Origin of the sequence: Streptomyces sp. NPDC017095, assembly GCF_044332325.1 — a bacterium.
Lineage (GTDB): Bacteria > Actinomycetota > Actinomycetes > Streptomycetales > Streptomycetaceae > Streptomyces.
The window spans coordinates 1-57,671 of sequence record NZ_JBIROU010000012.1; the positions used below are offsets into that span (position 1 = coordinate 1).

At 74.3% G+C, this 57,671-nt stretch carries 39 protein-coding genes (1 of these 39 running past the window's edge); 15 read left to right on the forward strand and 24 right to left on the reverse strand.

The annotated features are described in order from the left end of the window. The 6 genes from ACH4OA_RS23540 to selD form a co-directional block, all read left to right on the forward strand. Positions 1-3,441 (forward strand): type I polyketide synthase (locus tag ACH4OA_RS23540; protein ID WP_397970584.1); only part of this gene is annotated, 3,441 nt, incomplete at its 5' end. Then, a complete protein-coding gene (locus ACH4OA_RS23545; RefSeq protein ID WP_397970586.1) occupies positions 3,438-5,696 on the forward strand; it encodes a cytochrome P450 in 2,259 nt (752 codons plus the stop codon). The genes ACH4OA_RS23540 and ACH4OA_RS23545, both read left to right, overlap by 4 nt. Beyond that, positions 5,696-6,859, forward strand: coding sequence for a macrolide family glycosyltransferase (locus tag ACH4OA_RS23550; RefSeq protein WP_397970589.1), 1,164 nt, complete (start codon positions 5,696-5,698; stop codon positions 6,857-6,859). The genes ACH4OA_RS23545 and ACH4OA_RS23550 overlap by 1 nt, the downstream gene beginning before the upstream one ends. Positions 6,860-7,083: 224 nt before the next feature. Further along, positions 7,084-8,475 (forward strand): L-seryl-tRNA(Sec) selenium transferase, encoded by a 1,392-nt coding sequence (selA, locus tag ACH4OA_RS23555; protein ID WP_397970591.1) that lies wholly within the window; start codon positions 7,084-7,086, stop codon positions 8,473-8,475. A 5-nt stretch (positions 8,476-8,480) separates the two neighbouring features. After that, positions 8,481-10,352: a SelB C-terminal domain-containing protein gene (locus ACH4OA_RS23560; protein ID WP_397970594.1), complete on the forward strand. Its 1,872-nt coding sequence runs from the start codon at positions 8,481-8,483 to the stop codon at positions 10,350-10,352. 105 nt (positions 10,353-10,457) lie between these two features. Next, a complete protein-coding gene (gene selD, locus ACH4OA_RS23565) occupies positions 10,458-11,483 on the forward strand; it encodes a selenide, water dikinase SelD (RefSeq protein ID WP_397970596.1) in 1,026 nt (341 codons plus the stop codon). Positions 11,484-11,499: 16 nt separating this feature from the next. On the opposite strand, the gene fdh is transcribed toward selD, so the two are convergent. The 4 genes from fdh to ACH4OA_RS23585 form a co-directional block, all read right to left on the reverse strand. Next, complete coding sequence (gene fdh, locus ACH4OA_RS23570) at positions 11,500-14,760, reverse strand: formate dehydrogenase (RefSeq protein ID WP_397970924.1); 3,261 nt, start codon at positions 14,758-14,760, stop codon at positions 11,500-11,502. Positions 14,761-15,037: 277 nt separating this feature from the next. Beyond that, on the reverse strand, positions 15,038-16,258 hold the full coding sequence (locus ACH4OA_RS23575; protein ID WP_397970599.1) for a ferritin-like domain-containing protein: 1,221 nt from the start codon (positions 16,256-16,258) through the stop codon (positions 15,038-15,040). Next, on the reverse strand, positions 16,255-17,109 hold the full coding sequence (locus ACH4OA_RS23580) for a phosphate/phosphite/phosphonate ABC transporter substrate-binding protein (protein ID WP_397970601.1): 855 nt from the start codon (positions 17,107-17,109) through the stop codon (positions 16,255-16,257). Before ACH4OA_RS23580 ends, ACH4OA_RS23575 begins: the two co-directional genes overlap by 4 nt. Beyond that, a complete protein-coding gene (locus tag ACH4OA_RS23585; protein ID WP_397970604.1) occupies positions 17,106-18,269 on the reverse strand; it encodes an acyl-CoA dehydrogenase family protein in 1,164 nt (387 codons plus the stop codon). The genes ACH4OA_RS23580 and ACH4OA_RS23585 overlap by 4 nt, the downstream gene beginning before the upstream one ends. A gap of 481 nt (positions 18,270-18,750) precedes the next feature. On the opposite strand from ACH4OA_RS23585, the gene coxB reads away from it, so the two are divergent. Genes coxB through ACH4OA_RS23605 form a run of 4 tightly spaced genes read left to right on the forward strand, consistent with a single transcriptional unit; the run spans position 18,751 to position 21,970 of the window. Then, positions 18,751-19,395 carry a cytochrome c oxidase subunit II gene (gene coxB, locus ACH4OA_RS23590; protein ID WP_397970606.1) on the forward strand — a complete coding sequence of 215 codons (645 nt, stop codon included), beginning with the start codon at positions 18,751-18,753 and terminating at the stop codon, positions 19,393-19,395. After that, a complete protein-coding gene (locus ACH4OA_RS23595; RefSeq protein ID WP_397970608.1) occupies positions 19,392-21,068 on the forward strand; it encodes a cbb3-type cytochrome c oxidase subunit I in 1,677 nt (558 codons plus the stop codon). The genes coxB and ACH4OA_RS23595 overlap by 4 nt, the downstream gene beginning before the upstream one ends. Next, positions 21,065-21,424 carry a hypothetical protein gene (locus ACH4OA_RS23600; protein WP_397970610.1) on the forward strand — a complete coding sequence of 120 codons (360 nt, stop codon included), beginning with the start codon at positions 21,065-21,067 and terminating at the stop codon, positions 21,422-21,424. Before ACH4OA_RS23595 ends, ACH4OA_RS23600 begins: the two co-directional genes overlap by 4 nt. Positions 21,425-21,430: 6 nt before the next feature. Then, positions 21,431-21,970, forward strand: coding sequence for a hypothetical protein (locus ACH4OA_RS23605; RefSeq protein ID WP_397970612.1), 540 nt, complete (start codon positions 21,431-21,433; stop codon positions 21,968-21,970). Positions 21,971-22,048: 78 nt separating this feature from the next. On the opposite strand, the gene nrfD is transcribed toward ACH4OA_RS23605, so the two are convergent. From nrfD to ACH4OA_RS23620, 3 genes are read right to left on the reverse strand one after another with little or no spacing between them, the layout of a single operon-like run. Next, entirely contained in the window at positions 22,049-23,098 is a 1,050-nt protein-coding gene (nrfD, locus tag ACH4OA_RS23610) for an NrfD/PsrC family molybdoenzyme membrane anchor subunit (protein ID WP_397970615.1), read from the reverse strand. Next, positions 23,095-24,132: a 4Fe-4S dicluster domain-containing protein gene (locus ACH4OA_RS23615; RefSeq protein ID WP_397970617.1), complete on the reverse strand. Its 1,038-nt coding sequence runs from the start codon at positions 24,130-24,132 to the stop codon at positions 23,095-23,097. Before ACH4OA_RS23615 ends, nrfD begins: the two co-directional genes overlap by 4 nt. Positions 24,133-24,148: 16 nt before the next feature. Continuing rightward, positions 24,149-25,852: a cytochrome bc complex cytochrome b subunit gene (locus tag ACH4OA_RS23620; RefSeq protein WP_397970619.1), complete on the reverse strand. Its 1,704-nt coding sequence runs from the start codon at positions 25,850-25,852 to the stop codon at positions 24,149-24,151. A 153-nt stretch (positions 25,853-26,005) separates the two neighbouring features. Here ACH4OA_RS23620 and ACH4OA_RS23625 point away from each other — a divergent pair, with 153 nt between their 5' ends. Then, on the forward strand, positions 26,006-27,790 hold the full coding sequence (locus ACH4OA_RS23625) for a thiamine pyrophosphate-binding protein (RefSeq protein ID WP_397970621.1): 1,785 nt from the start codon (positions 26,006-26,008) through the stop codon (positions 27,788-27,790). A gap of 127 nt (positions 27,791-27,917) precedes the next feature. Here the strand turns inward: ACH4OA_RS23625 and ACH4OA_RS23630 are convergent, their stop codons facing one another. Next, the gene (locus ACH4OA_RS23630) at positions 27,918-28,868 is read right to left on the reverse strand and encodes a cupin domain-containing protein (RefSeq protein WP_397970624.1); all 951 of its coding nucleotides are present in this window, start codon (positions 28,866-28,868) and stop codon (positions 27,918-27,920) included. A gap of 73 nt (positions 28,869-28,941) precedes the next feature. On the opposite strand from ACH4OA_RS23630, the gene ACH4OA_RS23635 reads away from it, so the two are divergent. Then, positions 28,942-29,958, forward strand: coding sequence for an SDR family NAD(P)-dependent oxidoreductase (locus tag ACH4OA_RS23635; protein ID WP_397970627.1), 1,017 nt, complete (start codon positions 28,942-28,944; stop codon positions 29,956-29,958). A gap of 670 nt (positions 29,959-30,628) precedes the next feature. On the opposite strand, the gene ACH4OA_RS23640 is transcribed toward ACH4OA_RS23635, so the two are convergent. Then, complete coding sequence (locus ACH4OA_RS23640) at positions 30,629-32,176, reverse strand: protein kinase (RefSeq protein ID WP_397970630.1); 1,548 nt, start codon at positions 32,174-32,176, stop codon at positions 30,629-30,631. Positions 32,177-32,625: 449 nt separating this feature from the next. Between ACH4OA_RS23640 and ACH4OA_RS23645 the strand changes: the two genes are divergently transcribed. After that, positions 32,626-35,424 carry an ABC transporter substrate-binding protein gene (locus tag ACH4OA_RS23645; RefSeq protein WP_397970634.1) on the forward strand — a complete coding sequence of 933 codons (2,799 nt, stop codon included), beginning with the start codon at positions 32,626-32,628 and terminating at the stop codon, positions 35,422-35,424. Between the two features lie 119 nt (positions 35,425-35,543). Here the strand turns inward: ACH4OA_RS23645 and ACH4OA_RS23650 are convergent, their stop codons facing one another. Beyond that, positions 35,544-36,257 (reverse strand): DUF4232 domain-containing protein, encoded by a 714-nt coding sequence (locus tag ACH4OA_RS23650; protein WP_397947590.1) that lies wholly within the window; start codon positions 36,255-36,257, stop codon positions 35,544-35,546. A 321-nt stretch (positions 36,258-36,578) separates the two neighbouring features. Here ACH4OA_RS23650 and ACH4OA_RS23655 point away from each other — a divergent pair, with 321 nt between their 5' ends. Continuing rightward, positions 36,579-38,885 (forward strand): ATP-binding protein, encoded by a 2,307-nt coding sequence (locus tag ACH4OA_RS23655; RefSeq protein ID WP_397970637.1) that lies wholly within the window; start codon positions 36,579-36,581, stop codon positions 38,883-38,885. Between the two features lie 227 nt (positions 38,886-39,112). Next, complete coding sequence (locus ACH4OA_RS23660) at positions 39,113-39,733, forward strand: hypothetical protein (protein WP_397970640.1); 621 nt, start codon at positions 39,113-39,115, stop codon at positions 39,731-39,733. 17 nt (positions 39,734-39,750) lie between these two features. Here the strand turns inward: ACH4OA_RS23660 and ACH4OA_RS23665 are convergent, their stop codons facing one another. The 14 genes from ACH4OA_RS23665 to ACH4OA_RS23730 all read right to left on the reverse strand — a co-directional run. After that, the gene (locus ACH4OA_RS23665) at positions 39,751-40,695 is read right to left on the reverse strand and encodes an aldo/keto reductase family oxidoreductase (protein WP_397970642.1); all 945 of its coding nucleotides are present in this window, start codon (positions 40,693-40,695) and stop codon (positions 39,751-39,753) included. 38 nt (positions 40,696-40,733) lie between these two features. Further along, positions 40,734-42,224, reverse strand: a complete 1,491-nt coding sequence (locus ACH4OA_RS23670) for a GMC family oxidoreductase (protein ID WP_397970646.1) — start codon at positions 42,222-42,224, stop codon at positions 40,734-40,736. A gap of 200 nt (positions 42,225-42,424) precedes the next feature. Further along, positions 42,425-43,354, reverse strand: a complete 930-nt coding sequence (locus ACH4OA_RS23675) for an SDR family oxidoreductase (RefSeq protein ID WP_397947585.1) — start codon at positions 43,352-43,354, stop codon at positions 42,425-42,427. Beyond that, complete coding sequence (locus tag ACH4OA_RS23680) at positions 43,351-44,382, reverse strand: ROK family protein (protein WP_397970649.1); 1,032 nt, start codon at positions 44,380-44,382, stop codon at positions 43,351-43,353. The genes ACH4OA_RS23675 and ACH4OA_RS23680 overlap by 4 nt, the downstream gene beginning before the upstream one ends. Next, positions 44,372-44,776 (reverse strand): cupin domain-containing protein, encoded by a 405-nt coding sequence (locus ACH4OA_RS23685; RefSeq protein ID WP_397947582.1) that lies wholly within the window; start codon positions 44,774-44,776, stop codon positions 44,372-44,374. The genes ACH4OA_RS23680 and ACH4OA_RS23685 overlap by 11 nt, the downstream gene beginning before the upstream one ends. After that, entirely contained in the window at positions 44,769-45,977 is a 1,209-nt protein-coding gene (locus ACH4OA_RS23690; protein WP_397970652.1) for a sedoheptulose 7-phosphate cyclase, read from the reverse strand. The genes ACH4OA_RS23685 and ACH4OA_RS23690 overlap by 8 nt, the downstream gene beginning before the upstream one ends. An 8-nt stretch (positions 45,978-45,985) precedes the next feature. Further along, the gene (gene malQ, locus ACH4OA_RS23695) at positions 45,986-48,034 is read right to left on the reverse strand and encodes a 4-alpha-glucanotransferase (protein ID WP_397970654.1); all 2,049 of its coding nucleotides are present in this window, start codon (positions 48,032-48,034) and stop codon (positions 45,986-45,988) included. After that, positions 48,031-51,048: an HAD hydrolase family protein gene (locus tag ACH4OA_RS23700; RefSeq protein ID WP_397970657.1), complete on the reverse strand. Its 3,018-nt coding sequence runs from the start codon at positions 51,046-51,048 to the stop codon at positions 48,031-48,033. The genes malQ and ACH4OA_RS23700 overlap by 4 nt, the downstream gene beginning before the upstream one ends. An 11-nt stretch (positions 51,049-51,059) precedes the next feature. Next, positions 51,060-52,010, reverse strand: a complete 951-nt coding sequence (locus ACH4OA_RS23705) for a carbohydrate kinase family protein (RefSeq protein WP_397970660.1) — start codon at positions 52,008-52,010, stop codon at positions 51,060-51,062. Next, positions 52,007-53,113 carry a sugar phosphate nucleotidyltransferase gene (locus ACH4OA_RS23710; RefSeq protein ID WP_397970663.1) on the reverse strand — a complete coding sequence of 369 codons (1,107 nt, stop codon included), beginning with the start codon at positions 53,111-53,113 and terminating at the stop codon, positions 52,007-52,009. Before ACH4OA_RS23710 ends, ACH4OA_RS23705 begins: the two co-directional genes overlap by 4 nt. Next, positions 53,106-55,199 carry a glycogen/starch synthase gene (locus ACH4OA_RS23715; RefSeq protein WP_397970665.1) on the reverse strand — a complete coding sequence of 698 codons (2,094 nt, stop codon included), beginning with the start codon at positions 55,197-55,199 and terminating at the stop codon, positions 53,106-53,108. Before ACH4OA_RS23715 ends, ACH4OA_RS23710 begins: the two co-directional genes overlap by 8 nt. Further along, complete coding sequence (locus ACH4OA_RS23720) at positions 55,196-56,659, reverse strand: hypothetical protein (protein ID WP_397970667.1); 1,464 nt, start codon at positions 56,657-56,659, stop codon at positions 55,196-55,198. Before ACH4OA_RS23720 ends, ACH4OA_RS23715 begins: the two co-directional genes overlap by 4 nt. Then, positions 56,656-57,456: an ABC transporter permease gene (locus tag ACH4OA_RS23725; protein WP_397937299.1), complete on the reverse strand. Its 801-nt coding sequence runs from the start codon at positions 57,454-57,456 to the stop codon at positions 56,656-56,658. The genes ACH4OA_RS23720 and ACH4OA_RS23725 overlap by 4 nt, the downstream gene beginning before the upstream one ends. Continuing rightward, positions 57,453-57,671 carry the 3' end of an ABC transporter permease gene (locus tag ACH4OA_RS23730; protein ID WP_397970669.1) on the reverse strand. 642 nt of this gene lie beyond the right edge of the window, so 219 of the gene's 861 nt are visible here — the last part of the coding sequence; its start codon lies off the right edge, out of view; its stop codon occupies positions 57,453-57,455. Before ACH4OA_RS23730 ends, ACH4OA_RS23725 begins: the two co-directional genes overlap by 4 nt.

The window sequence follows — 57,671 nt, forward strand, 5'->3', positions numbered from 1 at the left end:
TGGGTGCGGCAGGTGCGGGAGCCGGTCCGGTTCGCCGGTGCCGTGGAGTGGCTGGCGGGCCAGGGGGTTACGGGGTTCGTGGAGGTGGGCCCGCATCCGCTGCTGGTGGCCAATGGGCTGATGCGGCGTGGCGGTGATTCTCCGGAGCAGGTGCTGGCGGGGCTGGGCCGGTTGTGGGCGGACGGGGCAGCCGGCTGGATGCCACCCACCACGACGGCGGCCAGGGCGGACGCGCGGGTGCCCTCGTATCCGTTCCAGCACCAGCACTACTGGCTCCAGCCCACCACCCCGGCGGAGGGCCTCGACACGCCCGACCACCCGCTGCTGCGGACCCTGGTGAGGCTCCCCGACGGGCAGGGCGTGGTGCTGACCGGGAAGCTCTCCGCGTCCGTCCACCCGTGGCTGGCCGAGCACACCGTGCTCGGTTCGACGCTGCTGCCCGCGATGGCGTTCGTGGACATGGCCGTCCACGCCGGCGAGCACACGGCCAGCCCCGTCCTGTCCGAACTGGTCCTGGAGGCGCCGCTCGTGCTGTCCGAGCCCGACGGGGTGCACGTGCAGGTCACCGTCGGCGCGCCCGACGACACCGGACGCCGGCCCGTCACCGTCCACTCCCGCACCTCCGCCGAACCCGACGAGTGGACCCGCCACGCGACCGGCGTGCTCGGTCCGCCGGTGGACCGGGCGACACCGGCCGACCGGACGACCGTATCCGGGGCGGACGACAGCGAGGCCGCGCCGGTCGACATCGGCTCGTTCTACGACCGGCTCGCCGAAGCCGGCTACGACTACGGGCCGACCTTCCAGGGCCTCACCGGCATCCGGCGGCACGGCGAGGACCTGCACGCCGAGGTGAGCTTCCCGGCGGACCCCGCGCAGGTCACCGGCTACCGCGTCCACCCCGCGCTCCTGGACGCCGCCATACAGCCGCTGACCCTGCTCGCCGGCCTCGCGGCCGAGGACGACGGTGCCGGCGGCAGCCCGGCTCGGCTGCCCTTCTCGTTCTCCGGTGTGTCCGTCACCGGGTCGGCCGCGACGGCCCGCGTGGTGCTGCACCCGACCGGGCCGGACACCTGCGCGGTGCGGATCACCGACACCGCCGGGACGCCGGTCGTGAGCATCGACGAGATCGTCCTGCGGCCCGTCGAAGCGGCGGGTCCCGGGGCCGGGCGCCGGCCGAACACCCTGTTCGCCGTCGACTGGACCCCGATGGCGGCACCGGACGGCCCGGACACCGAGACGGTCCTCCACGAGGTCGCCGGCGCGGGCGAACCGGTCGCGGCCGTCCACGCGGTGACCCGGGAACTGCTCGGCAGGGTCCGGGAGTTCCTGGCCACCGATACGCCGGCCCGGCTCGTGGTCCTCACCGGCGACGACCTGGCCTCGGCCGCCGCCCGCGGCTTCCTGCGCAGCGCGCACACCGAGAACCCCGGGCGGATCCTGACCGTACGGCACGACGGCACGGCCGCCTCACGACGGGCGGTCCCCGCCGCGGTGCGCGCCGCCGTGCGCGACGGCGAGCCCGAGGTCCGGCTGCGCGACGGAACCGCCCTCGTGCCGAGGCTGGTGAGGGCCGCCCCGGCCGCCCCGGCCGCCCCGGCCGGGCCGCTGGACGGCACCGTGCTGATCACCGGCGGCACCGGCACCCTCGGCGTGCTGGTCGCCCGGCACCTGGTCGCCCGGCACGGCGCCCGGCACGTGGTGCTCGCCGGCCGCCGCGGCGTCGAGCCGCCCGGGCTCCGGCAGGAGCTGGGCGCCGCCCTCACCGTGGTCGCCTGCGACGCCGGTGACCGCGCGGCACTGAGGGACCTCGTCGCCTCGATCCCCGACCTGCGGGTCGTCGTGCACGCCGCCGGGGTCGTCGACGACGCCGTGGTCGGATCGATGACACCGGAGCAGATCGACACGGTGCTGCGCTCGAAGGCCGACGCCGCGTGGCACCTGCACGAGGCCACCGAGCACCTGGACCTGCGGGCGTTCGTGCTGTTCTCCTCGGCGTCCGGGGTGTTCGGCGCCCCCGGGCAGGCCAACTACGCCGCCGCGAACGCGTTCCTCGACGCGCTCGCCGAGCACCGGCACGCGCACGGTCTGCCGGCCGCCTCCCTGGCCTGGGGCCAGTGGGCCGAGTCCAGCGGCATCACCGGGAACCTGACCGAGGCCGACCACCGCCGGCTGGCCAGGACCGGGATGCTGCCGCTGGCCACCGGGCAGGCCCTCGACCTGTTCGACACCGCCCTGGCCGGCGAACGCCCGGCGCTGGTGCCGGTCCGCCTCGACCTCGCGGCGATCGACACCCCGCCCGCGCTGCTGCGCGGACTCGCCCGGCCGCGGCGCACACCGGCCCCGGCGGCCGGCCCCGGCGACCTGCGGGCCAGGCTGGAAGCCCTGCCCGAGCCCGAGCAGCGCGCCCTGCTGCTCGACCTGGTCGTCACGCACAGCGCGAGCATCCTCGGGATGGCCCCCGGCGGGATCGACGACCCGCGTCGGCTGTTCCGCGACCACGGCGTCGACTCGCTGACCGCCATCGAGCTGCGCAACCGGCTCAACGGGGCCACCGGGCTCCAGCTCCCGGCGACCCTCGTCTTCGACTTCCCGACGCCCGAACAGCTCGTCAACCACCTCTACGGGCAGCTGTGCTCGCCGGAGAACCGGGTCGCCGGGCCGATGGAGCGCCTGCTGCGCAAGGCCGTGGACGTCGGCCGCGCGCAGGACGGCCTCGACCTGCTGGCCACGGCGTCCCGGCTGAGCCCGGCCACCGACGCGCCCAAGGCCGAGACGGTCGCCCTCGCGGCCGGCTTCCTCCAGCCGTCGCTGGTCTGCCTGCCGTCCGCGCTGGCATCCGGCGGCATCGAGGAGTACGGGCGGTTCGCCGCCGCGCTGGAGGCCGCCCGCGACGTCACGGCGCTCAACCTGCCCGGCTTCGCCGGCGACCCGCTGCCCGCCGACGCCGACGTTCTGGTCCAGGCACTCGCCGAGGCCGCGTCGGCCGTCGCCGCGCCGGTGCTGGTCGGCCGTTCGGTGGGCGCGTGGCTGGCGCTGGCGACCGCCGGGGAACTGGAACGGCGGGGGGCCCGGCCCAGCGCCGTGGTGCTGATCGACGGCTACCCCGACGACCTGCCGGGTGTGCTCACCGGCATGCTCGACGCCGGCCACCAGGTCCAGCCGGTCGACGACGACCGGCTGGTGGCCATGGGCCGCTACCTCGACCTGGCCGGCGCCCCGGAGCCCGTCACCGCGCCGGTGCTGCTGGTGCAGACCGGGAAGCGCTCGTGGCCCCGGCTGTCCACCACCGCCCAGGAGGTGCTCACGGTCCCGGGCGACCACTTCACCGTACTGGAGGAGCACTCCGCGGCCACGGCGCTGGCCATCAGCACGTGGCTCCTCGACTTCAGCGGATACGGGGCCGGGCTGTCCGCACTCAGGGGAAAGGACGAAGCATGATCTGGGACAACGTCTACATCGGCGGAACGGGGCGGTATCTGCCGCCCCGCACGCCCGCGACGCAGGCCGTGCCGGACACCGAGACCATGCGGCGGCTGCTCGCGCTGTCGGACTTCGTGTCGTTCACCCGCTCCGACGACGTCACCGAGCACGCGATGGCCGTGCACGCGGCGATCGGGGCGCTGCGCGAGTCCGGCCTCAGCGGCGCCGACATCTCCATGGCCGCCTACGCCCAGATGGACCACCAGGACCACATGGCGTCCTCCTGCCACCTGCAGCGCGTCCTCGGCCTCGGCCACGCTCTCGTCTACGAGGTCGAGGCGACCAGCAACGGCGGCTCGGCCGCGCTGCAGTCCGCCGCCGCGCACCTGGTGGCCGACCCGGCCGCGACCGCGACCCTGGTCACGGCCACCGCCCGGTTCCTGCCGCCGCGGTGGGAACGCTGGCAGCCCACCGTCGGGATCTTCCTGGCCGACGGCGCGGTCGCGGCCGTGCTCAACCGCGAGGGCGGCCGGGCGCGGCTGGTCGCGACCGCCAACAGCTCCGCGACCCAGATGGAGGTCCTCGCCACCCCGACGATCCCGGACCCCGCGGGCCATCGCAACCGTACGCCGATCGAGGTCACCGGCCTGGCCCCGTATCTGACGCTGATGAGCGGGGCACTGGTCACCGCGGTCGAGCAGGCCGCCAAGGAGGCCGGCGTCAGCGTCGCCGACATCACCCGGTTCGTCGTCACCGGTCTGGGCCTGGCCCAACTGGAGGTCGTCGTGCTGGAGCCGCTCGGCATCGACCTGGGCCGCACCACCTGGCCGATGCTGCGCGAACTCGGCCACGTCGGGCCGTGCGACCAACTGCTCGGCATGGACCACCTGCTGCACGACGAGACCCTCAAGCCCGGCGACACCATCATGTCGATCGGCCTCGGCATGGGCTCGCGGTTCACCGCGTCCCTGCTGGAGGTCACCGAGCCGCCCAAGCCCCGTACGGCCACCACCTTCACCGAGCCGGTGCGCGCGCAGGCGGCCCCGCCCGCCGAGGCGTACGTCATCGACCCCTCGGGCGGCGACATCTTCGGCGAGGCCGCCGCCCTGCGCGAGCGCGGCCCGGCCACGCCCGTCGAACTGCCCGGCGGCGTGTCGGCCTGGGCCGTCACCGGGCACGACCTGGCGAAGAAGCTGCTGCTCGACCCGAGGGTCTCCAAGGACGCGAACAAGCACTGGCCCATGTGGCGCGACGGCGACATCCCGCCGGACTGGCCGCTGATCATGTGGGTCGCGATGCAGAACATGTTCACCGCCTACGGGGCCGACCACACCAGGCTGCGCAGCCTGGTGGCCAAGGCGTTCACCCCGCGCCGTATCGAAGCGATGCGGCCGCGCGTCGAGGAGATCACGGCCGGCCTGATCGCCGACCTGGCCACGGTGCCGCCGGGGCAGGCGGTCGACCTGCGCGCACGGTTCGCGTTCCCGCTGCCGATCCAGGTCATCACCGGCTTGTTCGGGGTGACCGCGCAGACCGGCGCGGAGCTGCGGCGGCTGGTGGACGCGGTGTTCAGCCTCGACGCGGACCCGGCGGGCGTGCAGGCCGCCTCCGGCGAGCTGTACATGCTGCTCAAGGACCTCGCGGCCGCCAAACGGCGCGACCCCGGCGACGACATGACCAGCGACCTGATCGCCGCCCAGGAGGCGGACGGCACCCGGCTGTCCGAGCGGGAACTGCTGGACACCCTGCTGCTGACCATCTCCGCCGGCTTCGAGACGACCGTCAACCTGCTCCACCACGCCGTCCACGCGCTGGCCACGCACCCCTCCCAGCTCGCCCTGGTCCGGTCCGGGACCAGCACGTGGGAGGACGTGGTGGACGAGACCCTGCGCTGGCAGGCGCCGGTGCCGAACCTGCCGCTGCGGTACGCCGTGGAGGACGTCTCCGTGGACGGTGTGCACATCCGCGAGGGCGAGGCGATCCTGCTGTCCTACGGCGCGGCCGGCCGCGACCCGGCGCAGCACGGGGCCGACGCGGAGGACTTCTCCGTCACCCGGCCGTCGCGGGCCGACCACCTCACCTTCGGGCACGGCGTGCACTACTGCCTCGGCAGCCCCCTGGCGAAGCTGGAGGCGACGACGGCGCTGTCCGCGCTGTTCTCCCGGTTCCCCCGGCTGCGGCTGGCCGTCCCGTCGTCCGAACTGGAGCCGCTGGGCTCCTTCTTCACCAACGGACACAAGACCCTGCCGGTCATCCTGGAGGAGGAGAGCTGATGGCCCATTTCGCCTTCGTCAGCGCGCCCGCGTCCGGGCATGTGAACCCGACCCTGCCGCTGGTCGAAGAGCTGGTCCGGCGCGGCCACCGGGTCGGCTACGCCACGGGACCGGCCACCATGGACGGCCCCGTGGCCGCCGGGGCGATCCCGGTGACCCTGCCCTCGCGGCTACCGCCCGACATGGCGGCGCGGGGCGAGTTCACGGCGGAACAGCTCGCCGTGACGATGGAGTACTACCTCGACGACGCGCGTGCCTCCTTCCCCGTCCTGGCCGAGCACTTCTCGGCCGACCCGCCGGACGCGGTGTGCTACGACTCGGTGACCTTCACCGGGAGGATGCTGGCGAACCTGCTCGGGGTGCGGGAGGTCTCCCTGGTGCCGACCTTCGCGGAGAACGATTCCTTCTCGGCGGCCCAAGTGTACCTGCCGGCCGGCTTCGACCACACCAACCCCCGGCTGGTGGCCGCGATCCAGGACATGGGGAAGTTCGCGCAGGGCCACACCTTCCTGGAGGACCCGAACCTGATGTTCGGCCACGTGGCCCCGACGAGCCTGGTGTTCATCCCCCGCGAGTTCCAGCCGTCGGGGGAGACCTTCGACGAGCGCTTCCACTTCGTCGGGCCGTCGCTGAGCAGCCGGCAGACCGCCGAGGAGTGGAGCCCGCGGTCGCAGGCCCCGGTGCTGCTGATATCGCTGGGAACCGTCTTCAACGACCGGCCCGAGTTCTACCGGACCTGCGTCGAGGCGTTCGGGGACAGCGACTGGCAGGTCGTCATGGCGGTGGGCGGGCTGGACCCGGAGTCGCTGGGCCCGGTCCCGGCCAACGTCGAGGTGCACGCGCACGTGCCGCAGGTGGCGGTGCTGCGCCACACCGAGGTGTTCCTGAGCCACGCCGGGATGAACTCGGCGATGGAGTCCCTCTACCACGGGGTGCCCTTCGTGGCGGTGCCGCAGATCCCGGAACAGCGGGCGGTCGCCCGCCGGGCGGAGGAGCTGCGGGTCGGCAGGACGCTCGCCGAGCCGACCGTGCAGGGCCTGCGCGACGCCGTCCGGGACGTCCGGTCCTGCCGCCCCCGGGCGGCGGCCCTGAGCCGGATCGTGCGCGGGGCGGGCGGCGCGGTCAAGGGGGCGGACGTCCTGGAGAAACTGCTGACGCGGTAGCGGCCGGACTCCACCGGGCAGTCCGCATCCCGCCCGGTGGAGCCCGTTCCCGGTGACCACCGCGTCTTGCCCGGCGCGCAACCGGCAGCGCCACGTTCCCCAGACGGCCGACGCGGTCTCGTCCCTCTCGGCTCCGCCCGGCGTGTCCCGGGAACCGCCGGCTCCGCTGGGGGAACGATGCGTGTTCCCGGACAGCGGGAGCCGGGCCGGAGCGGAGGGAACGCGTGGGACAGCGGGGTACGGCCGAGCGGAGCGGCGGGAGCGCGGAACGGGGCGCCGGCGGTGCTGCCGCGGCGGGCGAGGAGGCGAGCGCCGTACCGGACGTGCGGCGACGGATCCCACGCACCGACGCGCTGTTGCGTGAGCCCGGTCTGCGGGACGCGGCGGACCGGCTCGGGCCGGAGCGGGTCAAGGCGGCGGTCCGCCAGGCACAGCAACAGGCCAGGGAAGGCGTGCTGAGGCCGGAACAGGTGACGGACGCGGCGCTCACCCTCCTGCCGCGGACGGCGAGCGGCCTGCACCCGGTGATCAACGCCACCGGGGTCCTGCTCCACACCAATCTCGGCCGGGCGCCGCTGTCCGCCGCCGCCCGGCGGGCGGTACAGGAAGCCGCCGGTCCCACCGACGTCGAACTCGACCTGACCACCGGGGCACGGGCCCGCCGCGGCCGGACCGCGCTGGCCGCGCTCCTCGCCCGGGTGCCGGCCGCCGCCGCGGTGCACGTCGTCAACAACGGAGCAGCCGCGCTGGTCCTCGCCGCCACCGCGCTGGCCGCGCGGAAGGAGATCCTGGTCAGCCGCGGCGAGCTGGTGGAGATCGGGGACGGCTTCCGGCTGCCGGACCTCCTGGTCTCCACCGGGGCGCGGCTGCGCGAGGTGGGCACCACCAACCGCACGACCGCGGAGGACTACGCCACGGCCATCGGCCCCGAGACGGCCCTCATCCTCAAGGTGCATCCCTCCAACTTCCGCGTCACCGGGTTCACCCGCGCCGCGGATGTCGCCGAACTGGCCCCGCTCGGTGTCCCGGTGGTCGCCGACATCGGATCGGGTCTGCCGGCCCCGCACCCCCGGCTGCCCGAGGAACCGGACGCGCGGACCCAACTGGAAGCCGGCGCCGCGCTCGTCACCGCCAGCGGCGACAAGCTGCTGGGCGGACCCCAGTGCGGACTCGTCCTCGGCCGGGAGGACCTGGTCCGCACCATGGCCCGGCATCCGCTCGCCCGTGCCCTCCGGGTCGACAAAATGACCTTGGCCGCGCTGGAGGCCACGTTGACGGGTCCGCCGACGCCGACCGAACGGGCGCTGGCCGCCGACCCCGGAGAGCTGTCCGACCGCGCCGAACGGCTGGCCGGCGCGTTGCGGGTGGACGGCATCGACGCCCGGGCGGTCGGGAGCCGGGCCACCGTGGGCGGAGGCGGAGCGCCCGGTGTGACCCTGCCGAGCGCCGCCGTGTCCCTGCCGGAACCGTACGGCGCCGCACTGCGCGCGGGGCGCGTTCCCGTGGTCGGACGGCTGGACGGGGGACGCTGCCTGCTGGACCTGGCGGCGGTGCCAGCCGGGGACGACCGGCGGCTGGCCGCGGCCGTGCGCTCCGTACGGCTCGGGGAGAGGTAGGGCGGATGCGGGTGCTGGCCACCGCCGGGCACGTCGACCACGGCAAGTCCGCCCTGGTACGCGCGCTGACGGGCATGGAACCCGACCGCTACGAGGAGGAGCGGCGCCGCGGCCTGACGCTCGACCTCGGCTTCGTCTGGACCCGGCTGGAGCCGGACCCCCCGGGCGGTGCCGGCGACGGACACCTCGCCTTCGTCGACGTGCCCGGCCACGAGCGGTTCGTCTCCACCATGCTGGCGGGCGTCGGCCCGGTGCCCGGCGTGCTCTTCGTGGTCGCCGCCGACCAGGGATGGCAGCGGCAGTCCCAGGAACACCTGGAGATCCTGGACGCGCTCGGGGTCCGGCACGCCGTGCTCGCCGTGACCCGCAGCGACCTGGCGGACCCCGGACCGGTCCGCGCGGACGCCGTCGAACGGCTGGCCGCCACCTCCCTCGGCACCGTCCCGTCCGTCGCGGTGAGCGCGGTGACGGGCACGGGACTCGACGAGCTGCGCCGCGAACTGGCCCGGCTGAGCGCCGCGTTGCCTGATCCGCCGGCCGACGCCGACGTACGGCTGTGGCTGGACCGCGCCTTCACCGTGCGCGGCCACGGCACGGTCGTCACCGGCACCCTGGGGGCGGGCACCCTGCGCGTCGGCGACCGGCTCGAGACGGGTGACGGCGCCGGTGCGCTGCGGGTGCGCGGACTGCAGTGCCTGCACCAGGCGCGGTCGTCGGTCAGCGGCGTGGCACGGGTGGCGGCCAACGTCCACGGCGGCGCCGGCACCGCGCTCGGCCGGGGCGGGGTGCTGCTCACCCCCGGCCGCTGGCGGCCGGCCACCGTGACCGACGTCCGGGTGCACGGAACGCCGGCGGCGGAGCTGCCGCGGACGGTCACCCTGCACATCGGGACCGCCGCGGTGCCGGTGACCGTCCGGCCGCTGGGCGAGGACACCGCCCGGCTGACCCTGACCCGTGGGCTGCCGCTGCGGGTCGGCGACCGGGCCGTCCTGCGCGAACCGGGCGGACGGCGCACGCCGTGCGGTCTGACCGTGCTGGACGTGGCACCGCCACGGCTGACGCGGCGCGGAGCGGCCCGCGCCAGGGCGGCCGAGCTGACGGCCATGACCGGCCGGCCGGACGGCGCCGCCGAACTGCGGCGACGCCGGCTCGTCCGCCGGCCGGACCTGGAAGCCATGGGGGTCGCCGCTCCCGGCCCGCCCGTCACCGGCGACTGGCTCGCCGACCCGGAGCACTGGGCCGTACTGCGCGAACGGCTGGCGGCCGAAGCGGCGCGGCACGCGGAGCGGCAGCCACTGGACCCCGGCCTGCCCACCGAAGCGGCCAGACACCTGCTCGGCCTGCCGGACCGGTCCCTCGTCCAGGCCCTCGCCGACACACCCGGCACGGCCGTACTGCACCACCGTCAAGGGCGCCTGTACGGCCCCGGCGAGACACGGCCGTCGCTGCCGCCGCCGGTCCGGCGGGCCGTCGACGCCCTGGCGGAGGAGCTGCGCCGGACGCCGTTCCGTGCGCCCGAGGCCGGCCGGCTGGCCGGACTCGGGCTCACGCGCAAGCCGTTGGCGGCCGCTGTCACGGCCGGCGCGCTGCTCCGGGTGGCCGAGGGCATCGTGCTGCTGCCCGGCGCGGACGCCAGCGCCGCCGCCGTGCTGCGCTCCCTGCCCCAGCCGTTCACGCTGAGCGAGGCGCGCCGCGCCCTCGACACCACCCGCAGGGTGGCCGTGCCCCTGCTGGAACTGCTGGACCGGCGGGGACACACCGAGCGCGTGGACGACCGGCACCGGCGCTGCCGGGACACCGCGGGAAGCGGAGGCGGGGGCGGGGGCGGACGGGAAGCGAACCCGCCGGCCCGGGAACCCCGGACACCCCGGTCGTGAGCACCGGGAGGGCCACCGGGCACCCGCACGCCTCCCTCTCCCGCCCGGGCCACCGGCGCGCCGGAGCCCGCCGACGACCGAACCGACCCCTCGGAAGGGCCAGGCATGACGACCATCCGCGAGACACCCGTACGGCTCACCCAGTACGCGCACGGCGGAGGCTGCGCCTGCAAGATCCCGCCGGGTGAGCTGGAGGACGTGCTCGGCGGCCTCCTGCGGCCCCAGACGGCCGCGGCGGACACGACGCTCCTCGTCGGCCTGGACACCGGTGACGACGCCGCCGTCGTCACCCTGCCCGCCGCGGCCGGCGTCCCGGCCCAGGCCGTGGTGGCGACCGCCGACTTCTTCACCCCGGTCGTGGACGACCCCTACGACTGGGGCCGCATCGCCGCGGCCAACGCCCTGTCGGACGTGTACGCGATGGGCGGCCGGCCGATCGTCGCCGTCAACCTCCTGACGTGGCCGCGCGAGGTGCTGCCGTGGGACCTCGCCCGCGAGGTGCTGCGCGGCGGGCTGGACATCGCCGCCGAGGCCGGCTGTCACGTGGGCGGCGGGCACAGCGTGGACGACCCCGAACCCAAGTACGGGATGGCCGTCACCGGGGTGGCCGACCCGGCTCGGCTGCTGCGCAACGACGCCGGCCGGCCGGGCCTGCCGCTGTCGCTCACCAAACCGCTCGGTCTGGGCGTCCTCAACAACCGCCACAAGGCGACCGGCGAGCGGTTCGAACAGGCGGTGGCCACGATGGCGGCACTCAACCGGGACGCGTCGGTGGCGGCTCTCGCGGCCGGCGCCGTCTGCGCCACCGACATCACCGGGTTCGGCCTGCTCGGCCATCTGCACAAGCTGGCGCGGGCCTCGCAGGTGACGGCCGTGATCGACACCGCCGCCGTGCCGTACCTCGACGGGGCGCGGGAGGCGGTACGGGACGGGTTCGTCAGCGGTGGGACCCGGCGCAACCTGGAGTGGGTGGCGCCGTTCACCGACTTCGGCGGCACCGACGCCGACACCCGGTTCCTGCTGGCGGACGCCCAGACCTCCGGCGGTCTGCTGGTGGCGGGAGAGGTGCCGGGCGCACCGGTGGTGGGGGAGCTGGTGGCCCGGGGCGAGCACTCCCTCGTCCTCAGGTGATCCCGCCCCCGCACGCTCAGGGTGCGGTGCCGGTGTCCTCGTCGATACCGGCCCGTGCCCGGTAGGCCCGCACGAGTTCCGTGGCGGCCGGTCCCCGGGGCCGGCGCCCGGGCCGGATGTCGACGGCGAACGCCTTGGTCTCCTGGATGTGCGTGTTGGGGTCGAGGGACATGTGCAGCAGTTCGTTGGCCGCGTCCCCCGTGCTGTAGCCGTTCGGGCCCCAGTGGTAGGGCATGCCCACCTGGTGCAGCCGGCGGCCCTGCACGGTGAGCGGGGTCATGCGGTCGGTGACCAGCACCCGGGCCTCCACCACGCCGCGGGCGGTGACGATCGTCGCCCAGCCGGTGTGCTCCAGCCCGCGCTCGGCGGCCAGCTCGGGGGAGACCTCGCAGAAGAACTCCGGCTGGAGCTCGGCGAGGTACGGCTGCCAGCGGGACATGCCGCCCGCGGTGTGGTGCTCGGTGAGCCGGTAGGTGGTGGCGACGTAGGGGAACACCTGCGAGCCGGGTTCCCGGCCGCTGGGCTGGTAGCGGTTGTCGGGGTGCGGGGTCAGCAACTGGCGTACGGGGTTGCGCTGCTGGGTGTGGAGCAGGTTCGGGAACGGCGAGTCCTGCGGCTCGTAGTGCGTGGGCAGGGGTCCGTCGGTGAGACCGGACGGGACGTACAGCCATGCCTTGCCGTCCGCCTGCATGATGAAGGCGTCCGTCCCGGTCAGCGCCTCGGGGCCGGTCGCGTCCGGCGGGGGCTCGTGATCGGGTGCCGTGTCCTTCTTGAAGTCCGGGATGTCGTGGCCGGTCCACACGCCCTCGTCCGCGTCCCACCACACCAGGGACTTGCGTGCGCTCCAGGGCCGGCCGTCGGGGTCGGCCGACGCCCGGTTGTACAGGATGCGGCGGTTGGCGGGCCAGGCCCAGCCCCACTCGTTGGCCACCCAGTTCTGCTCCTTGCCCGGTCTGCGGCGGGCGGCCTGGTTGACGCCGTCGGTGTAGACCCCGCAGTAGATCCAGCAGCCGCACGCGGTGGAGCCGTCGGCGTTGAGCTGTTCGTACGAGGCCAGCGGACTGCCCTCGGCGTCGTAACCGTTGATCTCGGCGAGGACGGCTTCCGCCTCGGGTTCGGCGTGTTCGCCCTTGGTCGGGTAGTCCCACGTCAGGTCCAGCAGCGGCCGGTCCATCTCGTCGGTGGACGCGGCGAGCTTCTCCCGGATGATCCTGCCCAGGTGGTAGGTGAACCACAGGTCGCTGCGGGCCTCGCCGGGCGGTGGGACCGCCTGGTGGTGCCATTGCAGCAGACGCTGGGTGTTGGTGAAGCTGCCGTCCTTCTCCGTGTGCGCGGCGGCCGGCAGGAAGAACACCTCGGTGCCGATGTCCTCGGTGCGCAGCTCGCCCGTTTCGATTTCCGGGCCGTCCCTCCACCAGGTGGCCGACTCGATCAGGGAGAAGTCCCGTACGACGAGCCAGTCCAGCCGGGCCATGCCGAGCCGCTGCATCTTGGCGTTGGCGGAGCCGACCGCGGGGTTCTCGCCGATGAGGAAGTAGCCCTTGCAGGTGCCCTCCAACTGGGCCATGACCGTCTCGTAGGTGGAGTGCGACCCCGTCAGCCGCGGCAGGTAGTCGAAGCAGAAGTCGTTGTCCTCGGTGGCGGCCCCGCCCCAGTACGCCTTCAGCAGGCTGACCAGGTAGGCGCGCATGTTGCCCCAGTAGCCCTTCTGGGCCGCCTCGCCCGCCACGAAGGAGTCCAGGTCCTCCTGCTGGTGCGCGTGCGGCATCGGGATGTAGCCCGGCAGCAGGTTGAACAGGGTGGGGATGTCCGTGGAGCCCTGGATGGAGGCGTGTCCGCGCAGGGCCAGGATGCCGCCGCCGGGCCGTCCGATGTTGCCCAGCAGGCTCTGCAGGATGCAGGCGGCACGGATGTACTGCACGCCCACCGTGTGCTGTGTCCAGCCGACCGCGTAGGCGAACGCGGTGGTCCGCTCGCGTCCGGAGTTCTCCGTGACCAGCTCGCACACCTGCCGGAAGAGATCCTGCGGCACCCCGCAGATCTGCTCCACCCTCTCCGGTGTGTAGCGCGCGTAGTGCCGCTTCAGCACCTGGAAGACGCAGCGCGGATGGGTCAGCGTCTCGTCCCGCTCGGGCTCGCCCTCCGGGATGGCGGGACCGCCGGAGCCGTGGGACTCGCCGCCCGCGGCGTCCGCCACCGAGGCGCCGCCCCCGGTGCGCTCCTCGTACTCCTGGTCGCGCTCGCCCGACGCCGCCTGGACCTCCGTCCCCTCGTACTGCCAGCTGCTGTTGTCGTAACTGCGGCTGTCGCGGTCGAGGCCGGAGAAGACGCCGTCGAGGTCTTCGGTGTCGCGGTAGTCCTCCCGCAGGATGTCGGGCCCGTTGGTGTACGCGACGACGTAGTCACGGAAGTACTTGTCGTTGCGCAGCACGTAGTTGACGATCCCGCCGAGGAAGGCGATGTCCGAGCCCGCGCGCAAGGGCACGTGCACGTCGGCCAGCGCGCTCGTGCGGGTGAACCGCGGATCGACGTGGATCACCTTCGCGCCGCGGGCCTTCGCCTCCATCACCCACTGGAACCCGACCGGATGGCACTCGGCCATGTTCGAGCCCTGGATGACGATGCAGTCCGAGTTCTGCAGGTCCTGCTGGAAGGTGGTCGCGCCGCCGCGGCCGAACGAGGTCCCCAGACTGGGAACGGTGGAGGAGTGTCAAATACGTGCCTGGTTCTCGATCTGCACCGCTCCCAGGGCGGTGAACAGCTTCTTGATCAGGTAGTTCTCCTCGTTGTCCAGCGTGGCGCCGCCCAGGCTGGCGATGCCGAGGGTGCGCCGGGTGCGGGCCTGGTCGACCTCCCACTGCCAGCCGGCGCGGCGGGCCGCGATCACCCGGTCGGCGATCATGTCCATCGCCGTGTGCAGCTCCAGGCGCTCCCACTCGGTGCCGTGCGGACGGCGGTAGAGGACGTGGTGTTCCCGGGCGCCGCCGGTGGTGAGCTGGAGGCTGGCCGCGCCCTTCGGGCACAGCCGGCCGCGCGAGATCGGCGAGTCGGGGTCGCCCTCGATCTGGGTGACGCGGTCGTCCTCGACGTAGACGTTCTGGCCGCAGCCCACCGCGCAGTAGGGGCAGACCGACTTCACGACCCGGTCCGCGGACGCCACGCGGGGAGTGAGCCGTGCGCTGGTGCCGCTCTTGGCCGCGGCACCGCGCCCCAGGGGGTCCGTCCCCGTGAGCTGGCGGTACACCGGCCAGGAGCCGATCCAGGTGCGTACCCCCATCACGTCCGCCTTTCCCGTCGTGCTCGACGCCGCCGTGGGTTCCCCGGTCCGCCGGTCCCCGGCCGCAGCGGCACCGAGGGCACCGGCCGTCTCCCGGTGCCGCAGGGACGACGTGCTCACCGTGCCTCTTGAAGATCCTGCCTCCACCGCGCGCGTTCGGCATCTCCGGACGCCGCGGGCCCACCGTGCCGCGTCAGCCGCGCCGCGACCGCGCGGCCCGGCGCATCAGGGCGCCACCTCCGGCCGAGCCGTGGGCAGACCGGGTGCGGACGCGCACTCACATGAAGTTGCGGGTGTGGAGGAGGGACAGCTCGGCGGCCTCGTCGTCGGGGAAGCCCAGGCGTGCCAGGCGATGGCGCCTGCCCTCGTCCATGTCCGCCCGCAACCGCCGCACCGCCTGCCAGCCGCCCGCGAGCGCCTCGGGAGCCCACGATCCGGCGGCCAGCAGGACCAGCGCGTCGGACACGTCCTGATTGAGCCCGGCGGTGCCGGCGAGCGCGTCGTGGCGGCGTTCGACGGCGGCCCGCAGCCGGCCGCGCAGCCGGGGATCGCTCTTCGCGCGGTGCTCCAGGTGGCCCACCCCGAAGGCGACGTGCCGGCTCTCGTCCTGCCGTACCAGGTGACTGATCCGCCGGGTCACCGGATCGGGAGCGTGCCGCTCCAGGAACGCCAGCAGGCTGAGGAAGCTGCCTTCCCCGAGCACCGACAGCAGGAAGGAGGCGAGGGAGAAGTCCGGTTCGGCGAGCAGGGTCGTCAGGGAGGCCCGTCCGCCCACCGAGGAGGTGCCCATGACGTCGCCCCTGAGCAGGGCCCGCCGGGTGAAGACCTCCACGTGCCGGGCCTCGTCGGCGGCCTGCACGGCGAGCAGTTGCAGCACCTCGCGGAAGTGGGGATGCACCTGGACGAGCAGCCGGGCGGGCACGACCAGGGCGGCCTGTTCGTTCTCGACGAGGTACGTCATCACCTGCACGACGGCGGCCTCCACCTCGTCCGGCAGGGTGAAGGGCGCGTCCCAGGGCACCGCGGTCCACGGGTCCCACTGGGCGGCGGCGGCCTGCCGGTACAGCCGCGGTGCCAGGTCGCTCCAGACCACGTCCCGGTCGGTGACGGGGAAGAACACCTCGGGGCCGCCGGCCTCGACCAGCGCGCCCCGCGCGGCCAGCCCCCAGTGCGGCTCGGCCCGCCCGGCCGCCCGGCCGGGCCCGGGGCCGCCGGCGCGCTCGGCGCCCGCCCAGCGCGCCGCCGCGGTGCCGCTCCGGCGGACCCGGGCCCGGACCGGAGCGTCACCGGGCTCCGCGGGACGGACGGTGTGCCCCTCGCGGCGGCACCACGCGGTCAGGTGCACCACGAGTGCCGGGTCGCGGCCGGCGACCGCCACCTCGCCGCCCGCGGGCACCCGGTCCAGGGCCCTGCGCAGCAGCAGCCGGGCGCCGCCTTCCAGAGGCAGGTCGCCCAGGTCGACCGCCGCCGCGCCGGGCGGTGTGCCGTGCGAGGTCACGGCCGGTACCCGACGGCGGTGACCCGGCCCCCGGCGTCGTAGAAACCCGTGTCGTCCACGGCGGCGGACAACTGCGCGTAACCGCTCTCGCGCCCCGGCAGCCACCGGGTCAGCCCCTCCAGGTCGAGCAGGTGGCGCACCTCCGGGTCGGCATAGGACATGGACAGCAGCGACTCCGTCAGCCGGCGGGCCGGCGCCGCGCCGAGCGAGGGTCCGGACGCCAGGACGCAGTGGTCGTAGGGCGGGGTCCGGCTCAGCAGGCGGGTGGAGCCCGGCGGCAGGACGCCCTCCTCGCCGAACAGGAGGTGATGGGAGTCGACGACGCAGGCGGCCGCCGCTTCGCCCGCCATCAGGGCGCGTACCGCCTCCCGCTCCCCGCCGACGTGGTCGCCGTGCAGGCCGACCCCGACGTCGTGGCGTCTGACGTCGAAGTCGACGCCCGCCACCAGGCCCTGCTCGCGCAGGTGCCGCAGCGGGAGCAGCGTCGCCTGCGGGGAGTCCACCGCGCCGACGGCCACCGTCTCGCCCTTGAGGTCGGCCACGGAGCGGACCGGCCCGTCCGCGCGCACCACGACGACCGAGGTCAGGTCCCGGTCGGTGTCGCGCATGACGAGCGGCTCGACCCGTACGCCCGCCGCCGCGGCGAGCCGGCGGGTGCGCAGCCAGGCCAGCGGCGAGTGCCAGGCCACGTCGATCCGGCCGCCGGCCAGGTCCTCGGCCTGCCGTTCGTAGTGGCTGTAGAGCACGAAGTCGAAGTCCAGCCCCCGCCCGAGCAGCCACTCCCGGAAGCCGGACCAGATCGTCACCACTTTCGGGTCGTACGCGACGGCCCCCAGCACGATCCCGCTCACCTCGCCTCCTCGAACAGCGGCAGACCGAGGCCGGCACGGCCGCAGAAGTCGTACAGCGCCTCGGTGGTCGGTGCCATCACCCGCGCCGCGAGCGCGTCCCGGAACCGGCGCTCCACCCCCAGCTCCCGGCGGAACGCCGAACCGCCGCACAGGCGCATCGCGCCGTCCGCCGTGTCGGCCGCCGTCTCCGCGGCGAGCGCCTTGACCTGGAGCACCTGAAGCATCGCGTCGGAACGCCCGGTCTCCACGGCGGTGAGGGCGTCGTCGAGCAGAGCGCGGGCGGCGTCGGCGCGCAGCCGCAGGGCCGCGTAGTCGCGCCGGGCCACCGGCTGGTGCGCCAGGGACTCGCCCAGGTGCTCCAGGCGGGTCTCCCGCAGGTGCCGCGCGGTCATCTCCAGCAGCGTGTCCGCCACCCCGAGGGAGAAGGCGGCGCTGAGCGTCAGGAAGCAGGGCAGCACCACGCCGAGGGCGATGGCCAGGCCCTCGCCGTCGGGGCCGAGCGCGGCCCGGCGCGGTACCCGTACGCCCTCCGCGGTGACCGGGCTGGAGGCGTTGCCGCGCAGTCCGAACCCGTCGTAGTCACCGCGGACCTCCAGTCCCGGGCTGCCGGCGGGCAGCAGCCACAGGCTCATGCCGCCCGCCGCCGCGTCCAGGGGCCTGCTCGACCACACGTAGCTGTCCGCCTCGCCGGCCGAGGTGACCCATGACTTGCGGGCGTCCAGCCGTACGGCTCCCGCGCCGTCGGGGACGGCGGTGCCGACGGGGGCCCAGAAGTGGCTGCGCGAGCCGTGCTCGGAGAACGCGAGCGTGGTCAGGTGGTGTCCCGTCGCGATCGCGCGCCGAACCTCGTCGTCGCCGTGGGCCTCGATGACGGTCACGGCCGCGTAGTGCATCAGCACCACCATGGCCGTGGACCCGCAGACCCCCGCCAGCCTGCCGACGACCGCCGCGGCCTGCCGCAGGTCCCCGCCCGCTCCGCCGTGCGCGGGGGAGCTCAGCAGACCGAGCACCCCCGCCTCCGCCAGGGTGCGGACACCGGTCCGCGGGAAGACGCCGGCGCGGTCGACCTCCTCGGCGAGCGGCTGGACCACCTCACGCACCACGGCGTCCCAGTGCTCGGGCACGAGACCCGCAGGCGGCGCTTCGGCGATCTGCGACATGGTGTCTCCTCCGGACGTGACTCACTGACCGTGCGTTGTCGTCCTTCACCCAAGCAGCCACGCCGCCGCCGACGCTCGGTGCACGCCACGGCATACGCGAAACGGCACCCGGAACGGTGAACCTCCTCGTCCCGGCCGGCGACCGCGCGCCGGAGCCGGAAGCGGCCGGCTCACGGCTCCGGCTGCTCCCTGCGTGCCTGACGCCGGTGCCGGTCGTGCCAGGCGAGGGCACGACGGATCCGAACCACTCGCGGGCGGGGTGCGCGGCGGAGGAGCCGGGCAGGCAGGGGTGCGCTTCGTCCTGCGGTGTGTCCGCTCGCGGACTGTCCGGCCTGCCCGTAATGTCCGCATGGCCCCGGTCCCGGCCCGAGGGCCGGAGTGAGCGGACGGCTGACGCGGGTCTCCTCCCAGCGGCCGGGTTGACACGTCCGGACGGACCGGATCGACCCGGCGCGGCCGTCTAGGAGGGAAGGACGGCACGGTGAGACAGCGGCACATCTTCGGCCAGGTGTTCGCGCTGGAGACGGTCATCGCGAGCGTGGTGTTCCTCGCGGTGCTGGCGGTGTTCGGCTACGCGGTGCTCCGGCGGCGGGCCGGCCGGCCGGTGGACCCCTCGCAGCGCGCCGAACGCCCGCGTCTGGAGACGTACTACGTCGCCGTGCTGGGTGCCTTCGCCGTGTTCCTGGTGGCGTGGACGGCCTGGCAGAACCACCGTGAGCACCAGTCGGCCGAGCGCCCCGCGGTACGCGTCGACGTCACCGGATTCCAGTGGTGCTGGACGTTTCGCTACCCCCAGGCCGCCGAGCGGCGCAGCGTCTCGGGAACCTGCCGGGGCGACGATCTGCCGACCCTGGTGGTGCCGACCGGACGTCCCGTCCGGCTGAACCTGACGGCGAGGGACGTCATCCATTCTCTGTGGGTGCCGGACCTGCGGTACAAGATGGACGCCTTCCCCGACCACACCAACACCTTCACCCTCACCATGAACCGGGAGGGCCGCTGGATGGGCAAGTGCGCCGAGTTCTGCGGGCACCGGCACTACGCGATGCACTTCTGGCTCAAGGCGGTGTCGCCGGGGGAGTACGACACGTGGCTGCACGGCGGCGGCCAGGGAGCGGCGGCGTGACGTCGGCGCCGCCCGCCACCGAGGAGGCCGGGGCGGGCGGGCCCGTGGCGCCGGGCGGCTGGCCGGGCTGGGTGACCAGCACCGACCACAAGCGGATCGGACTGCTCACCATCGGCACCTCGCTGGTGCTGTTCGTCCTCGTCGGCATCCTGGCGCTGATCATGCGCGCCCAACTGGCCCGGCCGGAGCAGGAACTGGTGGGCGTGGACACCTACAACCAGCTGTTCACCATCCACGGCTCCGGCATGATCTACATGGTGCTCACCCCGTTCGCCCTCGGCATGGGCGTGTATCTGGTGCCGTTGCAGATCGGCGCGCCCGGCATCGCCCTGCCGAAGCTCACCCTTCTGGGCTACTGGCTCTACGTGTTCGGCGCCATCGTCATGCTGGCGGGCTTCGCGACGCCGAACGGAGCGCACGCCGACGGCTGGTTCTCCTACCCCCCGATGGCGGACAGCGTCCACTCGCCCGGCATCGGCTCGGACCTGTGGATCGTCGGGGTGTTCCTCGCGGTCACCGGCACGATCCTCATGGGCTGGGCCGTGCTGTGGACGGTGCTGCGCAAGCGTACGCACGGGATGACGATGCTGCGCATGCCGGTGTTCTCCTGGTCGATGACCGCCACCTGCCTGATGGTGATCGGCGCGTTCCCCGCCCTGCTCGCCGCGCTCGTCGTGCTCGCCGTGGGCCGCGCGGACCCGGGTCTGTTCGCCTCCAACGCCTGGAACATCGGCTACCAGCACCTGTTCTGGTTCTACGGCCACCCCGTGGTGTACGTGATGTTCTTCCCGTACCTGGCCGCCGTGGCCGAGGTGCTGGCCGTCTTCTCCGGGCGCCGCTTCTTCGGCTACCGCGGCACCGTGCTGTCCCTGCTGGTCTTCGCCGCGCTGTCCATGAGCGTCTGGGGTCACCACATGTTCGCCACCGGCCAGGCCGCCAACGACTACTACTCGCTGACGTCGATCCTGCTGCTGGTGCCCGCCGGTGTGGAGTACTTCGGCATGCTGGGCACCATCGCCGGCGGCCGGCTGCGCTTCCGGCCCCCGATGCTGTTCGCCCTCGCCTTCGTTCCGCAGTTCCTCATCGGCGGACTCACCGGCATCATGGTCGGCACCCCGGTCATCGACTACCACGTCACCGACAGCTACTTCGTCGTGGCCCACCTGCACTACGTGCTGTTCGCCGGCAGCGCGTTCGGCCTGTTCGCCGCGGTCTACTTCTGGTTCCCGAAGGTCAGCGGCGTGATGCTGAGCGACCGCGGCGGACGCCTGCACTTCTGGCTGCTCGTCCTCGGCACCAACCTCACCTTCCTGCCCATGTTCGCCCTCGGCTACGAGGGGATGCCGCGCCGCGTGTGGACCTACGCCGCCTTCGACGGCTTCGGCCTGCTCAACCTGCTCTCCAGTATCGGTGCGGCCTTCCTCGCCGCGGCCACGGTGGTCTTCGTCGTGAACGTCCTGTGGACCCTGCGGCAACGGGGCCGCGGCCGCGCCGTACCGGCGCCGGACGACCCCTGGGGCGCCCACACACTGGAGTGGGCCACCACCTCCCCGCCGCCCCGGTACAACTTCGGCCCCGGTCACCCGGTCCCGCCCATCCCCAGCTTCGCCCCCCTGCTGGACCTGCGGCAGCGCCGGCAGGAGGAAGCCGCCGGCGACGGGAGCCGGCCGTGAAGCGCCATCCGGCCTTCCTGGTCGTGGCCGGCTGGGGCGGGCTCAACGCCGTTCTGCTGGCGGTGCTGGTGCTGTACGGCGAGAGCGCGCTGACGTACTGGCTGTGGGGCGCGTCCGTGGCCGGGCTGGAACTGGCCGCCCTGCTCGTGCTCGTGTCCTCCCGTGCCGGACCCGAGCAGCACGTCCGGTACCGGCTGCCGGACCGGGGCGCCGGTGCCGCGCTGCCCGCCGCGCTCGGCTGCGTGCTGACCGCGCTGGTCTTCGTGTACGGGCTGTGGCTGTTGGCCCTCGCCGTACCGCTGCTGGCCGTGGCGCTGGCCCTCTTCGTGCGGGGCACCGCGGCCCGGGAGGAGTGAACCGCGATGGACCACTCGGCGCACACGGCCCCGCTGTCGTCCGTGGCCGCGATGGCCTGGTCCGGCTTCGCCCTGGCCGCGGTGGTGCCGGGCGCCCTCTGGCTCGCCCGCCGGTCGCCGCTGTGGGAACGGGTGAGTCTGCCGCCGGGCGTGGCCGTCCCGCTGCTGGTGCTGCTGCACGCCTGGGCGGTCCTCGGCGGCCTCGTGGGCCTCGCGCCCCCGGCCGGGCCGTTCGTGACGGAACCGGTCCTGCTGGCGGGAGCGGTGCTGTTCTGGGTGCCCGTCGTGGCCCGCACCCGGCACCGGCTCAGCGCCCCGGGCCGGTGCCTGTACCTGTTCCTGACGGCGCCGCTGCTCGACCTGCCCGTGCTCGGGACCATCGCCGCCGGGCACGCGGCCGAGGGCATCGCCATGATCGTCGCGATGCTGCCGTTGAGTGTCACGGCCGCCGTACTGACCTGGACGTGGGTCACCCGGGAGGAGCGGCTGGCCGGGGCTGCGGACGGCCGGCCCCTGCCGGTGCCGGGCGGTGCTCCGCCTGCCTGAGGACGGTTCCGCCCAGGTCCCGGTCCTCGGCCGACGGGACGCCCACCGCCCGGCGGCTCGGCGCCGCGGCGGGCCGGCTCACGGGGCCGGGGGAGTGCTGTCGGGCAGCGCGGCCCGCTCCCGGGCCTCCAGGCGCTCCCGCTGCGGCAGCACCGTGTACTTGGGATCCTCGGCCGAAACCACCCCGGCGTGGAAGACGCCGAACCGGAGCGCCGCGGAACCGGCGAGCAGGGCGGCACCCGCCACCGCGGCGACCGGCCGGCTGCGTCCGGCCCCCAGGGCGGCCAGCGCCGCGCCCCCGGCCGTGAGCATCTCGGCGGCGCGCAGCAGCCCGTGCGGTCTGCCCTTCTCGAACGGCTCCGCCGCCAGGCCCATGTGCCGCTTCATCACCTGGAACGAGCCGAGTTCGAGCACGGCGCCGAGAACGGCCGTCCGGCGCGCGGGCCCCGTCTCCCGCACCGGTACGCCCACCAGGGCGAGGCCGGCCGCGGCGGTGGCCCCGGAGCCGGCGAAGACGAACGGCATCTCCCGGTACCCCTCGTGCCAGGACGGCACGGCGGTGTCGCAGACCAGCACGGCGGTATAGGTGGCGACGGCCGTGCCCAGCACGGCGGCGGACGCCGTGGCGGCGGCACCCGCCAGGCGGCAGCGGCCCGTGACGTCGGCGGCCACGGCGGCCATCGTGAGCGGCGCGTAACCCGTCAGCAGCCACGACCCGACGCTCATCGGGGAGGTGGGCTTGAACACGCGGAGCATGTTGAGGAACCGGGCGGGGCGGCCGAGGTCGTGCACCAGGGCGGCCAGCGAGAGCGTGATGCCGCCCGCCGCCCCGAACTTCGCCGTCCGGGCCAGTGCGGGACGGCCGGTGACGTGGGCCCCCGCGGCCAGGAGCGACGACCCGCCGGCCAGACCTCCGAGGTACAGGTAGCCCGCGATGTCCAGGGCCTTCCACGTCGGCTTGTTCAGGACCGGCTTGCCGTAGTACGAGGAGAACGCGGCGTCGGGCACCATCGCGCGCTCGCCCCGGCCGCGGCGCCGCCGGCGCCGCCCGGCCCGGCTGCCCGTCAGGGCGTCGCGTCCGGGGCGGGCGCCCTCCATCCCGTCACGGGTGACGTCGGACTCGCTCATCGCGGCCTCCTGGCGAAACCGGCGGCGGCCAGGACGGCGAGCGCGGCCGCGGCCGCGGCGGCGTGCCGCCACATGGCGGGCAGATCACGGGTGGTCACCACCGGGTCGGGCGGCAGCCCGTACACCTCCGGTTCGTCGAGCAGCAGGAAGAACGCGCCGTCCCCGCCGACGCCGTCCGCCGGGTCCTCGCCGTACAGACGCGCGTCCGTGACCCCGGCCGCGTGCAGCCGGGCGACCCGGGCGGCGGCACGTTCCCGCAGCTCGTCCAGCGGGCCGAACTGGATGGAGTCGGTCGGACACGCCTTGGCGCAGGCGGGTTCCATGCCGACGCCGAGCCGGTCGTAGCACAGCGTGCACTTCCACACCCGGCCGTCGTCGGGACGCTGGTCGATGACGCCGTACGGACAGGCGGGTACGCAGTAGCCGCAGCCGTTGCAGATGTCCTCCTGGACGACGACCGTGCCGAACTCGGTGCGGAACAGCGAGCCGGTGGGGCACACGTCGAGGCACGCGGCGTGGGTGCAGTGCTTGCAGACGTCCGAGGACATCAGCCAGCGCAGTTCGGTGCGTCCGTCGGGCGCGAGGGGCGAGACCTGCCCGGCCGGCGCCCCGGCGGGCGCCCGCGCGCCGGAGGGCGCGGGCGCGGTGGCGCCCGGGCCGGGCGAGGACGGGGAGGTGCCCAGGCCGCGGGCGGCGGCGAACACGTCGACGTGGTCGTGGGAGACGCCGGGTTCCTGCCCGCCCAGCGGCTTGCGCTGCTCGACGAAGGCCACGTGCCGCCAGGTGTCGGCGCCGAGGCCCTGGGTGTTGTCGTAGGACATGCCGGTCAGTTCCAGGCCGTCCTCGGGGATCGCGTTCCACTCCTTGCACGCGACCTCGCACGCCTTGCAGCCGATGCACACGGACGTGTCCGTGAAGAAGCCCAGGCGCGGCGGCGCTTCGGGATACCCGGCGGCGCGCGCCACCTCCGGCTGCGGGCCGGACAGCAGGTTCCCGTCCGTCGCGGCCGCCCGTGCCCCGGTGTCGTCCGTCATGACCGGACCTCCTCGCTCATGCGTCGTCGGCCTCGCGGGCCTCGCCCGGCGCGGCCCGTACGACGTCGATCTGCTGTCGCTGCCGCGCGGTGACGGGCAGCCCGACCCGCTCGCCGAAGTACCAGTGGCTCAGCGCGTTGCGGACGCGGTGCCTGCGGAACCAGCGCCACGCCTCGGTGCCGTGCGCCAGGGGACGCGGCTCGTCGCGCACGACGATGCGGTACGTCTCGGCCGCGGGCAGCAGTGTCCGCGCCTCCTGGTACCCGCCGTCCGCGTTCCGGCGTACCTCCCCGGCCGTCCGTCCGTGCAGCAGCCGTCGGCGGTCGGCCGCCTGGAGTCCCAGGCACGCGCGTTTCGTGGCGTGGTAGGCGACCAGGGGCAGCACGAACAGCGCCGTGCGGAAGCCGTAGGTCAGGACTTCCAACGGCACCTTGAACACATGGGTGAACACGTCCTGGCCGCCGGCCAGGAGCAGCACCGCGTAGGCGGAGACGGCGGCCGCGCCCAGGGCGGCACGCGTGGGCTGGTTGCGCGGCCGGTCGCACAGGTGCTGCTCGGGTCCGGGTCCGGTGACCCACCGTTCGAAGAACGGATAGCCGTAGAGGACCACGAAGAGCAGGGTGGGCAGGACCACGGCGGGCAGGAAGACGTCCCACACGATGGTGTGTCCGGCGAGGTCCGTCTCCACGCCGGGCATCAGCCGCAGCGCGCCCTCCAGGAAGCCCACGTACCAGTCGGGCTGGGCGTCGATGGACACCTGGTCGGCCCGGTAGGGACCGAAACTCCACACCGGGTTGATCTGCATCAGGGCCGCCATCAGGGTGAGGACCCCGGCCACGACGAAGAACAGGCCGACGGACTTGGCGGTGTACTGCGGGACGAAGGGCTTGCCGGCCACGTTGCGGTTGGTGCGGCCGGGCGCGGCCCAGTGGGTGTGCTTGTGGTAGACGACGAAGCCCAGGTGGACCACGACCAGGGCCAGCAGCAGTCCGGGCAGCAGCAGGATGTGCGCCACGTACATGCGCGGGATGATCTCGTGCCCGGGGAACTGGCCGCCGAAGACGAAGAACGCCAGGTAGGTGCCGACGACCGGGATCGACAGCATGATGCCCTGGGTCGTGCGCAGGCCGGTGCCCGACAGCAGGTCGTCGGGGAGCGAGTACCCGCAGAACCCCTCCAGCAGGGCCAGCAGGAACAGCGTCACGCCGATCGTCCAGTTCACCTCACGGGGCCGCCTGAAGGCCCCGGTGAAGAAGATCCGCAGCAGGTGGACACCGATCGCGGCCACGAAGACCAGCGCCGCCCAGTGGTGGATCTGCCGGGTCAGCAGACCGCCGCGCACGTCGAAACTGATGTCCAGCACGGAGGCGTACGCCTCCGACGTCCGCACGCCCCGCAGCGGCAGGTACGAGCCGGTGTACGGGCCCTCGGTCATGCCGGGATGGAAGAAGAAGGTCAGGAAGACGCCGGTGACGACGAGCACGACGAGGCAGTACAGCGCGATCTCGCCGAGCAGGAACGACCAGTGGTCCGGGAACGCCTTGCGCAGGAACGCCCGGCCTGCGGAGGAGACCGGCAGCCGCTTGTCGAGCGCGGTCACCACACGTTCGCCCCAGGCCGGCGACGGGGCCGACTCGTCCTCGTGAGACACCGCCACGGTGTGTCGCCCTTTCCGCCGCCCGGCCCCGCGGACTGCCCGCCGTGTCCAATCGCCCACCATGCGTTCCGAGCCTCGCACGCGAGCCCCGGTGGCGCGCGGCCGAAGCGGCGTCCGGGGCCGGGCGGAGTGCTCGGGGAGCGCCCGCCCGTTTGCCGGGGCGGCCCCCTGGCTACCCGGAGCGGCGTCGACGGCCCCCGAGAGCTGGAGGTGCGCGTGACCAGCGTCTCCGCATACGTCGCGGCGCGGCTGCGGGCCTGGGGCGTGGACCGGGTGTTCGGTACGCCAGGACCGGACGTGGACCCCCTGGTCGCCGTACTGCGCGGCGGGCGGCCGGCCCCCGAGTTCATCCAGGTACGGCACGAGGAATCGGCCGCTCTCATGGCATGCGCGCACGCCAAACTCACCGGACGCGCGGGCTGCTGCCTCGCCCCGCCCGGACCCGGCGCGCTGCGCCTGCTCAGCGGTCTGTACGACGCGGCACTCGACCGTCAGCCCGTGGTGGCGCTGGTCGGCGAGGAACCGGTACCTCCCGGCGCCGGCCGTCAGCGACGCACCGTTTCGGCTGCCCACCTCTTCGCCCAGGTGTCGGAGTACTCCGAGCGGGTGACCGATCCGGCCCTGATCGGTGACGCCCTGGACCGTGCGCTGCACGCCGCGCTCGGCGGCCGGGGAGTGGCCACCCTGATCGTCTCCCGTCCCGTCTTGGAGGCCGAGGCGCCGTCGGAGCCACGCGGTGCGGAGGCCACCTCGTCACCTCTCCCGGTGCGCCCACCGGTGCGGCCGCCGGACGAACAGGTGCGGCGCGCGGCCGGCGTCCTGAACGCCGGCCGCAGAGCCGCCGTGGTCGTCGGGCCGGACGCGGCCGGAGCCGCCGGCCGCATCACCGAAGTGGCCGAACGGCTCGGCGCGGGTGTCGCCAAGACGCCCTCGGGCCGCGACGTCCTTCCGGACGACCTGCCGTACGTGGCGGGCGTGGCCGCCTCGTTCGGCAGCGCGCCCGCGGCCTCCCTGGTCCGCGACTGCGACACCCTGCTCCTCGTCGGGGCGCACGACTTCGACACCGGTCTGCTGCCCGGCCCCGGCCCGCAGCGCCGCGTCGTCACCCTCGACGTGGACTCGGGTGCCTGTCCCGTCGACGCGGACGCGCTTTCCGCCGTTCAGGTGACGGGCGATGTCGCCCTGGCGTTGGAGACGCTCCTGCCCCTGCTGCGCCGCCGGTCCGACCGCCGGTGGCGGGACGCGGTCGAGGACGCGGTGGCGCAGTGGCGCGCCGAGGGACAGGCGAAGGCGCGACGCTTCTTCGGTATGGCAGTCAGCCCTCGATCCGTGGTCGCCGAACTGTCCGCGCGGCTGCCGGACCACGCGATCGTCGTCACCGACACGGGCTCGGCCCTGGACTGGTGGACCCGGCACCTGCGGCTGCGCGCCGGAATGCGCGCCCTCCTCTCCAGACGCCTCGCCCTGCCCGGAGCGGCCGTCCCCTACGCGGTCGCCGCCCGGCTGGCCTGCCCCGACCGCCCGGTGATCGCCCTGGTCGGTGACGGGGCCCTGCAAGCGGGCGGCATGAACGAGCTGATCACCGTGCGACGGCACATCGAACGCCTCGCCGGCCTGTCCCCGGTGATCTTCTGCGTCCTGAACAACGAGGACCTCAGCCGGCTCACCTGGCAGCGGCGGCGGGACGCGGGAGACCCCCGCATCCCGGCCACCGGCGAGGTGCCCGCGGTGTCCTACGCGGGCTACACCGAACTGCTGGGCCTCCCCGCCGTCCGCTGTGTCCGCCCGGCGGACGTGGCGCTCGCCTGGGAGGAGGCACTGGCGGCCAGGGGCCCGGTGGTGCTGGAGTTCCTGGTGGACGGGGACATGCCGCCGGACTGGGCCGATCCGGACGACCGGGCCCACGGTGACCAGGGACCCCGGCTCCGGCACGCCGCAGACACCTCGTCATGGCGCGCACGCCTCACCGCCTCGGTGAACCGCCGTCTCGGATCGGCCTGACACGGGACTGGACGACACCGGGTCCCGTCATGCGCAGGCACGCGTCAGGCGAGCCGCGCACGGGTATGCGAGAGCGACCTCGTCCAACGCGGAGATTTCACGGTCCGAGTGGGCGTCCGAGGTGCTTCTACGCTCCGATACGTCGCTGACCTCCGGGTTCTTGCGTGCGTAGGCGCTGCCGATAGCGCAGGGGCGACAGTCCGACCTGGCGTTTGAACGCGGTGCTGAACGCGCTCTCGGAGGTGTATCCCAGCTCCGAGGCGAGGGCGCCGACCCGGACGTCGCCGTCGCGCAGTGCCTGTTGCGCGAGCAGCATCCGCCAGCGGCCGAGGTAGGCCAAGGGCGGGACGCCCGCCACGGTCCGGAAGCGTTCGGCGAACGAGGTGCGTGACATCGCCGCGGCGCGGGCCAGCTCCTCCAGGCCCCACGGCTTCCCGGGGTCGGCGTGCATGAGCGCCAGCGCCGGGCGCAACCGCTCGTCGGTCAGCACCCGCAGCCAGCCCGGGGGAAGTTCCGTCTGGCGGGCGTAGGCGCGGACCATCTCCAGCACGAGGAGCTGCACGTGCTGGCGGATCGCGAACTCCGCGCCGATCCGGCGTGTGCTCACCTCGTCGAACAGCCGGTGGACGGTGCCGCGCAGGTGCTGCGCGGTGGCGGCCGATCCCCGGACGTGTCCGACCGGTGGGAGCGCCTGTCGCAGCAGTGCCTGACCGGTCGGGTTGAGCTCGACCCGGCCACCGACCAGGACGTCGGCGGTGCCGAAGCCGGTCCCGAGGAGATCGGCCGAGGGGTCGTTCTCCTCGGGCAGGATCTCGCGGGGCGGCGCGTCGCCGGTGCCGCCTTCGAGCTCCAGCCACGTCCGGTTGTTCAGCACGGCGACGTCCCCCGGCCCGAGTTCGACCGGCGCGTCGATGCCGTCCGTGGTCAGCCGCGCACCACCACGCACCACGGCGAAGAACTTCAACGGGGTCCCGAGCGTCCCGCGCGAGACCCACCGGCCGTGTGCCGCGAACCCGCCGGAGAGCACACCGCGGACCTCGATGAGGTCGAACACCTCGGAGAGCTGATCTCTGTCCACCTCCGTACTGTCGCGAAAGAAACGCGGATCGACAAGCATTCGGAATCCGCGCACCGCGGCCCAGGCTGGAGGCATGACACCAAGCACCACGCATGCTCAGCACCCCGTCGGTTCCGGCTTCACTCCCGCGTCGACGGTCGACGACGTCCTGGAGGGCATCGACCTCACCGGCAAGAACGTGATCATCACCGGCGGGCACTCCGGGCTCGGACTGGTGGCCACCCGCGCGCTGGCCAAGGCCGGCGCACGGGTCACCATCGGCTCCCGCGACACCGACCGCGCCGAGCAGGCGGTCTCCGGAATCGGGGACGTCGAGGTCCGTCAACTGGACCTGCTCCAGCCCGATTCGATCGACGCCTTCGTCGCCCGCTACCTCGACTCCGGCCGGCCGCTCCACATCCTGATCAACAACGCGGGCTTCCCGGGCCTGGGCGGAATCGTGCGCGACGCGCGCGGCTACGAGGCGCAGTTCGCGGCCAACCACCTCGGCCACTTCCAGCTGACGCTGGGCCTGTACCCCGCACTGCGCGCAGCCGGCGGCGCCCGGGTCGTCACCACCACGTCGGGCGCCCAGCGCGTGTCCGACATCCTGTGGGACGACCCGCATTTCACCACCGGCCGGTACGACCCCGGCCTCGCCTATCCCCAGTCCAAGACCGCCAATGTGCTGTTCACGGTCGAGCTGGACCGTCGCTGGGCCGCCGACGGGATCCGTGCCTACGCCCCGCACCCGGGCATCGTGCCCGCCACGGCCTTCAACAGGTCGGTGGGCGAGGAGGCACAGCGGGCCATGGGCCTCATCGACGCATCCGGTGAGCCGGTCATCGACCCGGACCGGGGGAAGAAGACGCCGGAGCAGGGCGCCGCGACCATCGTGTTCGCGGCCACCAGCCCCCTGCTCGCCGACATCGGCGGCGTCTACCTCAACAACAGCGACATCTCACCGCTGGACGAGGACCCGAGGCCCGTCGACCTCACCGATCCCGACACCGAGGTCCCGGTCGACGTCGTACCCCACTCCATCGACCCCCGGTCCGCCCGACGCCTGTGGGAACTGAGCGAGCGCCTGATCAAGAGTCCCTCGGCCTGACTCGCCGGACGCTCGTAGCAGGCTGCCGTCGTTTGAGGGACGCGCCGCCCGGGGGTGTATCAGGTTTCGAGCTGTGCCGGTGCCGGGGAGACGGGCGCGGAGAGTGTGCGCAGGTCGTCGAAGGCCTGGAGGAGGTGGGCGTCCAGGCTCTGTGCGGGGTCGTCGATCCAGGCTTGGGCCGCGTGGTGGAAGGCGGCCCAGCGACTCGCGGGTGAGCCGCCTGGTCAGAAGCGTGATCGCGGCCCACGTGATCAGGGTTTCGGAGTGCTGGACGAGCCGTTCGCGTGCATACCGGCGGGCGTGCGTGATCCACGCGAGCGACCGTTCAGCGACCCAGCGGCGGTGTAGCGCCACGACGCCGGAGGCGTCGTTGCCCAGGGGGCGATCCCGCCGGCCGGCGGCGGCCACCAAGGAGTGGCAGGCGGTGACCAGGTAGGGGAACTCCACCGTACGGTCGATCTGCCACGCAGCCGGGGCGACGGGGCTGGTATACGGGGCACCAGCCGGGTGGCGTACTCGGCACCGATTCGCCATGACGCCGCGGTGACTACGGCCGTGCCCGCTCCGTCGCCGTTGCCCTACCCGGTCTTCATCGACGCGGTGGAACTCTGCGGAGGCCGTCCCGGAGCCGGGTCACCCCGGAGCAGGGCTGCCTCGGGCGTGACGCCGGTTACCGTTCGTTGCCCTTGTCGGGCTTGTCCGTGGCCTTCCCGGCTTTGTCGGCCTTCTCGGGCTTCCCCTGCTTCCTGTGCTTTCCGGCTTTCCCGGGCTTCCCGTTCTTCCCGGACTCGGTGTCCTCTGCGGGTTCTTTCCCGGAGGTCGGTGCCGTAGGGATGGTGGCGGAGGTGCGAGGGCCCGTCGGGTCCATGTTCCTGGGATCCGGTGCGGACTCCCCGGTGCGGTGGGACAGCGGGCTTGCGGGTGCGGGCGTGCCGGTGTCGGCGGCCGGTACCTCCGCGAGGGTGGTGGCGGCCGGGCCGGCGCTCTGCTCGCGGGTGGTGGCGGCCGGGCCGGCGCTCCGCTCGCGGGTGGGCTCATGGGACTGCCGGCCGGAAGCGTCGCGGGCGGAGGGCGTCGGTGCCGCGGATCCTGCGCCGCCGGTACCGGCCGTGCCCGGAAGCCGGTCCGTCGCCGACGGGCTCCCGGCGGCCCGTGTCGTTTCGCCGCCGCCTCCCTGGTGCCGGGTGCCGTCGGACGCGGCGATCGTGGTGGCCATGACGGCGGCCAGCGCGACGGCTCCGCCGGCGACCAGACGGCGTCCGCGGGCCGGCGCGGTCTTCGGCGGCGCCGTGTCGGTGGTCCAGGACGGGCGCCGGTGGGTGACGTCGGCCCGCACCGGTGTCTCCCGGGGGACCGGGCTCGTGACCCGGGCCGGTGCGGGAGCGGCCTCGGCCGTGCCGGCCAGGGCGTCCAGGGTCCGGGCGCAGTCGTCCGCCGAGGGGCGGGCCGGTACCTCCAGCGCTGTCATGTCCCGCAGCAGCTCCGCGAGTTGACCCGGCAGGGAGCCGGGCAGCTCGGGTCGGCGGTGGAGGCGTGCGATCGCGGACTCCAGGGGACCACCGTCGTACTCGACCCTGCTCGTGACGCATTCGAGGAGCACCAGGCCGAGGGCGTAGACATCGGCGGGCGGGCCGACGGGCTGCCCGAGCACCTGCTCGGGCGACAGATAGGCGGCCGTGCCGACCAGGGTGCCGGTGGCGGTGCGGGTGGTGGCGTCGAGCAGCCGCGAGATGCCGAAGTCGGTCAGATGGGGGCGGCCGGCCGCGTCCAGGATGATGTTCGAGGGTTTGACGTCCCGGTGGACGATGCCCGCCTCGTGCGCGTGGGCCAGAGCCCGGGCCAGGCCGGCACCGAGGGCGGCGGTTTCGCCGGGGGTGAGGGGTCCCGCGGCGATGCGGTGCTTCAGCGTGGGGCCTTCGATCAGCTCCATCACCTGGTAGGCGCGGCCGTTGTGCCGTCCGGCGTCGTAGACGGTGACCAGACCGGGGTGGTGCAGACGGGCGAGGATCACCGCCTCGTTGTGGAAGCTCTCCTCCAAGCCGGTGTCGGCGTCGGCGCGGAACATCTTGACTGCCACGGGCCGTCGCAGACGCAGGTCGAAGCCGCGGTGGACGACGCCGGCGCCGCCCGATCCGATGACCGCGTCCAGGCGATACCGCCCGGCCAGCACTTCAGCGGAGCACCTGGCCAGTGCCCCGGTCGGCCGGCGGAACGTCATGTCGTCTCCCAGCTTCAACGGGTGCCGCGTAGGGGCCTTCCGTTACCGAAGGCGCCCGGACCCGCGTACCCGGGACACGCCGGACTACCCCTGCGGCGGCCGGTCGTCGTGACGACGCGCGGCACCGGGGCAGTCCTGCCGGCCCCGCGCGACTGTCCGTCAGCCGTTCTCCGGAGGAGAGAACGCACCCGGTCCGGCCGCGTCCGCGCGTACCCGGAACGGGAGCGTTCCGAGGCGTCGGCGGCCGTCGTACCGGGCATCACCCAGTCGCGGCCACCGTGGTGGAGGAGGTGCACTCCGGCCGGGGCGGACCGTGCGGGCGGGGGAGGGAAAGCGCTTCTCGTGAACGGGCGTGGGAGAGGCGGCGTTGCCAGTACTCTCCCCTCCACTGCAGGGAGAGGGCGGGTCGAAGGACGTGACCTGCCGAGGTGATCTGAGGGGGATCTTCCATGACCGGACCTGACCGTTTACCGAGCGGCTTCCCGGACGACGAGGGTGCGGACGACTTCGTCCGGGAGTTCCGTCAGGCGGTGTCGCCCGCCGACCGGGAGCTGCTGGCGCACACCCCACCGCTGGTCATCCTGGAGGTGGCGGGAGGTGACGCCGAGTACGACAGCCGCGTCCGGCGCCTGGTAGGGGCGCTGGAGCAGGCACTGCGCGGCCGGCAGGACGCGAAACTGGTCCCGTACGCGATCCCCACGGCCGACGACGGTTCCGAACTGCTGTCCGGCGCCGCGGCCCGCGGACTGGCCCTCGGCATGCCCAAGCACATGACGCCGGACCGGCTGCCCGGTTTCTGGCCGCTGTGGGACTCGGTCGGCTACATCAGGGAACACGCGGACGAGCGGCGGGCCCCGGGCGCGGACGTGCTGCGCGACCACGCGCACGCCCAGCTGCGGGCCCACCGCACACAGCGGCGCGAGGGACGCCTCCAGGTGTTCCTGTGGGCACTCGGCGGCAGCGAGTCGCCCCCGGTCGGCGGCATCCGCGGCTGGCTGCTCGGCTCGCTGTGGCAGGGCATCACCCGGACCTTCCCCCGCTGGTGCTGGGAACGGCGCAAGACCCGCAAGCTGGTGCGGGCCCCTCGGTTGTTCCGTCCGGCCCGCCAACGCTGGCTCGGCGGCATGCTGGGCATGTCCGGCGACGCCGAGACCCTGTTCGCGGTGATGGACGAGGTGGCCGACCGCCAGATGGCGCGGCTCGTGCTGCCGCCCGACCACGCCCGGCACCAGGAGTCGCTCGCCGCCCTCGAAGCGCTGCTGACCCGGGCGCTGCTGGAGGACCTGAAGTCGCCCGCGGTCGGCAGGGTGCGGCCCCTGCAACGCCGTCGCACCGCACGCCCCGTACTCCTGCTTCCGCTGCCGAAGGAGGGCAGGCCGGGCGCCGAGGCGGTGGAGCGTTTCCTGTGCTCCTTCCACCAGGAGCGGAGGAACACCGCACAGGCGGCGGGTCCCCTGGTCATCGCGGTCGGCGTGCCCTCCCGCACGCTGCTGGCGAACCTCGGCAGCCCGGCGGTGTCGAGCCTCACCTCGGCGGGCCGGATGCTGCACCAGTCCGGCTCGGACGTGATCCTGGTACGGCTGCGGGAGGAACCCTTCACCAGGGAGGGGCTGATCATCCGTCCCACGTCTCCCACGTCGTACCGCGTCGGCGGGCGCACGGTGACCGCGGGGGTCGCCGGGGGCACCGCGTTGGCGCTGGGGCTCGCGGGGGTCGGCGGGACGGCACTGCTCACGCCGGTGAAACGGGAGTCGAGCAGCTGCGTCGCCGGTGACATGCCGGTCGCCGGCAGCAGGTACACCGTGCCCGTCCCGCTGCATCCGAAGCAGTGGTACGACGAGACGCTCGCGGAGATCCGGGCCCAGAACCGGCAGGCCGAGCGGTTCGCGGAGCAGGGCAAGACCGTGCGCACGGTCGTCGCGTTCACGTCCAACGGCCCCACCTCGGAGACGGACACCCTGTTCGACGGCACGATCCCGGAGCTGCGCGGCATCGCCATGTGGCAGCTGAAACTGAACAAGGACGCGATCTCGGACGATTCGCGGGTGCCGCTGCGGGTCGAGGTGCTCACCACCGGCAAGGGATTCGCCCACGCCGAGCAGAAGGCACGGGAACTCGTCGACCAGGTCGAGCACGGCCAGGCGGGTGAGGACGGCGGGGGAGACAAGGGAGGTAAGGGAGGAAAGGGAGGAAAGGGAGGCGCCAAGGATTACGAGCAGGTGGTCGGCGTTCTCGGCTTCGCGCAGAGCAAGGAGACGACGCGCCGGGCCCTGAAGATCCTGGAGCAGGCCGAACTCCCCGTGATCGGCACCACCGCCACCGCGGACGAGATGCTCGTCAGCGCCAACTACTGGCCCCTCACGCCGCTCAACAGCACCGAAGCGCGGATCGAGGCGGACTTCGCCACCGGCTTCCCCATCGTCGCGCGCGCCTCCGGCGGCTGCGAACCGGCCAGGAAGGCGGTCGTGATCCAGAGTTCGGCGGATCTGTACAGCAAGAGCCTCGCCGACAAGTTCCGCGGGGACTTCCACGGCAGCACGCAGTTGGTCAACTTCTCCCAGGAGGGCGACTTCACCGGCGCGCCCGCGGGCACGCCGAAGGTCAGGAGCGCCCACGACCTGGCGGAGACGGTGTGCGACGCGTTGCGCGGCGCGGAGCCCACGGTCGTCTACTGGTCCGCGCGCGCCCGCGACTTCGTCGCCTTCGTCAACGCCCTGGACACGCAAGGCACGTGCATCCATCGGGACATCACCATGCTGGGCGGCAACGAACTGACGAACGTGGTGCTCACGGGCGAGTTCACCGACAAGGACTGGCTGCGGCTGTACTACTCGGCGCACCGGCTGCCGGCCGACGCCGGCGCCGCCGACGAGCGGACGAAGCAGTTCGTCAGCAGGTACGACGCCTTCGTGAGCGGACCCGCCAAGGACGACCCCTGGCGCGACGACGGCCACTCCGCGGTGTCCTACGACGCCTTCCACGTCCTGTCCCGGGCGGCCGACATGGCCCTCTCCGGCCAGGGCGGCGTGGACCCCAACGCCATGCTGACGGCGCTGCGGAGCGGGATCACCTTCGACGGCACGACCGGCTACATCTCCTACGGCCAGGGCAGCAACATGCCGCCGCGGGACAAGACCCTGGTCCTGCTGCGCCAGTCGGAGCAGGGCCCGCGGGTCGCCCTGGCGTGCGGGGCGTACCGGCAGGGCAGGACCAGCCGCACGGAGGGGGCCGCCTGCGCCGCGCAGTAGGCGGCTCGTCGCGACCGGGGGCGAGGCGGGAGCCGGGTGCCCGGGGTGTGCGGGCGGGGAGTCCGGGGACCGCTGCCGGACCGCCGCGGGGCCGCAGGGCCCCGCGGCGGCTGCGGGGATCAGAAGTCGTCCGCGCCGTTGCGCAGTTCGGGGGTCCAGTAGCCGGTGAGGGCCTTGGCCGGGTCGGCGGCGATGCCGCCGCTGCCGGGCGCGGTGACGGTGATGACCGTGGAGTCGTTCTCCAGCGTGACGGAGAACGCCGATACGGGCTCGTTGTCCTCGTCGACTCCGCCGTCCGACACCTTCACCAGGGCGTAGGCCGGGGCTCCCGCGGTGAGGACGACCGGGGTGGCGGGCTTGCTCTTGGCGACGGCCGGGACGTCCTGCTTGTGGCTCTCCAGCAACTGGATGTGCGGGAAGCCCGTCAGCCGGCAGGGGTGGGAGGAGGTGTTCTTCGCCGTGAGGACGATGTGGGTGTAGGGCGGGCCGTCCTGCGTGGCGGCGGTGACGGCGACGTCCCGCGCGGTGCACAGCGGGGCGGAGGCGGAGGCCTGCCGGCCCGTGGCAGCGGTGGAGCCCGTGGCACCGGTGGAGTTCGCGGAGTCCTTCGATCCGGTCGCGTGCGCCGAGGCGGCCGACCCGGTCGCCTCGGACGCGCTGGTGGCCTCGCCGCCGGCCGCCCGGGCGGCCGACGTGGCCGACGCCACGGTGGCCGCGGGGGCCGCCGAGGACTTCGACGTGGTGTCCCCGTCGCTCTGGCAGGCGGTGAGGGACAGGGTGAGAGCCGTGGCCGCGACGGCGAGCAGTGCGGTGCGGTGACGCGAGATGTTCATGGAGAGTTCCCCCTGGAGTGGTGCGGGGCCGCGGCGTGGTGCCGCCGGCCGAGGTCGTCCTGCTGGTGGTGCGCGGTTTTCAGCCGACGGAGGGTGGTCTGGGCCGCTTCCTGGCCCGCACGGGTTCCGGTCCCCGGCGGATGCGTCCGCCGGGGACGCGTTGCCGGGACCGCGTTCGTGCGGGCCGACCGTTCCGCGTCGGTCTTCAGTCGACCACTTCCGGTCTCCACAACCCAGGCGGTTCTCCCGGCAGAAGTACCGTCGGCCATACTTCTGCCGGGGCTCTCATCCGGACGGGCCGGACGATCGGGGACATCGACGGTGCGCGACGGCACGCCATCCACGGAGGACTTCGGGCAGCGGCTGCGCCGGCTGCGGACCCGTGCCGGGCTGAGCCAGGAAGCACTCGCGCACGACGCCCAGGTGAGTGTCAGGGCGCTGGCGGACATGGAACGCGGGCGCACCCGGGGGCCGCAGCGCCGTACGGTGCGGGCGCTGGCCGAGGCGCTGGGACTGGACGACGACGAGGCGGCGGACCTGGACAGTTCCGCCGCCCTGGGCCGTCCGCGCCCCCGGCCGGCCACCGGCCCGGCCGGCCCCGGCACCCTGGCCCTGCCGCGCGACATCCAGGACTTCACCGCGCGCGGGCCGGCCCTCGCCCGGCTGCTGGAGCTGGCGCGGGAGGCCGCTACGGACCGGCCGGTGGTCAGCGTGGTCGCCGGACAGCCCGGTCTGGGCAAGACCGCGTTCGCGGTGCACGCCGCGCACCGCCTCGCCCCGCACTTCCCCGACGGGCAGTTCGCCCTGGACCTGCACGGCATGGATCCCGAGCCGGCCACCCCCCGGGACGCGCTGGCCCGCCTGCTGGGCGCGCTGGGCGTCGCCGACGCCGCGCTGCCGGCCGGCACCGACGACCGCGCCGGCCTGTGGCGCTCCCTGGCCGGTGAGCGGCGCATGCTCCTGCTGCTGGACAACGCCGCCCACGAGTCCCAGGTCGCCCCGCTGCTGCCCGGCACCGGTCCGTCACTGACCCTCGTCACCAGCCGTCACGTCCTGGCGGGCCTGGAGTCCGTCCACCGCACCGATCTGGCCCTGCTGCGGCGCGAGGAGGCGGTGGAACTGCTGACCCGCATCATCGGCCCGGACCGGGTGCGGGCGGAGGCACAGGCCGCGCGCGACCTCGCCGACCTGTGCGGACACCTCCCGCTGGCCGTCCGGATCGCCGGCCAACGGCTCCTGAGCCGTCCGCACGAAAGCCTCGGCAAGCTGGTCGCCCGGCTCGCCGCCGAGGGCCGGCGGCTGGACGGCCTCCAGGCCGGAAACCTGCGGGTGCGCGCCGCCTTCGCGCTCTCCTACCGGCAACTCCCGGAAAACGCGCGGACGTTGCTGCGCCGCGCCGCGCTGGCCGCCGGCCCGGACTTCAGCCCGGAGACCGGCGCGCTGCTGGCCGGCCTCTCCTTGGACGAGGCGGTCGCCCGCGCCGAGGAACTGACCGACGCCGGCCTGCTGCAGAGCGACGCCGGGGCCGAGCGGTACCGCTTCCACGACCTGCTCCGGCTCTACGCGGCCGAACAGACCGAGGCCGAGGACGGCCCCGAGGCCCGTGACGCCGCCCTCGACCGGACCGCGCACTGGATGCTGCGCCGGGCCACCGCCGCCGCGCTGCACTTCGACGTCGGCCACGAACGGACCACGTGGCCGGGCGACCCGGACCCGGACACGGCGCCCACCGGCCGGGACGAGGCACGGGCCTGGCTGGAGGCCGAGCGGTCCCAGTGGCTCGCCGCGCTGCGCCGGGCCCACGAGACCGGCCGGCACCGGGAGGTCCTGGACACGGCGGAGGCCATGCACTGGTTCTCCGATCTCAACCAGCACTGGGAGCAGTGGGTGGACGTGTTCCGGCGCTCCGCCGACTCCGCCCGCTCCCTGGGCAGCAGACGGGAGGAGGCCGTCCACCTCAACTACCTCGCCTGGGCCTACAACCTCTGCGTCCACGACCCCCACGCCGCCCTGCGGAGCGCGGACGCGGCGCTGACGGCGGCCCGCGACTGCGGGGACGGGCTGCAAGAGGGCTGGGCACTCGGCTACGGCGCGGGCGCGCTCAACCGGCTGGGCCGCGCGGACGAGGCCCAGGAGCGTCTGCGCGAGGGGGCCCGCTGCCTCGCCTCGCAGCCGTCACCGCAGGCCCGGCTGGCCGAGCTGACGATGCTCAACAGCCTCGGCACCCTGCTGCGCCAGACCGGCCGGGCAGCCGAGGCCCTGGACATCCACCGGCGCAGCGAGCGGATCTGCCACGCGGGGGTCCCGGGCCGGACCCGGGAGGTGATCGGGCTGTACCACGCGGTCGCCCGGCAGCAGATCGGCAACGACCTGGCGGCCCTGGAGCGCTGGGAGGAGGCCGAGGCGCCGCTCCGGCAGGCCCTCGCCGCGTTCGAGGCCGCCCAGATGCCGGCCTGGGCCGAACACGCGCGGCTCGACCTCGGCCAGGCGCTGAGCGCCATCGGACACCCCGAGGCCCGGGAGACGCTCCGCGCCGCCCGTGACGCCCTGGCGGTGCTGCGCAGCCCGCGGCAGGCCGAGGCCGACGCCGCGCTCACCGCGCTCGGCCAGGCCCACGCCGGCACCTGAGGCCACCCGGCCCGGCCGGCGGCCGGGGCACGGCGGCGGCCCGCCGCCGGCCGACGGTGAGACCGGCCGGCGCGGCGAACGGGAGCGCGCCGCCCGATGCCGTCCGAGAGGACCCCGGGCCGGGACTCCGGTGTCGGCGCCCGGTCCGCCCGGCCGCGTCCGAGTCGCACGCGGCACATCCGCCCCCGACTATGGAGGCAGGAGTCCCCGACCCCATGGACGGCACCATGCCCACGAGACGACTCACCGGCCCCGCCGGGACCGCGCGCCGGACCGCCGTAGCGAGCGCCCTCCTCGCCGGTGTGCTCGCCGGCTGCGGCGGCGGAGGCGGTACGGACACCGGTTCCTCGCCCCGCGCCTCCGGCTCACCGAACGCCTCGTCCTTCAGCGGCCGGCCGCCGTCGGCTCTGGCGTCGTCCGCTTCCGCGGCCAGCAGCTCGGCCCACGCGTCGGCGTCCGCGGCGGCCTCCTCGGCCTCGGCGCGGGCCTGGGAGTTCGAGGCGTCGGTGGAGGCCGACACCCAGCGCAGGAGCGCGGCGGCACAGAAGGAGCTGAAGAAGGTCGACGGCCGCGGCAACGCCCTGGCCGAGGTGGGCATGACGGGCATCCCCCGGGCGGAGACCGGGGGAATCCTCGCCGTCCAGATCACCATCACCAACAAGACGGACAGCGAAGCGTCGTACGCCGTCCAGGTCGACTTCAAGAACGCCGAGGGCAAGGTCGTCGAGACCAGATACGTCGGCGCCGAACACCTTCGGCCGGGCAAGAGGCAACAGCCGATCGCCTTCAGCCACCAGCCGCCCGAGCCGAGACTGACACCCGTGCTCGCCAAGGCGCAACGCTACTGACCCCGGGACGCCCGGCCCTACGGCAGAGCGGTGCCGCGGGCGGTGACCCACAACTCGTACCACTCCTCGTGCGTGAGGTCCGGTTCGCGCCGTACCGCGTCCGCGCAGGCGGCGATGCGCTCGGGGCGGGTGGTGCCCACGACGGGGGCGATGCCCGCCGGATGGCGCTGGAGCCACCACAGGAGGATGGTCTCCGGTGTGGTGTCCTTGCGCCGGGCGAGGTCCGCGACGAGCCGGTTCACCGGCGCGTCGGTGGTGGCGGTGAACCGGCCGCGGGCGAGCGGGCCCCACGCCTGGAGCCCGATGCCGCCCGCCGCGCACCATTCCAGCGTGCCGGGCGCGAAGCCGTTCCCGGCGGCGGCCGGGGTGTTGAACAGGACGCCCGCCTCCACCCAGTCCCGCCGGGCCAGGCTCATCTCCAGTTGGTCGACCACCAGCGGGACGTCCGTGTGGGCCTGGAGGGAGGCGATCTGCGGGCCGCTCATGTTGGACACGCCGAACTGCCGGACCAGTCCCTGGGCGTGCAGGGAGGCCAGCGCCTCGCCGATCTGCGCCGGGTCGGCCAGCGGGTCCGGCCGGTGCAGGAGCAGCACGTCCAGGGTGTCGGTGCGCAGGCGGCCGAGGCTCTCCTCCACCCTGCGCAGGATGCTCGCACCCCTCAGGTCGTACAGCCCGGGCCGGTCGCCGTCGGGCAGCCGGATGCCGCATTTGCTCTGCAGGACGATGCGCTCGCGCAGCCCGGGGCTGCGGGCGAGCACCTCCCCGAAGACGGCCTCGGCCTTGCCGTAGCGGTAGATGTCCGCGTGGTCGAAGGCCGTGATGCCGGCGGCGAGGGCCGCCTCGACGACGGTCCCGGCGCGGTCGACGTCCTCGGACGTGTAAGGCCGGGTGTCCCAGTCGCCGCCCAGGCCCATGCAGCCGAGAACCAGCCGGTGCGTGCGGATGTCGGTCTGTGCCGCCATGGCGGACTCCGTGGTGTGTGCGGGTGGTGGACGGATGGTCAGTGCCGGAGGGTGTCGGCGAGCATCTCGGCGACGGCGAGGACGGGCAACTGGGTGTTGGCGGCGGGCACGGTCGGCAGGATCGAGGCGTCGACCACCCGCAGCCCCCGCACCCCGTGGACGGAGCCCTGCCCGTCGACCACGGCCCGCGGGTCCTCCCCGGGGCCCATGGCACAGGTGCCCACCGGGTGCCAGTAGGTGCCCACCCGCTCCCGGAGGCCGGCGTCGGACAGCCCGCGCACCGGTGCGCCGTCCGAGGGACTAGCCAACGTCCGCAGCGCTTGGGCAAGTTGGTCCACCTTCTCCAGTCCGGCCCGGAGGGTGGCCAGGTCACGGCCGGCCGGGTCGGTGAGGAACGCGGGATCGATCTCGGGCGGCTCCAGCGGATCGGCCGAGCGGAGCCTGACGTGCCCGCGCGAGGCCGGCTTCATCAGGAACGCGGAGATACCGGCCTCGTACTGTCCGGGCGGCAGCCCGCCGAACAGCGGGGGACCGGCGGTGGGCAGCAGATGCAGGTCCCACGCCCCGTCCGGGCAGGACGGGCCGGCGGCCCGGACCAGCATGCGGCTGACGTACAGCTCGCCGGCCGCCTCCTTGGCCGCCAGCGCCTTGTTCAGGTCGTCCGTGGGCGCCAGGGGCACGAACACACCAGGCTGGTCGGACAGGTTGGCGCCGACGCCCGGGAGGTCCAGCTCGCACCGGACGCCGATGTCCCGCAGGTGCGCGGCCGGACCGATGCCGCTGCGCAGCAGCACGCCGGGGGAGCCGAAGGTGCCCGAGGCCAGTACGTAGGTGTCCGCCGTCAGCGTGACCGGCCGGCCCTCGCGCACGATGTGCGCGCCGAGCACCCGGCCGCCGCGCACGGACAGCCGGTCCACCAGGGCACCGTCGAGGACCGTCAGATTGGGCCGCGACCGGGTCGCCGGGTCCAGATAGGCGAACGCGGCGTTCCAGCGCAGGCCGTCGACCGAGTTGATCAGCGGCCGGCCGTAGCCGGGACCGCCGGGACGCCCCATGTCCACCTCGCCGTAGCCGAGTTCGCGCGCCGCCGCCAGCGCGGCCGAGGCCCAGGGCGAGAGTTCGTGGTCCGGTACGGTGCGCAGCCCCATCCGCTCGACGGCCCGCGACCGGTACGGCTCCAGCGCGGCGGCCGACCAGCGCTCGCCGCCCGCCTCCGTCCACTCGGCGTGGTCGGCGTGCGAACCCCAGGTGTTCCAGGCGCCGTTGATGCACGAGGAGCCGCCCAGGACACGGGCGCGGATGCGGTAGAAGGCGGTGTGCCGTTCCCACACGTCGTCCCGGGGCAGGGCGCGGGAGTTGCGCACCTTCTCCGGCCAGTCCGCGGGCCGCGGTCCGTAGTCGGGGCCGGCCTCCACCAGGCACACCGACCGGCCGGGGTCCTCGCTGAGGCGCGCGGCCAGGACGCAGCCGGCCACGCCGCCGCCGAGGACGACGACGTCGTAGCCGGTCGGCAGGGACGCATATGTCATGATCACTCCGTTGCTGGGTCGTCGCCGGGGCGGGGCAGGGCGCCGGGCGCGCCGCCGGTCCGTCGGCGAGCGGTGCGAGCGGGGCCTCCCGCGGGGCGAACGGGACGTACTTCGGTGCCCGGTGCCACGCCGTGCCCAGGGCGCGGGCGGGCCGGGAACGTGTCGGTGCCGTGGTCACGGGGCTCCCCGCGGGCACGTGCTCATACGGCCGGGGACCCGCTGAACGCGGGGGCCAGCAGCTCCGCTCCCGCGTGCACGCCCCGGACGGCGATCCGCTCGGTGGCGGGCAGATTCCCCAGCAGCGCGCTGCCGAGGCAGGCGTTCACCGGACGGGACGCGTAGCGGGTGCGGGCGCGCGGCACCGGCACCACCAGCTCCGTGGGCGCGCCCAGCGTCCGGGCGATGACGGCGGCCCACTCGGCGCGCGTGACACGGTCGGGCCCGCCCAGGTGCAGCACCGGGGGCAGCGGGTGCTCGGCGTCGAGGAGCGCCGCCGTCACCGCCGCCACGTCGTCCACGAGCACCGGTGTCGTCCAGTGGTCGTCCGGCGCCTCGACGGGCTCGCCGCGCCGCAGCCGGTGCGCGCAGGCGGCGAAGAAGTTCAGCCACTTGCCCGCGTCGGCCGGCTCGTGGCCGTAGACGAGACTGACGCGCAGGGCGACGGCCCGCTCCGACAGGGCGAGCAGGGCCTCCTCGGCCGCCCGCTTGGCCCGGCCGTAGGCGTTCGCCGGCGAGAGCGGGCTGTACTCGTCGTTGCGGGGGAAGTCGCCCGCGAAGACGTTGTCGGTGGAGATCAGGACGGTGCGCGCCCGCGGTGCCAGGGCGGCGAAGGTGCGCGCCACGGTGACGTGCGCATCCCGCGTCTCCTGCGGGTGCTCCTCGCACCAGGTGACGTCGGAGGGGCCGTGCACCAGGACGACGCGTCCGGGCCGCAGCTCGTCGAGCAGCCGCCGGCAGGCCCCGGCGTCGGTGGCGTCCAGCGCCGCCCAGCGCGCTCCGAACTCCCCGGCCGGCGTGCGGGGCGGACGGCGCGAGACGAGGGTCACGGGCCGTCCCGCCGACGCCAGTCGCCGGGCGATCCCGGTACCGACCAGACCGCTGCCCACGACCAGGGTGCCGTTGCCGGTCACGACGCCCCCCGCGCGGAGGCCAGCGGCGTCCGGGCCGCCAGCAGCCGGCCCACCCCGATGAGTCCGTGGTCGTCGTCGGCCACCCCGAGCGACACCAGCGCGTCGATCTGCTCCGGTTCGAGGCCGAAGCAGCCCAGCCGCACCAGCTCGGCCACCAGCAGCCGCCGGTAGGGCTCGCCGACCGCCAGGGCGAAACCGCCCATCAGGATGTAACGGCACACCCCGACCGACGTGAACACGCTCGTGATGGCCTGGGCGAGCGGGGTGAGGGTGCCGCGCAGCACCTCCGTGGCGAACGGGTCGCCCGCGCGGACCGCCGCCGCGACCGCCCGGTTGTCGATGCCGTCCGCGCGGCTGTCGCACAAGGAGGCGAGCCGTGAACCGCGGAAGGCGGCCGGGGCGGTGTGCGCGGCCCGGCGGGCCGCGGCCAGCACACCCCGGCCGGAGGCGATGGCACCGAGGTGCCCGCGGCCCCCGCAGTCGCACAGCGGCGCGTCGGCGGACAGGTCGCAGACCCAGTGCCCCAGTTCGCCGCCGTGACCGTCGGCGTCGACGAGGACCTCGCCGCCGCGGAACACCTTGTTGCCGATGCCGGAGCTGATGGTGAGCAGGCAGAAGTCGCCGGGTTCGGTGGCGGCGTACCGCCAGGCCGCCGCCGTCAGGTCGTTCACCACGACGGCCGGTGCGCCGGTCCGTTCCGTCAGCAGTTCGCCGAGCGGCAGCGGGTCGCCGCGCCGCCCCCAGACGGTGGGGGCGGCCCGTACCAGCCCGGCCGCCGTGATCGGCCCGGCGAAGGCCACGCCCAGCGCGCGTGGCGGCCGTCCGCCGGTGTACGCGGCGACCTCGCGCACGATCTGCTCCACCACCCGCCGCTGGAGCACCGGCACGGGCGCGCCGGGGTCGCGGTGCAGGCCGTCCACCGGCACCCTGCGCACCCGGGACAGGACGTCCGTCCCCGGGTCGTACGCGCCGATACGCAGCGTGGTGCCGCCCACGTCGAGCACGGTGAACACCTCGTCAGCCGTCACGCCGGCCACCCGGTCCTTTCCCGGCGACGGGACGCCGTCCATCCGTTTCCTCCTCGAAGACGAGCAGCCGCAGGTCCCGCTCCCCGTCGTTGCGCAGCCCGTGCTCCCCGTGCGGGGCGTTGACGACGACATCGCCGGGGCCGACCGGGAACTCCTCGCCGTCCCGGTACATCAGGCCGCCGCCGTCCAGCACGACATAGGTCTCGCGGTCGGCGCCGTGCCGGTGCCGGCCGATCGAGGTGCCCGGCGGCAGCACGGCCAGGTCGATGAAGCGGGCGCCCCGGGAGCCGCTACCGGCCGCGAAGAGGCGGTGGGCGAGGATCGTGCCCACACCGCCGTGGTCCCGTTGCTTGCCGGTCAGCAGGTCCCGCAGATTGACCACGGGCTCAGCCATCGTGGCGCTCCCCGTCCGCCGCCAGCGCCCGCAGCGCGGCCCGCAGGACCTCCTCGGGGACGTCCTCCAGCTCCTCCACGAAGGCCGCCTTGCCGATGCCGGTCGGCACGACGAGGTGCAGCTTGCGGCCCCGGCGCTGCCAGGAGGCGTGCAGGGCCTGCGCCATCAGGTCCTCGGTGCAGGTGTCCGGGTCGAACACCGGCAGTCCGATCCGCCGCAGCAGCCCCACCACGCGCGCGCAGGTCTCGTCGTCCGCCAGGCCGAGCAGCCGGGCCAGGTGGGCGGAGAGCGCCATGTCGACGGCGACCGCCTCGCCGTGCTCCAGGCGGTGGCCGCCGGCCGTCTCGACGACGGGGCTGAAGGTGTGCCCGAAGTCGACCAGCCGGGCCAGGTCGTGCTCGCGCAGATTGGGGCAGAGCTCCTCCATCATCAGGCGCATGGAGGTGCGCAGGACGTAGGTCTCCAGCTCCCCGTGGGCGGGGTCCGCCGGCCCGTCGCCGCCGGGGCGCCGGAACACGTCCGGGTGCCGCTCCAGCGTCGAGAACAGGTCCTCGTCCAGGATCACGGCCATCTTCACGATCTCGGCGAGCCCGCAGCGGATCTCCCGGTGCGGGAGCGACCCGAGGAAGGCGGGGTCGTTCAGGGAGGCGTGCGCCGGGTGGTAGGCGCCGAGCATGTTCTTCGTCCGCAGGGCGTTGACGCCGGTCTTGACGCCCACACCGACGTCGACCTGGCCGACGAGCGTGGTGTTGACCTTGACGTAGCGGACACCGCGGGCGTACATGGACGCGGCGAAGCCCACCACGTCGGCGACGATGCCGCCGCCGACCGCGAGCATCACGCCGTGCCGGTCCAGCCCGTCCGCCTTGGCGAGGGCGCAGACGTGTTCCGCCGCGGCGAGCGTCTTGTGGTGCTCACCGGTGGGTATGACGTGCAGGGTCCACTGGCCCGGCCCGGTGTGCGCGTCCAGATAGGCGCGCAGCCGGTCGCCGTACAGCCGGTCGACGGTCGCGCTGACGAAGGCCACCACCCGGCGCGCGCCCAGATAGCCGGCGAGCAGCGGGTTGGCCGGATCGAGCGCTCCGGTCGTGAGGTCGACCCGGTAGCGGGTGCCGTCGGGCGCTCTCAGGTCGAAGCCCCCGGGGTCCTCGGCGACCCCCGTCGGCGGCTGGTCCACCCGGTCAAGAACCTGGCCTGACATCTCTCTCCTCATGTGTTCTCACGATGCCGGCGGAGGTCCGCGAACACCCGGGACAGAGCGGCCACCAGGGGCCGGCCGGGCAGATCCTCCAGCGGTACGGGACGGCCCTGGCCATCGCTCACGGGCAGCCGCCAGTTGGGGTGCGCCGCGGACGTGCCGGGGATGTTCTGGGGCCTGCGGTCGCCGGTCGCGTCCGGCAGCCAGACGCCGAGCAGCCGGGCCGGGGTACGGCACAGGAAGCGGTGCAGCGCGACGACCTCCCCGTCCGGGTCGGGCAGCAGTCCGAGCCGCCGCAACTCGGCCAGCCAGCCGTCGCGTTCGGCCGCGGCCTCGGCCTTCTCCTCCGCTTCCGGACGGGTGAGCAGGTCCAGCCGGGCGCGCAGGTCCACGTGCTCGCCGCTCAGCCAGGCGGCGGTCGTCGGCAGGTCGTGGGTGGTCAGCGTGGCGAGGCAGTCGCGCCGCCACCGCTCGGGCGGCAGCGGTCCGTGCCGCCCCTCCGACCCGCCGAGGTACTCGAACCGCTGCACGGAGGTACCGAGGATCCCGCGCTCGTCGAGCGACGCGCGGACGCCGGCCTCGACCGTGCCCAGGTCCTCGCCGATGACGGCGGCCCCGGCGCGGTGCGCCTCCAGCATCAGCACGCCCAGCATCGCCTCGGCGTCGTAGCGGACGTACGTGCCTTCGGACGGCGGCCGTCCCTCGGGCACCCACCACAGCCGGAACAGGCCCATCACATGGTCGATGCGCAAGGCGCCCGAGTGCCGCAGCCCGGCCCGCAGCAGTCCGGCCAGCGGCCGGTAGCCGGACGCGGCGAGCCCGTCGGGACGCCACGGCGGCTGCCCCCAGTCCTGGCCGTAGGGGTTGAAGTCGTCCGGCGGCGCGCCGACGCTCATGCCCGCGGCCAGGCAGTCCTGCAACGCCCAGGCGTCCGCGCCCTCCGGGGCGACCCCGACCGCCAGGTCGTGGATCAGGCCCAGCCCCATGCCGGCGCCGGTGGCCGCCGCCTGCGCGGCGGCCAGTTGCTCGTCGGTGATCCAGGCGAGCCAGCGGTGGAAGTCCACCTCGGCGGCCAGTTCCTCGCGGGCCCGGGCCACGGCCGGGGAGCGCGGATCGCGCAGGGCGGCCGGCCAGGACCGCCAGGCCCCGCCGTGCACGCCGGCCAGCGCGCACCAGGTGGCGAAGTCCGTCAGGTCCTCGCCCTCGCGCGCCAGGAACCGCGCGAACGCGGCGGCCCGCCCGGGCGTGAGCGGAACCTGGCGCACCGCGCGCAGCGCCTCGTGCTTGAGGGAGCGCACCGTCTCCCGGTCGATGAGCAGCTCACCGCGGAGCACGCCCTCGTTCAGGGCGCGGGCCCGGGCGGCGCACCGGTCGGCGGTCCGCCGTGCCTCCCCCGTGAGGTAGGCGTACTCCGGTACCGCCTCCACCCGGACGTGCATCGGGTCGGGGTAACGGCGCGACGCGGGCCGGTACGGCGACGGGTCCGGCAGCGGTCCGGGCTCCACGGCGTGCAGCGGGCCGAGCTGGACGAAGTCCGCCCCGGCCGCGTGTCCCGCCCAGGACGCCAGCTCCGCCAGGTCACCGAGGTCGCCCATGCCCCAGGAGCGCCGCGACAGCACCGAGTAGAGCTGGACCAGGAACCCCCAGCGCCGCCCGGCCGGGACGGGCAGCCGGCCGGGCACCACGAGCAGCGGTGCGGACGCGTCACGGCCCGCCGCGCCGACGCGCAGGGTGTGCCGGCCCACCGGCAGCGAGCCGGACAGGGCGGCGGTGCCTCCGCCTTCGAGGGCCACCTCCGCCGTGGAGTCTCCGGGCAGGTCCAGCGGGGGCAGGGCGCCTCCGCGTACGACGACGCACTCGGGCAGCAGCCGGGCGGCCGTCCGCGCGCGGTGGTCCGCCAGGGCGGCGCGGGCCGCCGTGTCGGTGGCCGCGTCCACCCCGCACGCGGCGAGCACCGCCACGAGGGTGTCCGGGGCCACCTCCCGCCGCTGCCCCCGGTCGGTGGTGTACGCGGTGGCGATCCCGTGGGCACGCGCCAGCGCGCGCAGGTCCTCGGTCACGACACCGGCTCCGTCCGGCCGAAGACGCGTTCCAGGACGGCGGCGACACCGTCCTCGTCGTTGCCGGGGGCGATCTCGTCGGCCATCGCCCGCAGCGCCGGATGGGCGTTGCCCACGGCCACGCCGTGCCCGGCCCAGGCCAGCAGCGGGATGTCGTTGGGCATGTCGCCGAACGCGATCGTCTCGGCCGCGTCGAAACCGAGGAGCCGCGCCGCGCGCTCCACCCCGGCCGCCTTGGTGGTGCCCGCCGGCAGCACCTCCACCATCCCCTGCACCGAGTGCACCACGGTGACCGAGTCGCCGCACAAGGACCGTGCCGTGGCATCGACTTCCTCCTCCGGCAGGCCCGGGTGGTGCAGGACCAGCTTGTCGATCGGGTCCGTCCACAGCAGCCGGCGGTCCGTGGTGACGTCCCAGCCGTGCCGGACCCGTTCCCCGAACCGGGGAGTGACCTTGAAGCGGCTTTCCGGCGGCGCCGTCACCACACCCAGCTCCAGGGGCCCCAGCACCGCCTCGACACGCGCCACCACCTCACGCGCGAGGTCGAGGTCGAGCGAGGCGGAGCTGAGCAGCCGGTCGGCTCCCGCGTCGTAGAGCTGCGCGCCCTGCCCGCACACGGCGAGGCCGCGGTAGCCGAGCGCGGCCAGGTACTGCTTGCAGGCCGTGGCCGGTCTTCCGGTGACCACCAGATGGTGTGCCCCGGCCTCGGCCGCCCGGGCGAGGGCGCGCAGGGTGCGGTCGGAGACGCTCTGGTCGCTGCGCAGCAGGGTGCCGTCGAGGTCGGTCGCCACGAGCCGGAAGGGCGGCGGGCCGGTGAGGTCCTCGCACGGCACCGTGTCCCAGGTGACGCGCCCGGAGGCCAGGGTCAGCATGACGAGCAGGTGGTCCCCGGCGGGCGGCCCGGCCAGGACGGTCCGGAAGACGCCCTCGCCGGCCGGTGCCAGGGGGGCCAGGACCATACCGCTGCCGGCGGGCACCGCCTCGTCGGAGGCGACGGCCTCCGCGGGTGACTCCGGGCCCGGGCGGGCGGCCGCGGCACCGGGCACCGCCACCTCCACGTGCCGGGCGTGCGCGTGCCGGTACTCCAGGTGCCGGCGGCCCGCGGCGTCCCGGTGCAGCCGGTACCGCCCGCGCACCCGCGCCGCCCAGTCCGCCCGCCCGGCGGCCCGGGCCGTCTGCGCGCACCGGACGAAGTCGGCCCGCGCGTAGGCCGCTTCGAAGAGGCGCTCGTACGCCTCCTCGTCCAGCGGCGCGCAGCGCGCGTAGGCCGCCGTGTCGCCCAGCGCCTCGGCGTGCCGGGCCAGCAGCGCGCGGTGCCGGACCTGGTCGGCGGCGGGCAGGACGTCGAACCAGCCGTAACGGATCGCGTCCTCGGCAGGGAAGGTCCGGGGCCGGCCGCGCAGCACGTCCGCGAAGGCCGCAAGGCGCCGGTCCGCGCTCCGCGCCCAGGTGAACGCCCGCGCCGTGGCACGGGAGTTGGCCGACAGCCGCGCGTACTCGTCGGGGGCCGTGCGCCGCAGCGCGACGGCCTGGCGTATGCGCTCGGCCAGCGCCTCGGCGAGGGCCGGGTCGTCGTCCCGGAACGAGCCGGGCAGCGAGAACCCGGTGGCCCGCGGATCCTCCGGGGGCAGGGCGTGCCCGAAGTGCGCGGTGACGCTCTGCGCGGTCGCGATCGGCACCGCCCCGCACGCCATCGCCTCGGCCTGCGCGATGAGGAACCCGTCGAGTTCGAACTTCGAGGGGAAGACACAGAAGTCGGCGCAGGCCGCCTGCTCGAACAGGGTGTCCTCGTCGGCCAGCCGCCAGTCCAGGTGGACCCGGCCGGGATAGCGGTCCGCCACGCTCTGGAAATAGGCGTTGGCGGCGGGTGCCGTCCGGCCGCCGCCCCCGCCGGTGGCGAAGCGCAGCACGAAGGACGCCTGGACACCGTCCGCCAGCACCTCCTCGACGGCCCGGACCAGCTCCACCTGCCCCTTGTGGTGCACCGCGTAGCGGGCGGCGTGGTAGAAGACGGGCAGGGACGGGTCCAGGCCCAGGGCGCCGAGCACCGCCTCCCGGTCGACGGCCGCCGGGTCGCGCGCCAGCCAGCTGTCGGCTATCCCGCAGCCGCCCACGAGCAGCTTGTGCGCCTGATCGCGCAGCATCCGGGAGACCGGCAGCGTGTCGAACAGGTCCTGGAACGGGGTGTCGCGGAAGGTGCTGTAGTGGTCCCGCTGGCCCGGCGAGACGAAGTCGACCAGATCGGCGTGGGCCAGGATCAGCGGCAGGAAGGGCACGTGGTCCGGGCCGTGCTCGGCGTGCATCCGGGTGCCCGCCAGGACCCGGGCCATCGTCGCCCGCGGGCTGTCCTCGGCCGGCGGCGGATCGTCGAGCGCGTCCAGGTCCGCCCGGACGCCGAACAGGTCGAGCAGCCGCTCCACCTGCGGGCGGTACACCGCATGCGTCACGGGCGCGTTGGCCGCGACCGTGCTCACGGTCCGCAGCGACGGATCACCGGCGAACAGCGCCGGCAGCAGGTAGTGGTAGTACGGTTCGAAGCCGTGCACCACCGCCTCCCCGTCCGCCAGACACCGCTGGATGAAGTGCGCTCCCGCGACCTGGAACACCAGCGGCTTGAAGTACGCGAGGTCCCTGCCCTCCATGCCCGGCGGCGGGTACAGCCGGTCCGGGAGCCGGTCCAGATACGCGTCGGAGAGGAAGTACACGTCCACGCCGTCCTTGCGCAGACGGTGCGCCCGGGTGGTCAGCTCCAGGGTGATCTCGGCCGGGTGGTCCGGCCACACCTTGGGGTCCGGCACCAGCGGCACGCGGTGCTCGTGGCGGTAGGACAGCTCCTCGACCGGGTGGTCGCGCCGCAGGCTGTCGAGCAGTCCGTGCGCGGGCGTGACCACGGAGACGCGGTGACCGCGCGCGGCGTACTCGCGCGACAGGTTCCACACCAGCGGCGACAGCCCGCCGCGCATCAGGCGGTTGTCGAACCCGCCGCACTCGAAGGCGAAATGGATGATGTGCACGCGTCCGCCCCTCACCGGCTCGCCGCGGCGCGCGCACTCGCCGCGCGCAGCTCCGGCAGATCGATGAACTCGGTGTGGGTGCCCGCGCTCGCGCAGGCGAACGCCCCGGCCACCGAGCCGGCCAGCACGCACTCCTCCGGCGCGCGTCCCTCCAGGTAGGAGTGGAGGAAGGCGGTGACGAACGCGTCACCGGCGCCGTTGGTGTCCACCACCGGCCGCTCGGGGCGTACGGCGGGGAAGTGGCGGATCTCGTCCCGGCCCCGCTCCAGCAGGTAGCAGCCGTCCGCGCCGTCCGTGGCCACCACGAAACGGGCCCGGCCCTCGTCGACGACGGAGCGCAGCACGGTGGGCAGGCGGTCGTGGATCGCCGCCGCGCTGAGGAAGACGTAGTCGGAGGCGAGGGCGTAGGTGCGGTGGTGCGGGTTGCGGCCGTCCCAGTCGTGCAGGTCGGTGGAGCTGGTCACGCCGAGGCGGTGGATGTCCTCGTACATGTCCTGGTTGTGACCGATGATCGACAGGTGGACGTGGGCCGACCGCTCCAGGAAGGGCAGGTAGAAGTCCCGGGGCAGCCTGAGGTCGGCGGGGTGCCGGCCGTCGTAGAAGGAGAACCGGCGGCCCTGCGGGTCCACCAGGTTCGCCGAGCGCGGGGTGCCGTGCGGTGAGAGAAGATGGCTGAAGTCGAGGCCCTGGCGGGCGTAGTGCTCCAGCACCATCCGGCCCTGCGGGTCGTCGCCGAGGAAGTCGATGAACTTGGTGCGCAGGCCGAGCGCGTGCCAGCCGAGCGCCACGCCGTTGCCGGTGTGCCCGACGTAGTCCCGCAACGGCTCCACGAAGACCGAGTCGCCCGGCGGCACGCGCAGTTCGTCCACGCGCACGATGGTGTCCACCCCGACCCCGCCGACCACCAGGACGTCGTAGTCGCTCGGACGCCGGGCACCGCTGTGGTGTTCGGGCAGGGTCATGCGCTCACTCCTTCGGCAACGTGCTGAATGTGTCCGTCCTCCAGGACGACCGCCCCGTCGATGTCGGCGCCCGGCGGTATCACCGCGCCGGGCAGCACCACGCTGCGCCGCACCCGGGCCCCGGCGCCGACCCGGACCCCGGGGAAGAGCACGCTGTCCGCGACGAGCCCGGCGTTGACGAGGTCCGACGGGACCACGGACGCCCGCACCCCGGGGGCCTCGGCGACCCAGCTCCGCCCGGTGCCGGGCCGCAGTGTCCACGGCATCCGCCCGACCGGCAGCGGCGCCCGCGGCCCGGCGGCGAGCGCCAGGTGCGCGCGGTGGTAGCGCTCGACGGTGCCGATGTCCTCCCAGTGCCCGCGCACCTCGTGGCCGCGGATGTGCTCTCCGGCCGCCAGCATCGCCGGGATCACGTCCCGGCTGATGTCGTGCTGCCAGTCGGTGCCGTCCAGGTCGGTCAGGTAGCGGCGCAGCACTCCGGCGTCGAAGACGCAGAACGCCGCGAAGACCAGGTCGGAGGTCGGGTGCGCGGGCTTCTCCACGAACTCCGCGAGCCGGCCGCCGCCGTCGAAGCGGACCATGCCGAACAGGTGCACCCAGCGCGGGTCGATGCGCTGGTAGGCGACGGTCAGCGCGGCGCCCGACGCCCGGTGCGCCGCCACCAGCGGGCCGTAGTCGTAGCGGTAGACGTGGTCGGCGTGCAGGACGAGGACGTCCTCGACGCCCTCGGTGAACACGTACTCGGCCTTGCGGATCAGGGCGTCCGCGGTGCCGCGCTCCGGCGGCCAGGTGCGCTCCGGCAGCTCCCCGGGCAGCTCCCGGCCGCGGTAGGCCACGTCGTACGGCCCGAAGTGCACACGGAAGTCCGGCCCGGTGTTCCACACCCGGTGCAGGTCGTCCATCAGCAGCCGCTCCTCGTACTGGGAGAGCAGCAGCACCTCCGGCAGACCCGAGGCGCGGGCGTTGGCGAGGCTGAAGTCGATGAGCCGGCAGGTGCCGCCGTAGGGGACCAGCGGTTTGAGCCGCCCGGTGCCGAGCGGGCCCATCCGGCGCCCCTCGCCGCCCGCGAGCAGCACCGCGCGTACGGTGCGCAGATCAGCCATGACGCACCTCGTCCCAGGTCACACGGCCGGAGGACAGGGTGAGCAGCAGCAGGCCGCCGGCCTCGGGCGCCGGGCCCGTGAAGACTCCCGGCCCGGTGCGTTCCAGGGTGCGTACGGCGGGCAGGGCTCTGGCCGAGCCCGGCCGTGCCTCGACGGCCTCCACCCGTTCGGCGTGCGGGAGGCGGTACTCCAGACGGCCGTCGGCCAGGACCCGGCAGCGGGTGCGCAGCCGGTCGGTCTCCGCGGCGGGCACCGCCTCGGGCAGCCGGGCGAGGACCCGCTCGCAGGCGGCGAAGTCGGCCCGCTCCCACGCGGCGCGGAACATGCGCAGCGCCGCGTCCGCGTCGAGCGGGGCGCTGCGCTCGTAGGCGGCGATGTCCCCGTGCGCGACGGCCGCCGCCGTGGTGACCTGCTCGTCGGGAAGGAGGTCGAACCACCCGTGCCGCAGGGCCAGTTCGGGGGAGAGGACGGCGGGACGGCCCTCCCACAGCGGGGTGAACGCCGCCAGGTGCAGGTCGGCGCAGTGGTCCCAGGTGAAGGTCCGGGCGACGGCCGCGGCGCGCTCGGACAGCTCGCGGTAGCGGCCCGGGTCGTTCGTCCACAGGGCCGCCGCCTGCCGGATGCGCTCCGCGAGCGCCGCGGTGAGCAGCTCGTCGTCCTCGGCGAAGGAGCGGTTCACGGCGAAGCCGGTCGTCGTCTCCGGGCCGTCGGCGTGCCGGAAGTGCTCCATGCCGCGCTGGTCGGTGGCGATCGGCACGGCGCCCACGGCCATGGCCTCGCCCTGGGCGATCAGGAAGGTGTCCATCTCGAACTTGGAGGGGAACAGGGCGAAGTCGGACGCGGCCGCGAAGGAGAACACCCGGGCCTCCTCCACCCGCTCCCACTCGAAGTGCAGCCGGCCCGGGTGGCGGGCGGCGACCTCGTGGAAGAACGGGTCGTCGACGCCGTCGGCGGAGATGCAGCGGATGACGAAGTTGGCCGCCAGGCCCTCGCCCAGCACCCGGTCCACGGCCCGCATCAGCTCCACCTGGCCCTTGTGGTGGACGGCGTAGCGGGCGTTGTGGAAGAACGTCGGCAGCGCCGGGTCGAGACCGAGGCCGCCGAGCACCTCCGCCCGGTCCACCCCGGCCGGGTCCCAGGCCAGCCACTGGTCGGAGATGGCACAACCGCCGACGAACATCTTGTGGGCGTTGCGGCGCACCACGTCCGCGATCGGCAGTTGCCGGAACAACGGCTCGAACGGCGTGTCGGCGAAGCCGGCGTAGAAGTCGAGCTGGCCCGGCGACAGGAAGTCGATCAGGTCGGCGTGCTCGGCGGTCAGTTCGTAGAGGGCGACGTGGTCCGGCGGGTAGGTGTAGTGCAGGTGGGTGAGCTGCTGGTACTGGACGACCGCATCGGGCACGCCGTGCCCGGGATCGGCGCCCGGCAGCTTGACGTCCACGTCGAGCAGCTCGAACAGCCCCTCCACCTCGGGCGCGTACACCTTCTTGGCGATCGGCATGTTGCTCTGCACGTTGCTGACGACCAGCTTCGTCGGGTCGTCGCGCAGGGCGGCCGGCAGCAGGTAGTGGTAGTACGGCTCGTGGGCGTGGACGACGGCCTTCTCGTCGCCGAACCAGCCGCGCAGGAACCGCACGCTGTCCACCTGGAACACCAGCGGCTTGAGGAACACCAGGTCCCGGCCCTTGGCCGAGTACGGCGGGTAGAAGGTGTCGGGCAGCCGGTTCAGGTACTCGTTGGAGAGGAAGTACAGGTCCACACCGGCCAGGCGGATGCGGTGGGCGGTGGTGCGCAGGTCCAGCTCCACCTGCGCCGGGAACTCCCGCCAGACGCGGGGGTCCAGGGCCACCGGCAGCGTGTAGGCGTCCTCGTAGGGCAGGTCCTCCACCTCGTAGCGCCGGCGCAGGTCGTCGAGCCTGCCGTGCGCGGGGGTGACGATGGAGACCCGGTGGCCGCGTGCGGCGAAGGCCTTCGACAGGTTCCACAGGTACACGGACGTGCCGCCCTGAAGGAAGGTGTGGTCGAATCCGCAGCACTCGAAATACGTCTCGATGATGTGCATCCGGGGCGCGTTCACGACGGTCATGTCCTCGCGTGGGTGGAAGGGGCGGGGGAGGCCAGCGCGAGCGCGTGGCGCAGGTCGATCGCGGCGTGGTAGGGCCGGGCGTGGTCGTGGTTGTAGCCCAGCTCGTGCAGGAGCCGGCGCAGGTACAGCAGCCGCCGCAGCGGGCTGTCGGGGGTGGGGCCGAGCAGCAGGTCCAGGACCTGCCGGCGCCAGGTGTCGGCGGTGCGGAAGACGCCCTCCAGCACGGCCCGGCGGGCGGGGGACAGGGCGGGAGCGCCGTCCAGGGAGCCGTTCATGGTCTCGGCCGAGTCGATGCCGAGGCGCCGGGCGCTCTCGAAGGCCGCCTCGTCGGCCGCGAAGTACTCCAGCGCGCGCTGCACGGCCACCAGGTCCTGGAGGGGCGACTGCGCGGCGTACCCGGGGTCGTCCGGGGAGAGGGCGGGCGTGGACAGGTCGATCACGCGCATCCGCCAGGTGCCGTCGGCCGCATCGGCGCACAGCAGGTGGGACAGGTGCAGGTCGCCGTGGCACGGGCCGGCGCCGGGGACCGTCTCCTGGTCGCCGAACGCGGCTTTCAGCGAGGCGAGTTCGGCGTCCAGGGCGTGGAAGGCCGCGCTCCGGGCGGCGGGCGGGAGCGCGATGTCGGCCCGGGCCAGCCCGGCCAGCCGCGCCGAGGCCCGCCGCAGGGCGTCGGCCACGGGGTAACCGGTGGCGGGGCCGCCCAGGCGTGCCGCCAGGTCCCGGTGGAAGGCGGGCAGGAAACGCCCGGCGGCGCGCAGCCCGCCGTGGAGCGGACGCAGATGGGCGCGGACGAGCGGGTCCGGCGCGGTGCCGTCGGTGAGCCGCGGCCACAGCGAGCGCAGGTTCTCGCGCAGCGGCACGTCGATCCCGTGCCCCGGCGCGCGGCGGTAGAGGACCCCCAGCGGATGCCGGGTCCCGGAGCCGGGAGCCGTGTACGTGTAGTCCCCGGCCCACTCGGACGTGTGCCCGGTGCCGCTCATGAGCCGCAGCAGCTCCGGCTCGCGGATCGTCCCGTCCAGGCGCCGGTAGGTCTTGTGCAGGTACGCGGAGCCGCCGATCTCGACCAGGGACAGGGCGTTGGAGGACCACCCCTGGTCGAACGGCAGCCACCGCGGCTCACCGGCCGGCGCCGAGGGCGACCGGCGGAAGTCCACGTGTCCGCCGCGCGCCGTGGGCAGCCGGGCACCGGTGAGCACCCGGCGCACGGCCGCGAGACCGGAGGACCCGTCGCCGCGGGCCGTGCCCAGGCCACCGGTGGCATCCGTGTGCACGGGGACGAAGAACCGCTCGCCGGAGGCGGGGCCGCCGACGGCCGCCACGATCAGCAGGAGTTCGTCCGGTCCGGGCCCGGCGTGGTCGACCACCTCGTAGCGGTGGGCGGCGCGCAGGTCGTGCGGCATCCACGGCGCGGTGCGCAGCAGGGGTTCGAGCTGTTCGTCGCGGATCACGGGCGTGATCAACTCCCGGTCATTTCGTAGGCGTTGATACCGCGTCGCCACACGGTCAGGGCGACGGCGAGGGCGCCCGCCGTCACCACCGGCAGCCAGACCACCCGCCCGGTGGCACCGGTGAGCAGGTAGACGCACGGCACGTACGAGGTGAAGGCGAAGGGCAGCACCCAGGTGAGGAGGGCGCGCAGCGAGGGGTGGTAGATGTCCAGCGGGTAGGCGGCGAACTCGGACACCTGCCCGGCCGCGTACATCGACGGCAGGCTGGTGACGGTCCAGAACGACAGCGAGGCGAACAGCAGCTTCACCGAGGTGTGGATCAGCGCGCCGCACAGCACCAGCAAGGGGGCGACCGCCCACTGCACCGGGGTGAGGTCGAGCCCGATCGCGCTGCCGGACCAGCCCACCAGAGCGGCGCCGACCGCCAGTTCGCCGAGCCCGTCGGGGTGGAAGAACCGCTCCGACAGCAGGGAGAACAGCGGGTTCACCGGGCGGATCAGATAGCGGTAGAACTCACCGCGCTGGACCAGCTTGCGGCCCAGCTCCCAGAGCTGGTCGGTGAACAGGTGGTCCAGGCCGCGCGGCAGCAGCGAGAAGCCCAGCAGGAACAGCACCTCGTGGTAGCTCCAGCCGCCCACCGCGGGCACCTGGCGGAAGACCAGCCCCACCACCGCCGTCTGCAGGCCCACCCGCACCAGGAAGGCTCCCGCCCCGAGGGCGAAGTCCATGCGGTACGCGCTCAGCCGGTGCAGCCCGACCCCGCCGAGGAAGAAGGCCAGCCGCACATGGCGCCACACCGTGCCGGTCATCCGCCGAGCACCTCCAGCCGGCTGAGCGAGGCCCGCCACAGGACGGCGCTCAGCAGCGTGAGGCCGGCCGCCCAGCCGAGCTGCCGGGCGAGTACGTCGGCCGCGCCGGCCACTCCGTCGTAGCGGCCGAGCAGCAGGGTGAGCGGGCCGTCGACCATGCCCCGGAAGGGCAGCGCGGCGGCCAGCGCGGCGAGCGGTCGCGGCATCAGCGCGAG

What these genes read in the sequence shown, in the direction of transcription:
- ACH4OA_RS23545 (WP_397970586.1), top strand. Translation starts at nt 3,438, where the DNA reads ATGATCTGGGACAACGTCTACATCGGCGGAACGGGGCGGTATCTGCCG.
- ACH4OA_RS23550 (WP_397970589.1), top strand. Translation starts at nt 5,696, where the DNA reads ATGGCCCATTTCGCCTTCGTCAGCGCGCCCGCGTCCGGGCATGTGAAC.
- ACH4OA_RS23560 (WP_397970594.1), top strand. Translation starts at nt 8,481, where the DNA reads ATGCGGGTGCTGGCCACCGCCGGGCACGTCGACCACGGCAAGTCCGCC.
- selD (WP_397970596.1), top strand. Translation starts at nt 10,458, where the DNA reads ATGACGACCATCCGCGAGACACCCGTACGGCTCACCCAGTACGCGCAC.
- ACH4OA_RS23585 (WP_397970604.1), bottom strand. Translation starts at nt 18,269, where the DNA reads ATGTCGCAGATCGCCGAAGCGCCGCCTGCGGGTCTCGTGCCCGAGCAC.
- ACH4OA_RS23605 (WP_397970612.1), top strand. Translation starts at nt 21,431, where the DNA reads ATGGACCACTCGGCGCACACGGCCCCGCTGTCGTCCGTGGCCGCGATG.
- nrfD (WP_397970615.1), bottom strand. Translation starts at nt 23,098, where the DNA reads ATGAGCGAGTCCGACGTCACCCGTGACGGGATGGAGGGCGCCCGCCCC.
- ACH4OA_RS23615 (WP_397970617.1), bottom strand. Translation starts at nt 24,132, where the DNA reads ATGACGGACGACACCGGGGCACGGGCGGCCGCGACGGACGGGAACCTG.
- ACH4OA_RS23620 (WP_397970619.1), bottom strand. Translation starts at nt 25,852, where the DNA reads ATGGTGGGCGATTGGACACGGCGGGCAGTCCGCGGGGCCGGGCGGCGG.
- ACH4OA_RS23635 (WP_397970627.1), top strand. Translation starts at nt 28,942, where the DNA reads ATGACACCAAGCACCACGCATGCTCAGCACCCCGTCGGTTCCGGCTTC.
- ACH4OA_RS23640 (WP_397970630.1), bottom strand. Translation starts at nt 32,176, where the DNA reads ATGACGTTCCGCCGGCCGACCGGGGCACTGGCCAGGTGCTCCGCTGAA.
- ACH4OA_RS23645 (WP_397970634.1), top strand. Translation starts at nt 32,626, where the DNA reads ATGACCGGACCTGACCGTTTACCGAGCGGCTTCCCGGACGACGAGGGT.
- ACH4OA_RS23650 (WP_397947590.1), bottom strand. Translation starts at nt 36,257, where the DNA reads ATGAACATCTCGCGTCACCGCACCGCACTGCTCGCCGTCGCGGCCACG.
- ACH4OA_RS23660 (WP_397970640.1), top strand. Translation starts at nt 39,113, where the DNA reads ATGCCCACGAGACGACTCACCGGCCCCGCCGGGACCGCGCGCCGGACC.
- ACH4OA_RS23665 (WP_397970642.1), bottom strand. Translation starts at nt 40,695, where the DNA reads ATGGCGGCACAGACCGACATCCGCACGCACCGGCTGGTTCTCGGCTGC.
- ACH4OA_RS23670 (WP_397970646.1), bottom strand. Translation starts at nt 42,224, where the DNA reads ATGACATATGCGTCCCTGCCGACCGGCTACGACGTCGTCGTCCTCGGC.
- ACH4OA_RS23685 (WP_397947582.1), bottom strand. Translation starts at nt 44,776, where the DNA reads ATGGCTGAGCCCGTGGTCAATCTGCGGGACCTGCTGACCGGCAAGCAA.
- ACH4OA_RS23690 (WP_397970652.1), bottom strand. Translation starts at nt 45,977, where the DNA reads ATGTCAGGCCAGGTTCTTGACCGGGTGGACCAGCCGCCGACGGGGGTC.
- ACH4OA_RS23705 (WP_397970660.1), bottom strand. Translation starts at nt 52,010, where the DNA reads ATGACCCTGCCCGAACACCACAGCGGTGCCCGGCGTCCGAGCGACTAC.
- ACH4OA_RS23710 (WP_397970663.1), bottom strand. Translation starts at nt 53,113, where the DNA reads ATGGCTGATCTGCGCACCGTACGCGCGGTGCTGCTCGCGGGCGGCGAG.
- ACH4OA_RS23715 (WP_397970665.1), bottom strand. Translation starts at nt 55,199, where the DNA reads ATGACCGTCGTGAACGCGCCCCGGATGCACATCATCGAGACGTATTTC.
- ACH4OA_RS23725 (WP_397937299.1), bottom strand. Translation starts at nt 57,456, where the DNA reads ATGACCGGCACGGTGTGGCGCCATGTGCGGCTGGCCTTCTTCCTCGGC.